Source organism: Antarctobacter heliothermus (assembly GCF_900188425.1).
In the GTDB taxonomy this organism is placed as follows: domain Bacteria; phylum Pseudomonadota; class Alphaproteobacteria; order Rhodobacterales; family Rhodobacteraceae; genus Antarctobacter; species Antarctobacter heliothermus.
Window position 1 is genome coordinate 1 of the sequence record NZ_FZON01000026.1, and the last position, 57184, is coordinate 57184.

Below are 57184 nucleotides of genomic sequence, written 5' to 3' on the forward strand. Positions count from 1 at the left end.
GGGGCGAAGGATACCGGGCGGGCCGCACCAAGCTCACCGTTTCGATACTGCCGACGCCAGATCGTCAACAGCGATCGGCAAATGCCATGCCGCCGCGCCGTGACCGAAACTTGCCGGTGGCCGACAAAACTTTCCTCGACAATCCGGAGCTTGTCCTTATCCGACCATCGCCGACGGCGAACGCCATCGGCCGCGGAGAGAACTTCGATTTGAGGGCGGTAAATGAAATCAGACATAAGGTCGGACTTATCATCGGATCGTAGCCGAAGTCAGACGGCCCCCGCCGGAGCCTCACAATCAAGCAGACCTGATCCCCTGACATGTCAGCCACCTATGAGAACACCCTTCCGCAACTGTCACAGATGTCGCTTTAGATTTCGTAAACCTCTAAATTTGCGTTGAAATTCTGGCGCGTCAGAACAAACAAAAACGGGGCGGCACAAGGCCGCCCCGTTTTCTGGTCTTCCATTCCGGGCGCGAGGTACGCGACACCGGAACAGCGCTGCATATTCCGTTCCGGGAAACCCGGTTATTTGGTCAAAAGCGCGGCTTCGTGCTTTTTCAGCGAGCGACGCGCCGAGGCATAGGCCTTGAGGCCCTCTGCGTGCTCAAGTTCCGGGAAGAGCTCCAGGATCTCCTGGCGTTGCGCGTTGCCGATGCCCTTGAGGCTGTAGTCGCCGGGCTGGAAGCTTTCGGTCCAGGCACCGTTCGACAGGATCACCTCATGGCCTTCGAACATCACATGGATGTAGGCAACGCCATTGGCCTCGACCTCATCAACCCCGTCCAGCCCGGTCAGGTGCTTGGCCGCGACCAGAACCTCACGCTCTTCAAAGTAGAGCGCGGTCTTGTCGTTGGCCACGAGAACCCGGTGGTTGGGCGACACCAGCATGTCATGCTCGGGCAGGTTGTTGCCCAGCGCGCCCTGCTGGATCAGGATCGGCTTGAAGTGCGGCTTGCGTGCCAGATCAAAGCCAGTCAGATCCTTGCGGCCCACCCACTTGATCTCCTGGATGCCATTGTCGCGGGTGATCACCCGGTCGCCAACTTCCAGATCCTCGACCAGACGTTCGCCCTGCGGGGTTGCGATCAGCGTGCCGGGAGTAAAGCAGGGCACGATTTCCTCGATCTCGAAGAAGTCCATGGTGCCGGTGACAGCGCCCGACCCGTCGAGGAACTCGATGGTGCCATCCAGACCGTTGCCGTTGCTGTCGGCCACTTCGTTGACCAGCCGCCAATCGACGTCCTGCGCCCCTACGCCCGACAGATCCAAGATGTCATAGTCCTGGTTGGGCGGATCCTCGGGGTTGGCCTGATCGACAAAACCGCCCGAGCCGCCGTCGACTGTGTCGCCGATACCGTCTGCGGCGCTATCGACGATGATGACATCCCGATCGGACCCGCCGTTGATGGCATCGTCGCCCGACCCGCCGTTCAGCGTATCGTTGCCTTGACCGCCGATCAGCACGTCATCGTCGTTGCCACCCATCAGGATGTCATCGTCGATGCCGCCGTCCAGCGTGTCATTGCCGGAACCGCCTTGCAGCGTGTCATCATCGTCCCCACCGATCAGCGAGTCGTCGCCCAGGAAGCCCTGCAGCAGGTCGCGGTCGTTTTCGGTATTGGGGTCGATGTCGTCGGTCAGTTCCAGAGCGGCAAAGTTGGAGCCGTCCAGCGTATCATTGCCCTGCCCGCCATCCAACGAGTCCGATCCGTGCGAGCCGATCAGCAGGTCGTCGCCCTGACCACCCATGATCGAGTCGTCGTCGATGCCGCCATCCAGCGTGTCGTTGCCGCCGCCGCCGTCGATTGTGTCGGCATCGTCCCCGGTGGCGATGGAATCGTCACCCAGGTTGCCCTCGACATAGTCGCGGCCATCCTCTGTGTTCGGGTCGGCGGTAAAGCCAAGCGCATTCAGCGGTGTGCCGGGGGCAAAGGACGGGTCGTCGCCTTCATAGTCGGAGAAGGTGTCGGTGCCAGCGATGATCGTGTCGTTGCCGCTGCCGCCAAAGATGGTGTCCGCACCCTGCACGTCAAACAGAGAGTCGTCGCCCCCGCCCAGCGTGACATAGTCGTTGTCGATGCCCGGGTTGACGGTGTCATTGCCCCCACCTGCAGCGATTGTGTCAGCGTCGTCGCCGGTCTCGATCAATTCGTCCGAGGCGTCCCCGACAATATTGTCGAGATCGTCCAGCGGATCGGGATCCTGGTCGAGGCCGTTCAGCGGATCAAGCAACTGGTCGCCCGGCGCTACCGGGAAGACATCGGTGTCGATGCGCGGCGCGGCGTCCTCGGAAATGGTGATTGTCACCTCGGCAGTGGCAAAGCCACCGTTGCCGTCCGTCACTGTGTAGCTGAACGTATCGGTCCCGGTGAACCCGGCGTCGGGGGTGTAGGTATAGCTGTCCCCGCCACCACTCAGCGCCACCGTGCCGTTGGTCGGGTCCGTGGCGATGCTGTCAAGGGTCAGCGGATCGCCATCAGGATCGCTGTCGTTGGCCAGCACGTCGATGACCACCGGATCGCCCTCATCGGTCTCAGCCATATCCGCCACGGCCACCGGCGGCGCGTTCGGATCGCCCACGGTGACAGTGATGACGCCAGTGTCGCTGCCGCCATCGGGGTCGGCCAACTGATAGGTAAAGGTGTCGGTGCCGATGAACCCGGCTGCCGGTGTGTAGTCGACAGTGCCATCGCCATTCAGAACGGCGGTGCCATTGGCGGGGGGTGTGATGCTGGACACAGTCAGCAGAGCGTTGTCGCCGTCCGGGTCGTCATCATTGGCCAGCGGCGTGATGGTGACAGTTGTGCCGGAATCAGTCTCTGCCGTGTCGTCAAACGCGGTCGGCGGGATATTCGGGTCAACGTCGTCCGTAACGGTATAGGTGACGGTCGCCGTATCGCTGGTTGTGCCGTCCGTGATCGTATAGGTGATCGTGTCGGTCCCGGTGAAGCCGTCATTCGGCGTATATGTCACCGTACCGTCGCCATTCAGCACCGCGGTGCCGTTGGTAGCAGGGGTGATGCCGGTCACGGTCAGCGGATCGCCGTCCGGGTCCGTGTCGTTGTCACGCGGGTCTATCGTCACAGGCTCACCGATGGTGGTGCTTATCGTGTCGTCGACCGCATCCGGACCACTTCCGTCAACGTCCACTGTCGAAAATTCAATGTCCGAGATGATCACGCCCTGTTGGCTGACCGCGCCGTTGGCATACTCGATCTGAATGCTGGCAACTGGCCCTGCAATCTCGACCAGAACAGAGGTCGTGGCGTCTTCGAACCCGGTTTCGGGTGTGCCTGTCAGGTCCCCACCCGCGTTTGTGACCCCGGATCCCAGCGTCAGTGTGACCGGAACTGGATTGCCATCGGGGTCAAGCGCGGTGACGTTCACAACATCCTGGAAACCGCCGCCCGCTTCGGCAAAATCCCCGCCTGTGCCGGTGTCGATATCATTGATGCGGAACGAAACATTCTGCGCCGCGTCAGTATACAAGGAAGTGTCGGTGGCCCGAAAGTCGAGCACCGTGGTCGATGTATCGCTCGCCGCGCCCGTGCCCTCGCCAAACAGCTTCAGGAAAGACTGGTTCGAAAATGTCTCATCCGGTGCGACGTAGCCGGGAGCATTGAATGTAAAGGCGCTGCTGCCCGCGCTCAATCCGTCATAAGAAATGTCGACGGCAACGCCGCCGGTATCAACGCTGGCAGAAACGCCACCGTCGGCATCAGCCACGTTGGTGCCAAACGGACCCAGTGCACCCCATTCCAAGACCAAATCAGCCATTTTGCGACCCTCTTTCACTCTAAATGGGGGCATGCCCCGTGCGCAGTAGCGCCGACAATGCGCGCAGCACCGCCCAATTCATTTCGTGCTCGCCAAGTTGCATCGGTACGAAGTGATCGCGGTGTTCCCTGTCGCGTCAAAGCGCGAACAAAGATGCCATTTTGGCACGGACGGATTCTCCGTCCTCGCTTCACTTCGCATCTCAAAATGCGAGCGGTTCAGCGGCCGCCCCCGTGGCCTGCAGACTTCACCCCCCAGTTGGGCTTGAAGAAATTATTAAGGCGCGCCCCGCATTCCGAGAAGGAGAAAATTGTAGGAACGGGGGCAATTCCGCCGCGCCCGCGCCAGATTTCAGCGATCCGGCCATGAATTCGCCGCGAATTGTTCGCGCAACTTGTTCCGAAATGGAAACACACATCCACAACATACGGTGTACTTATACAATTTCACCCCGAAATACAGCACAACATGAAATGCTTGGATGCATACTGTTCTGATTTCATGAACAATGATGCGGGCCGCATTTCTGTCTCACGCCTTGCCTTCTTGTCGCCACAATTCCGTCGGCACTGTCCGCGCCTAGGCACCAATCCTGCAACCCTTGCGCGATTGGTCAAAGCGGACACCAGACATGTGACGAGAAATTCGAATCATTCGAAGAAAATGTTGGTTATTGCCGCCCCTTTCCGGTCCGTTCTGGTCTGCCACAGCAATTCTGCGAAAAAGCCTTAGTTGCACACCTTGTCTGACTTACGCTGACGCCATGCCCTATTCCGCCCTTCCGCCCCCCGCCTTCTGGAAGCGATGCCGCGAAAGCGCGGATTTTCGTCTTGATGCGATATATGACCCCAAGGTCACCCTGCGCCCCGGTCTCCGGGTGGCCACGGCAGGCAGTTGTTTTGCCCAGAACATCGCCACCTATGTCCGGGCCTCGTCGCTGTCACTGGTCGAGGCAGAGCCTGCTCCGGCATTGATGCGTGCTGACGTGGCCCGGCGGTACGGCTACGGTCTGTTCTCGGCCCGCTATGGCAATGTCTACACCGCGCGCCAATTGCGCCAATTGCTGGAGGACGCAGAGAACGCAACCCTGCACGACGCGGCCATATGGCGACGCGGGGACGTCTGGATCGACGCATTGCGGCCCAACGTGGAACCGGAGGGCTTCCGGACCGAGGCCGAGCTTTGTGCCTTTCGCCGGGATCATCTGCGCCGGGTGCGGGCAATGTTCGATGAGACGGATGTCTTTGTCTTTACGCTCGGGTTGACCGAATGCTGGGCCGATCGCACCTCCGGTCTGGTCTTTCCGACCGCGCCGGGCGTGCTGGGCGGGCATTTTGACCCCGACCGCCATATCTTCGTTAACCAGGGCTTTGCCGACGTCCACGAGGATCTGACAGAGGCCATCACCCGTATGCGCCGATGGAATCCGGACTTGAAGGTGTTGCTGACCGTCTCGCCCGTGCCTCTGACCGCCACCGCCAGTGGCGCGCACATCCTGTATGCGACCACTTATTCCAAATCCGTGTTGCGGGCTGTGGCCGGAGAGGTCGCCGCGCTGGACCCGGACATCGACTATGTCCCGTCCTATGAGATCATCACCGGACCCCCCTTTGGCGCGCGGTTCTACAACGACAACCTGCGCACCGTCACGGCCGAGGGCGTGGCAACGGTCATGTCGGTCTTCTTTGGCGCGCATCCCGACCTGGGGGGCGTCCCGCGCCCCGACAAAGTGATCCTTGACCCCGAAACAGACCCCGCGCCGCAAGAAGACATCTGCGAAGAGGCTCTTCTGGAAGCGTTCGCCCCGCAGGAGACCACCCGTTGAAACTGTGCCTGATCGGCGACTCGCACGCGGCAATGCTGATCGCCGCGCATCGGCAGAACCCGGCGGACGACGCTCTGACGGTCTTTGCCAAACCCGGACTGGTGGCCGAGGACATCGCGTTGACCGGCCCCCTGCTGCACGCCGTATCTGCGGACATGCACGCAAGGCTGGCCGCGATGGGCACGCCCGACACACTGGACCTTGCCGACTTCGACGCTGTGGTGATTGCCGGGCTTGTACCATCGGCCTTTGCCGCCGTTCGGCTGCAACAGGCGCATAGTGTCTCTGGCTGGCCATCAGGAGAGATTTCCGTGGCCAAGGCGCTGACCGACATGCCCGCGGCCAAGACCCTCCCCCTGATGAGCCGCGCCGCCTATGTCGCCGCACTGACCGCGCTCAGCCAGACATCGCTGGCTGCGCGGATCGCGTCTGCCGCGCCCTGCCCGGTCATTGTAGTCGCACAGCCGTTCCCGTCGGACGCCTTGCTGGACAAGGACGGAACGTATCCCATCATGCGCCGCCTACTGCGCCAAGGCGACGGTACGGCGCTGGCCGCCGATTTGATCACGGCCCATCGCGCGGGGCTTGGCGCCCTTGCCGGCACCACCTATCTGCCGCAACCCGCTGACACCCTGTCCCATGGCTGCCTGACACAGGCTGTTTTCATGCGCGGCGGGCCACGTCTGTCGGATGGCTCCCGGCAGGACAGCGACGACGTGTTGCACGGCAACGCGGCACTGGGTGCGCGCCTGCTGAGCGATCTGCGGACCCGCCTGGCCCGACCCGTGCAAACCACCTCAAATCCTTAATATTCCCGTCAGATCTCCAAAGGCTGCGTTAAGGGCCGCTTGCCAATTTCCCCTTAGTGGGAATTTGGAGAGAAGCTGTGGGAACCGCCATTATCGTGCTGGCCGGGCAGAGCAATGCCGGCCGGATTGCCGGTGAAGTCCAGGATGCACTGGACGCCACCTATGGTGCCGGGAATTACATCTTGGTGCGCGCCTATTCGTCAGGGGCGCCGCTGACCAGCGCGCGCGACGGCAAGACCGACTGGCAAACCCCCGGCGAAATGCGCGCTGTCATCGTCGATGAAACCGTGGCCGCGCTACGCGCGACACCGGACGGCTATGTCGCCGGGGTGATCTGGGTGCAGGGAGAAGGCGACACCGACATGTCCGGCACTCCTGCTGACTACGCACCTGATTTTCATGCCCTGATGGGAGAGTTCCGCGTCGGGGTCGCCATGGCGTTGGGCAACCGTCTCACCGGGGTAGAGGATGCACCTGTCGTGATCTCTGGCCTGTCCGACAACGCACCAGCCGCCCCGGAGCGTCAGTATTGGGATGCCATTCAGGCAGAGTTGATCGACCTTGGCGCGGACAACCCCGGCATCGTCACAGTGCAACCCGACGCCGTCCTGACAGCCGCGCGCATCACACCCGCCCAGATGTTTGCCGACGGGCTACACTATTCCGATGCCGCCAGCGTGGCCTTGGCCGACAGTCTTGTTGCGGCCCTCGTCCAGATGGAAACGCAGGGCGGCGGTGGCGGACATAGTACCCAAGGCACCGCGGGCGCGGACCGGCTTGTGGGCACCAGCGGTGACGACATCTTTACCGTGAACCACAGCGGTGACTCCATCGTGGAGGCGGACAACGCCGGCATCGACCTTGTGCGCGCCTCTGTCTCGTTTGCGCTGCGCGACTACGGCATGTCGTTGGAAAACCTCACCCTGCTGGGCACGGCCGACCTGAGCGGCACAGGCAACGGGGCGAACAACATTCTGACCGGCAACAGCGGCAACAATGCGCTGAACGGCGCCTGGGGCGATGACGTCATCTATGGCATGGCGGGCGACGACACCTTGCAGGATACCAAAGGCACCGACACCCTGATTGGCGGCACTGGGGACGACGTCTATTTCGTCGATGATGCAAACGACGTGGTGATCGAATACAAGGGTCAGGGCCACGACCTGATCAATTCGTTTGTCTCCTACCGTCTCTGGGCCGATGCCCCAGAGGTCGAGGATCTGATCCTGACCGGCAGTGACAATATCGACGGCGCAGGCAATGGCTATGACAACCACATCATCGGCAACGCGGGTGCCAATTTTCTGGACGGCGCGCGCGGGCGCGACCTGCTGGAGGCGGGCGGCGGGGCGGATACGCTGATGGGACAGGCTGGTGCCGATACCCTGCTGGGTCAGGGTGGCGACGACGTGCTGTACGGCGATCATGAAGACGGCGCATCGACCACCTTTGCCGGGCAGGCCTTTCGCCTGTATCAGGCAACCCTTGCGCGGGCACCCGATGCCAATGGCTATGGCTTCTGGACCGAACAACTGGCCGACGGGGCCAATTATTTCAACGTCATCACCGGCTTTGTCCAAAGCCCCGAGTTTCAGGCGACCTACGGGTCGCTGACCGACGATGCCTTTATCGAAATGCTGTACAACAACGTGCTGGACCGCGCCTCTGATCCGAACGGCAAGGCGGTCTGGCAGGCGTATCTGGACGATGGCGCCACGCGGGAATTTGTGGTGTCGCACTTTGCCGAAAGCCCCGAATTCCAGCGCATGATGCAACAGGAACTGGAGGCATGGACCCGCGCGCTTGGTCCCGATGACGTGCTGGACCCGGGTGCCGGGGATTCCACGCTATCAGGCGGGGACCTGTCCGACAGCTTTGTCTTCAGACCGTCGTCGGACGGCACCCACATCATCACCGACTTTGAAGAATGGGACGTTCTGGATCTGGCTGCCTTTGGCTATGCGGACGCCAACGCCGCCCGGTCAGAATTCTACCAACATGGCGACGATCTGATTTTCGACGATGAAGGTGTCACCATTATCCTGCAAGACACCACCATGGATTCGCTCAGCGAACAGGGTCTGATGATCTGATCAGGCTCGGGGTCAGGGCGGTCAGCCGCCCTACCCGTCCAAGCGATCCTTCAGAAACTGGCGAATGTCCAACAGCGATTTTTCATCCATCGAGACATAGACCAGCGCCATGTTCACCCGTTCGCGCACCATTTCGCCCGGAAAAGGCAGATAGCTGAGTTCCCGCGACCCGAAGGACGGTGAGGCGGTGCCCACCTGCCATTCGGTCTTCAACTCCACATCCACCAGTTTCAGTGCCGTATCGCTGCCCGCGCCGGGGCGCTCAAACGGCACCCCCGCCAGCCGCAGATACGACGCCTTGTCGGCGGCCTGCACAAAGCCGTCGATGAACTGCGTGGCCAGCACCTGCAATTCAGCCGCCTGGTCCTCCGGCTTGAGATGGCTGTGCAGATGATCGTGGTCATGTGGGTGGTTGTGATCATGCGGATGGTGATGATGACCGATGTGACCGTTCACGATGTCATGGGGCATTGGCTGCCTCCTCTTGTTCAAAGACCGTCAGCGCGGTGTTCAGCGCATTGATCGCAGCCGGCAGTCCGCCATACAGCGACATCTGCCAGATCGCCTCGGCGATTTCCTCACGGCTCAGCCCCGTCTTGCGTCCGCCCGCGATGTTCACCGCCAATTGCGGCGCGGTCTGGCCGCCAAGGGCGGTCAGCGCGGCGATGGTGGCCAGATAGCGGTCGCGCAGCGGCAGGCCGGGACGCGCGTATTGCTGGCCATAGGCACAATCGACCACGGTTTGCGCCATTCCGGGCAGGAGGTGGCCATAGCGCTGATCCAACACCTGTTCCATGCCGGGGTTCAACTGTTCGGCCAGCTTGCGCCCGATTTCCAACGTCTCTGACACGTCTCTTACCTTTTTGTCCGGCCGTGCCAGCGCTTGCCTTCGAATTCGCCATGCGGAATGGCCACGGGCTTGTCGATATGCCGGGTGTGTTTGCCCATATTGCCGCTGGCCACAAGGCTGCCCAGCACGTCGACAATGACCCGCGTACCCATCAGCGCGGTGATGTCCGACGTGTCATAGGGCGGTGACACCTCGACCAGTTCCATGCCGCAAATCCCCTCTGCCGCGACCTTGGACGCCAGCGCCAAGGCCTCACGCGGGAGGAACCCGCCCGGCTCCGGCCAACCGGTGCCGGGGACAAAACCACAGTCGATGCTGTCGATGTCAAACGACATGTAAACCATGTCGACCCCGTCCCAAGCCATTTCCAGGGCCATCTCGGCGGTCTTGTCGATGCCCATCTTTTCCATGTCGCCCATGGTGATGATGTTTGTCTCGCGATCCCGCGCGACCTTGACCGCCTCACGCGGCACCTGCCATCCGCCGATACCGACCTGCACAAGGTTCTTGGCCGGAACGTTCGGCAGCAGGGTCGAGTGGAACCACGGCGTCGTGTGCATCCGCTCATCCAGATCCTTTTCCTGAATGTCGGCGTGGCGGTCGAAATGGACGATACCTATCTTTTTCGACGTACATTCCGAGATGCCGCGCACACAGGGAAAGCCGATCGAATGGTCGCCGCCGATCATCACCGGCAGAGAACCGGAGCTGAACACATGGCTGACAGCGCGGCTGATCTGATCAAAGGATTTTTCCAGATTGGCGGGAATGGTGAACACATCCCCCGCATCGCACAGTGTCATTTGTTCGCGCAGATCCACGCCCAGTTCATAGTTATACGGCGTATACAGCGCGCTGATCTTGCGCAGCCCCTGCGGGCCAAACCGCGTGCCGGGACGGTAGGTGGTGCCGCCGTCGAAGGGGATGCCAAGGATCGTGGCGTCGTAGTCGCCGACCTCTGTCACGTCCTCGGCATAGGGTGCCTTGAGAAAGGTGTTGATGCCGGCGAAATGCGGCAGTTCGCCCCGCGCGAAGGTGGGGATGGATTTGTCCTCGATGCTGTCGGCCCCGGTCAGACCCATGCGCAGCGCCCAGCGGCGTTCTTCGTCCCAGCGGCCTTCGGGCAGATCCGCCTCGGCCTTCATCGACTTCCAGCCTTGCAGCTTGGTCAGGTCCGGGTGATGGGCGCGGCGATCCGTGCCGATCAGGTCGGCGGGATGGTGGGACCGGCGGCGGTCAGCGGGCGTGCAAAACATGGGTGCGCTCCTTGAGAGTCTGAAAGGGGATGCCATCGTCGCGGGCATCGAAATCATAGGTGATCGTGGCAGCATTCTTTTCCGGGTCGGTCGCGTCCCAGACCGGCTTGTCAAAGGCCCAGACGCGGTCGCCCAGCTTGAACGCCTCGCCAAGATCGTGGGTGATCATGAAGATGGTCATGCCGCTTTGGTCCCGCAGTTCCTGCAGGAAATCATGCATGACAATCTTGGTGCCCGGATCCAGCGCGCCAAAAGGTTCGTCCAGCAGCAGTATCTTTGGCTCACCGGCCAGCGCCTGCGCAATGGCCAGCCGTTGCAGCATCCCGCCCGACAGATCGGCGGGGTATTGATCCGCCACATGCTCCAACCCGATGCGGGCCAGCGTAGCGCGGGCCTTGGCGCGTTCTTCGGCCCGGTCGGCGCGGCTCAGCCGCCCCCAGAACGACGACCGGAACGCGCGCGGCGCAATCAGGTTGTTCAGGACCGTCTGATGCGGCAGCACCGAATAGCGTTGAAAGACAATGCCGTGGTCGCGCCCCGGCTCGCGCGCCATCGGTGCGCCGTCGATGTGGATCTCACCGCGTGTCGGTTGTTCCTGCGCCAGCAGCAGCCGCAAAAAGGTGGTCTTGCCGCAGCCCGAGGCTCCGACGATGGACACGAACTGACCCTTGGGGACGCTGACATCGATATTTTCGATGATGGTGCGTTTTCCATAGGTCTTGGACAGGCCCTTGATGGTGACATAGCTCATAGCGCCTCTCCATCCCAAGGGAAGGCACGTCTGGACAGCAACCGCAGCGCCAGATCCAGCAAGAAGGCCAGCAGTGTGATCCAGACGACGTAGGTCAGGATCACGTCCATCGCCAAATATCGCCGCACCAGAAAGATGCGGTAGCCCAGCCCCTGATCCGAGGCGATGGCCTCCGCAGCAATCAGGAACAACCACGCGGGCCCCAGCGACAGCCGCACCGCCGCAATCAGGCGGGGCAGCACCTGCGGCAGGACCACATGCAGCGCGATGGCAGTGGAACTGGCCCCAAGTGTCTGTGCCTTGACGAATTGTTCGCTGGGCAGGTCAATCACCCGCTGCGACATGTCGCGGATCAGGAAGGGCGTGATGCCAATGACAATCAGCGCCACCTTGGACACCTCACCCAGCCCCAGCAGGATAAACAGGACCGGCAGGATCGCCAACGGTGGCACCATCGAGACCACGGACACAAAGGGCGCAAAGCTCTTGCGCAAGTAGGGCAACATGCCAATGCCGATCCCGGTGATCAATGCCGTGGTTGCGGCGATCAGCACCCCCAGCGCCAGACGGCGCAGGCTGGCGAAGGTGTCGTTCCAGAACAGGATCTCGCCGGAGCGGCGGTCAGGTTCGGTCAGCAACCGTTCGGCGGTGGCAAGGATCGTCGTGGGCGCGGGCAACAGCTTGTCCTGCGGGTTCACCGCCAACCGCATGTCCGATCCGATCATATAGACAAGCAGTACCGCCAGAAAGGGCAGTGTGGCGAGCACCGTCGCCAACAGGGCACCCGGTTTTCGATTGATCCAGCGCATGGCGATCCTCGGCGGGCAGAGGCCCCGGATCAGGTCCGGGACACAAGTCGTCGTGGCAATATGCGGCCCGCCTATGTCAGCGGGCCGCGCGGAGGTTTACAACGCGCCGTCGGCCGCCATCTGCATGTAGGTGGTATCAAAGCGGAACCTGACGTTCGCCGGGTCGCCGGTGGTGGTGCCATCCGGGTAAGAGACTCCGACGAAATCCGCGCTTGGCGCGCCCTCACCCAGAATGCCTTTGTCGAACAGGAATTCGGCCACGTTGACCATGGTCGTGGGCAGCTCGGCCCCCATGGTGAACGTCACCGCGTCAGCCGGATCAAAGAACATCTCTGTCGAGTCCAATTGCGCCTTGTAGCCCGCCAGATCGGTGCCAGAGGCCTCTGCCATGGCGGTCAGGACCGCCTCATCGCCAGCGGCCATCAGGCCCATGACCTCATACCAAGCTCCGGCCATGGCCTTGCCGAAATCGGGATTGGCGGCCAGCGTGTCGGTGTTGACCACCATCAGGTCGATGATCTCGCCGGGGATGTCGGAACTGTCGAACAGTTTCTTGGCGTTGGGCTCTTCGAGGATGGTCGAGACCAGCGGGTTCCATGTCACCACCGCCTCGACATCCGCTGTGGTAAAGGCGGCGATCATGTCCGCGTCCGAGGTGTTCAGCACCCCACCCAGATCGCGTTCCTGCAGGCCGACGCTGTCCAGCGCCCGCGCCAGCAGATAGTGCGAGACCGACAGTTCCACCAGGTTCACCGGCTTGCCCGCCAGATCCGCCAGGTCTCCGTCGCCCTTGACGATCACCGCGTCATTGCCGTTGGAAAAATCGCCGACGATCAGCGCCGTGGTGTCCACGCCGCCGCCCGCCGGGATCGACAGGGTGTCCATGTTGGTGGCCGACACACCGTCAAAGGCCCGGGCCGTGTACTGGTTGATCGACTCGACGTAATCGTTGATCTGCACGATCTCGACGGTGATGCCGTATTTCTCGGCCCACTTGTCCATGATCCCGGACTCGTCCAGATATCCCCAGGGCATCCAGCCCACATAAATCGACCATGCGACCCGAAAGTCGGATTTTTCCTGAGCCGTGGCGGGTGTGGCCGCCGCCAGCGCCAGTGCCGCGCAGGTGGCCACAAAATGGCGTCTTGCAAACATGGGTGTCCCCTCATGCAACGTCCCGCCTTTGATTGCTGATCGAGGCACCGAGGCGGAACTTGAGAGATCGGTGAAACCTCAACGCGCAGTGCTCTCCCGGGATTTTGCCCCGCCGTGTACCGGCAGGGAATTTGCCCCGTCGGTGGCATCTCTTGGACCAGACCCTCTGGGAGGAGAGACGAGGCGGAACCCTAGATACCCTGCTGACCCCAGCATCGGGGGTGGGGCCGAGTTGTCACGCGGGTTGCATCAAACGCAGGCGGCGCAATCCAGTATTGCCCAAATAACAGGCTCAATTTTTGTCCAATGGTGTGAAATGCGGCAGCGGGCATTGCGTACGACCTGCCGCGGGACAAAACTCGCCGCATGACATATCCCATCGCCTCGCCGTGGTACGGCACCCAGCAGATCGACAACCGCATCTGGTGCCTGACGGAACCGCATGTGCATCCGATCTTTTCCGCCAACATCTTTCTTGTGCTCGGATCGGACGCCGACATGGTTGTCGACAGCGGCATGGGCGTGGCCCCCTTGCTGCCCGTGGTGGACTCGCTGCGCCCCGACCCGGACAAGCCGCTGATCCTGTTCACCACCCATTGTCACGTCGACCACATCGGCGCGGCGCATGAGTTCGATACCCGGCTGGTGCATCCGCTGGAGGCAGATGATCTGGCGAGCCCCACGCCCTACAGCCTGAACACCGCCGGCATCTCGGATGCGTTTCGCAAACTGTTTCTGGACGCGGGCTATGCGCCGCTTTGGCCGGACCTGATCGACGCCCTACCCTACGCTGGCTATGACCTCGCCGCCTACACGCTCAAACCCGCCCCCGCGACGCGCATGGTAGAGGAGGGTGCCATAGTGGACCTGGGAGACTGGCAGGCCGAGGTCCTGCATCTGCCGGGCCATTCGCCCGGACAGGTTGGGCTGTGGCATGCAGACAGCGGCACGCTGTTCGGGGCCGATGCCATCTACGACGGGCCGCTGATCTATGACGGGCCGGGCATGGATGTTGCCGCCTATGCCGCTACGCTCCGCCGGATCAAGGCGCTGCCGGTGCAACGTGTGCTGGGCGGGCATGACCCGGTCTTTGGCCGTGCCCGCTGTCATCAGATCGTGGACCATTACCTGGCGCTCTGGCAGGCGTGAAACTGGCGCGGCTCAGGCCGCGTCGATCCGTTCCTGCGCCGGTTGTGTCAATGACACCTCGCGGCATTGGCCCAGAAAATCCACCGCGTGCCAGATCAGCGCGCCATCGCCCGTGCAACTGAGCACCGGCTGTCCTTCGAGCAGCGGGTTGGTGCACAATTCGGCCAGACCGTAGGCGCCGTCCCAGCGCCCGAAGGCAAAGACATGCCGCAATTGTTCCTGCAAGGCCCATGTCCTCTGCCCAGCCTCCAGCGCCGCGATGGTATTGCGCGAGTTCTCTGCATCAGGCTGCCCGACGCCAAACACGAACCGCTGGCCGATGGACACGATGAAGGCATGGGCAGACCCCGCCATCAAGTGCATCGCGCTAGCCGGGTGATCCGCCCGCCGGTTCCACAGTTCGGCATAGTCGCCGTAGACCCCGGTCTCCATCATCTGGTCCGACCCGTTGAGTTCAAGCAGGCCGCTGTCCTCCGCCTCTGGTCGGCCGTGCCAATTGATCTCTCGGTGCCAGGTACAGACGTCGTCGCGCAAGGCCACAACACCGGCAAAGCCCTCGGCCCGCAACAGCGCCATCAGCGCAGCGTCAGGCAGATCCGCCAGAGCAGAGGCCCCGCGCACGTCCGGCCGGTTGGGCGGAATCCGGATATCGGCGTAGAGCGATCCGCATTGCATCCAGTGCACGTTTGTCTCGCAGTCATTGAACGACGGCGATTTGAGCCAGGCGCGATGCCAATGTCCCTGAATATCCCCGGATGTGATCATTCTGCTGCCATTTGGCGATTGCCCATCGCGCCGATGATCTCATCCGCGCTCAGAACCGCCCCTTCCTGAAGGTATTCCATCGCGTTCAACGACGCCTGATGCGCCTGCGGCGAGGTGCCGCCAACGCAATCCGCCACCACGCGACAATAGTAGTCGCTCTGATGCCCGTCGGCGAAACTGTAGTGGACGCAGACATCCGTCATGCCGCCGACAAAGATCAGCGTTTCCGCCTTCAACCCACGCAGGAGGATCTCCATCTCGGTTCCAAAAAAGCACGAGTAGCGCCGCTTGGGCACATGGTAGTCGCCGGGCTTGTACCCCATCTCCTCAAAGGCAACCGGCGTGCCCGGATCACCCTCCATGCAATGGATATCCTCGGAACCATCCAGTTCACGGCCATAGTCGATCCTGTCACGACGGTGGATTTCCTGGACAAACACGACCGGAATGCCATTGGCATGCGCTGCATCCACAACGCCGCGTGCGCGCATCATGTTCTCGGCATAGCCTGGCATGTGCGGGATGCCGCCTTCGGACTTCAAGAAAGCGGATTTCTGGATGTCGATAACCAGAAGAACTGTGTTGCCGACAAGAGTGGGTTGGCGGGCCATGATGCGCCTCCTTCAGCTGTTGGATTGATCCGCGCCCATCAGGCGCGGCAGGTCGCCCCAGCGGGCAACGGCGGAAAAGACAAGCACGGACACGGCGATAAAGGTGATCGCCGCCACCGCCATCGTTGGCGTGTAGCCGTTCCTCAGAGAGTTGAAGATTTGCAGGGTCACGGTCGCGTAGCCGGAGGCCGAGACAAAGAACATCACGATGAATTCGTTGAACGACAGCACCAGCACGAAAAAGAACCCAGAGATCGTGTAGGGGATCGTCTGCGGCAGGATCACGGTGCGGAAGGTGACGGATTCCGTTGCACCCATTGTGGCCGCCGCGTCCAGATGCGCGCGGTCGATGCTTTGCAACCCGATAGAGATCGTCACCATCGGCAGCGCCATCAGCAAGACCGCATGGCTGACCACCCCGGCCCAGAGCGCGCCAAGCCCGCCAAGAAAGCTCCAGAAAAAGCCAAGCCCGACGCCAAAGACAATCGGCGGCACGGCAAAGGGCATCGACCCCAGCGCCGCCAGCGTGCGGGACAGTTTCGATCCCGTCGACCACAGCAGATAGGCCAGCGGCCAGGCCAGCAGAACCGCAAGACTGGCCGCGCCGACAGCGACAATCACCGAATTGCCCAGCGCCTGCGTCCAGACGGGTTCAGAGACAAAGAACTCGCCAAACCGGGCCAGCGTCGGGTCGCGCGGGGGGAAAAACATGCTGCGCCCACCGTTCAGTGCCGCGCCACAGACCACCGCAATGGGCAGCGCCAGCAACAGCGCGCAAAACGCCATGTAAAGAGATCCGACAACCCGCATCAGCGCGCCTCTGCCCATGTGTTGATCCGGTGCCCAAGCGCCAGACAGACCCCGGCGGACATCAGCAGGATCACCGCCTGCGCGGCCCCGAAGGGCGCGTTCAGATTGGCGCCGCGGATGTTGGAATAGATCGCCACGGCAGTCGAATGCTGCGCCGGTGCGGCAAAGACGGTGACGGCAACGTAAGTGCCCAGCAAGAACACGAACAGCAGCAATGTTGTGCCAAACAGCGGCAGGCGGATCGCGGGCAGGATCACGGTGCGGGCCACGCACCACCCCCCTGCCCCCATGGTCCGCGCCGCCTCGGACTGTGAGCGGTCAAGCCGCGACAGCGCCGGATACAGCAAGATCACCGCATAGGGCCAGACGAGGTAGCTCATGGTCAGGATGGTGGCGAATTGCGAGGTCTTGAACTTGACGTTGCGCGGGCTTGCCAGCCCCCAGTCACGCAGCACCTGAAACCAGCCTGTGTCCTTCAGCCATTGGGTCAGGCCGGTGGATTTGAACAGTGCCGGCAGACCGGAGTTGTTGGACAACAAGATGTCCCAACCCATGACGATAAACACCTCTGACAGCGACAGCGACGACAGGATGAACACCAGCCACGCCGCCTGCGCACGGCGCGACAGCCGGGACAGCAGCAACGTGAACGGCAGCGCCGTCAGCACCGCCAACAAGGAGGCGATAACCGCATACCAGAACGAAAAGCCAAGCTGTTGCAGGTAAAGAAAAGTCACATCATCGGGCCAGAGTGCGCCGACGAAGAACCTTTGGTAGTTGGCCAAGGTAAAATCCCAGACCCAGGCGGCCCCTTCGATCTTTCGGCCAAAGCTGATGACGAAGACCAGCAGGAACGGCACGACGCATAGCGTCACGATCACCGCCGTCAGCGCCCAGCTCAGCAGCCGCACGGCCGAGAGCGGTTTGGCTGCGCGCGCCGTTTCAGGCCCCGTTTCGATATGTTCGGCGACCGTCATTCGGCAGCCACAGCCAGGGCTTCGTGCGCCGTGGGAGCGGGGAAGATGTGCAAGGCATCCGGCGGCAGGCGGACCTCTGTGGTATCGCCGACCTGAAAAATCTTGCCGCCCTCGCCCGCCGCGTATTCCACCACCATCCGACCCAGTGCGGACTCAAGGTGGTATTCCCGGATCGGGCCAAGATCGCGTACGAAGGTGATCTTGGCGGGCAGCCGGTTTGCGCCGGGCTCCTCGTCCAGACAGGCGCGCTCTGGCCGGATCGCCACGCGCACCAGCGAGCGACCGATAAAACGCGGCTCAGCCACCAGATGCGTGGCCCCGATGCGGATGCCGCCCGGCACGGTCATCCCGTCAAAGAAGTTCGCCTTGCCGATGAAATCCGCGACAAAGGCGTTTTGCGGCTTGTGATAGATGTCCTGCGGTGACCCGACCTGTTCTACCCGCCCGTTGGACATGACCACGATGCTGTCGGCCATGGTCATGGCCTCGCGCTGATCGTGGGTGACGACGATGGTGGTGATGCCCAACCGTTGTTGCAGCAGCCGCAGTTCCACCTGCATCTCTTCGCGCAACTTGGCGTCCAGCGCCGACATCGGTTCGTCCAGCAAAAAGACCTCTGGTTCCTGCGCCAGCGCGCGGGCTATCGCAACCCGCTGGCGCTGTCCGCCCGACAGTTGCCCGATCCGGCGATCGCCAAAGGCCGACAGTTGCACCAGATCCAACAGTTTGCCTGCCCGGTCCGCCGCCTCTGATCGGGAGACGCCGGAAATGTGCAGCGAATAGGCCACGTTGTCCCGCACCGTCAGATGCGGGAACAGGGCGAAACTCTGGAACACCATGCCGAACTTGCGACGGTGCGCGGGCAGATCGGTGATGTTGCGGTCCCCTAGCAGGATCACCCCGCCAGAGGGCGCCTCCAGCCCCGCCACCATCCGCAACAAGGTTGTCTTGCCACAGCCCGACGGCCCCAACAGCGCCGTCAGTTGCCCTTCGGCAAAGCTCAGGTTCACCAGGTCGACGGCACGGGTGCCGCCGAAGGTTTTTGAGATGCTCTTGAGAACAAGACCGGACATGACGGTTTACGCCCCGGCCAACATCTTGTCCCAGCTTTCCTTGATGAACGTTTCCTTGTCCAGATAGGCCTCATAGGCGGGCTTGATCGAGGGTGTGCCGGACACAAAGGCAAACTCTTCATCCGTCAGATCCGTCTTGGACTGATCGACAAGAGGCGCTGTGCCGATCTTGCGGCTCATGATCGCCTGCGTGGCCGGATCGGACGAGAAGTTGATGAACTCTGCCGCCTCATCCGCCTTGTCCGACAGCGAGGACAGGCACCACGATCCATAATCCTGCGGGTTGCCCTCCTTGGGGAAGATCGGCTTGATCGGAAAGCCGTCCAGCGCCATCAGGTTGGCCACATCGAGGTAGTATTGCCCGCCGATCACGTCGCCGTTTTTCATCGACTGTTCCATCTGGCTTTCAGCCGACCACCAGAGCGCCACATTGGGTTTGATCTCTGCCGCCTTTTCGATGATCGCCAGAATGCCCTCGTCCGTGGCAAAGGTCGCCTCGCCGTCAAAGAAGGTCGCCGCGACAATGTCGAGGAACTGCGAGTTGTAGTTGCGCGACAGGCCCAGAGAGGACTCGTAGATGGTACTGTCCCAGAACTCTGCCCAGCTTGCAGGGGCGTCTACCTCACCCGGATTGATGACCATGGCGGTGAACCACGACATGGCACCAACGCCCAACGGGCCCTCCGGGGCCTCGAACACGAAATAAGGGTCCAGGTTGGAGGCCGCCGGGATCGCCTTGAGGTTCAGCGGTTTGAGCAACCCGCCAATGCGGCTGGCCTTGATCAGCGTGTCACGCGCATACAACGACAGGTCCGCAGGCACGCTGCCCGCCGCCGTCGCCTGCTGCATCGTCACCAGCCAGTCGGTCGAGTTGGGCTGAGTCACCGACTCGACCGTGATGCCTGTCGCCTCGGTGAAGGCGGGATAGACGAATTCCTTGAAGCTGTTTTCAAAGTACCCGCCATAAGAGCCGATCTTCAGGCTGCGGCTTTGCGCGATCAATGGCGTCCCCAGCACGCTGGAGGCCGCAAGGCTGGCCGCGCCTGTCTTGAGCAAGGTCCGTCGGTTCAGTTTGATCATGATGGTCATTCCCCTCGTTCGCAGCCGATCCCGACCCAGCGAGGGATCCGGTGGAGGCTGCCCGTGATGACATCATGAACGCGCCGGTACGCACGAGCGGTCAAAGGAACTGACCGCAAAAGGACCATCCGTCCGTGAAACTGAACCTTTTTTGTGCAAACGCGCAGGACCGATGCGCTTTCTTAATCGCGGCAGATACCGCATCGGCTTTTTCGCGCCAGCCTGCCCCCACACAAACGACTCGGAGAGGTTTCATGGCACGCGCATCAATATCGGACGATCAAAAGGCCCTGACGGTAGAGGACGCCACCCTGCCGGTGGTGGATCTGTCGGGCCTGTTCACCGGGGACGACGGAGACAAGGCGCGCGTCGCCGCAGAACTGGGCGACGCAGCGCGCACCTCGGGTTTCTTCTACATCACCGGGCACGGCATTTCGCAGGATCTCATCGACGCGGTCTTTGCCGCGTCCAAAGCGTTCCATGAGAAGTCCCGCAGCTTCAAGATGAAATACTGGTCGGGGTTTACCACCCATCATCGCGGCTATGTCCCGTTCGAGGAAAACGGAGCGGACTTTCCCAAGTCGATCAATTTCAACGAAGCCTGGGACATGTCCTATGAGGCCCCCGCCGATCACCCCGACTATCTGGCCAGGTGGCGTATGACCGGCCCCAACATCTGGCCCGACATCCCCGGATGGAAAGAGACCGTTGGCGGCTATTACGATCAGGCCTTTGACCTTGGCCTGCGCCTTTTGGATGCACTGGCGCTTGAACTGGGGGTCGACCCCGAAGAGTTGACCCGCCACATCACCTTTCCCACGTCACAGTTGCGCCTGCTGCGCTACATCCCCAACGACATGCCCGCCACCAAGGAATTGGTGGGGATCGCGGCGCATTCGGATTTCGAGTGTTTCACCATCCTGATGACTGGCGCGCCGGGGTTGCAGGTGATGAACGCCGATGACGTCTGGATCGAGGCACCGCCGATCCCCGGCTGTTTCGTGGTCAATATCGGCGACATTTTTGAGACGTGGTCCGGGGGGCAGTTCAAATCGACCCAGCACCGGGTCGTGAACCTGGGGACAGAGCGATATTCCTTCCCGCTCTTCTTTGGTCTGGACTACCATGCGGTGGTGGAACCGCTGGAAAAGTTCCGCACGCCCGAAACGGTTGCGAAATACCCCGCCATGAAGGCCGGGGATCACCTGATGCGCATGTCCGTGGGGGCCTTTCGTTACATGGCCGACGCCCGCGACAAGGGGGAACTGGTGCCAGACTACGACGTGCCAGAGGAAAACCCCTTCAAGCGGGAAGCAAAACAACCCGACCCATAGGCATCGCCCCAAGGTACAGGACCGCGCCAAAGATGAGACTTCGCAGCCATCCCGATTTCGACACGGATCCCCTGCCTCGCAGCGCAACGCTGCGGGGCTTTGCCCTGACACCACTGACGCCTGCCGAGGTTGACGAGGATTTCGCCGCCGTTACCGGCGCGGCCCATGTGTTGAAGAACATGTTCGGCCCATGGCCCGCGGGGCTGACATTGACGGAAAACCTGTATGATCTGGCCTGGCACGACCGTGAGTTCGCGGCGGCCCGTTCCTTTTCATGGATCGTGCGGGACAAGGACGGCGTCTATATCGGCTGCGCCTACCTCTTTCCCGAAATGGGGCGGCGCGGGGCGGCACACGGGTTTATCTGGATCATTGACCTGGCGGATCGCGTGGCGTTGCTGGACCAGTTGCAGGCTGAATTGAGCGACTGGTTTGCCGCGACCTTGCCGCATCCCGTCGCGGTCGCGTGGCATAGGCCCACGGCATGACAGTCTGACAGCCTAGAACCCGGCAGAGATCGCGCAGCGCGCGGGCTCTGTCCGTGCCACGACACGCCCGTTCGAGATCACCGCCAGCCGCGCGGGCCGCAGCCGCAACGCCTCGATCGGATCTGGCGCGTCCAGCACGATCAGGCTGGCGCGCTTGCCCACCTCCAGCCCGAAATCCAGCCCCATGATCTGCGCGGGCGTGTCCGTCACCATCTGATAGGCCGCGCGCATCTGGTCAGGGGCGGTCATCAGCGCCACATGCAGCCCCATATGCGCCACCTCCAGCATGTCGCCCGATCCCAGCGGATACCACGGGTCGCGCACGCAATCCTGACCGAATGCCACCGTGACCCCCGCTGCGCGCAGTTCCGGCACGCGGGTCAACCCGCGTCTTTTGGGATAGCTGTCCATTCGCCCCTGAAGGGTGATGTTGATCAGCGGATTGGGGATCGCCGCCACCTGTGCCTCGGCGATCAGCGGCAACAGCTTGGCCACATAGTAATTGTCCATCGAGTGCATCGAGGTCAGATGCGACCCCGCCACCCGCCCTTGCAGGCCAAGGCGGATTGTCTCGGCGGCCAGCGTCTCGATATGGCGGCTGTGGGGATCATCGCTTTCGTCGCAATGCAGGTCGACGCGCAGGCCGCGCGCGGCGGCCAGCTCACAGGCCGCCCGGACCGAGGTCGCGCCCGCCGCCATCGTGCGTTCGAAATGCGGGATGCCGCCGACCACGTCAACGCCCGCATCCAGCGCGCGGATCACCTGCGCCTCTGCCCCCGGCGCGCGGTACCAACCGTCCTGCGGAAAGGCGACCAGTTGCAGATCCAGAACGTCACGCACGCGCTGTCGCACCTCCAGCAGCGCCTCGACGGTGCGGAAATTCGGATCGGTCACATCCACATGGCTGCGGATCGCCAGCACGCCCTGCCCCACCGCCTGCCGACAATAGTCCAAAGCGCGGGCCACAATATCTTCGCGCGTCTGCTGCTGTTTCAGCTCGCCCCACAGCGCGATCCCCTCCAGCAGCGTGCCAGAGGCATTCACCCGGGGCCGCCCATAGCTGAGCGTCGCGTCCATGTGAAAATGCGCATCGACAAAGGGCGCGCTGATCAGTTTGCCCGTGGCGTCGATGACCTCCCCCGCCTGTGCCGTGATCCTCGGCTCTACGGCGGTGATGATCCCGCCCGCAATGGCAACATCCGCGCGGCTGCCATCCGCCAGCACGCCGCCCTTGACCAGAATGTCCATGCCCTGCGCCTCCATCATCTGCCCTGTCGGTTGAAACCCTAGCAGAGGCCGCGTTGTGCCTCGACCGGGAAACGTATCCTACGGTGTCTCGAACACAGCCAGCATGGCCGAACGGAGCCGGTCAAGATCCTCATCCACGCTCACGGTCGGATCGCAGATGAAAGGCGGCAAGACATCCACACGAACTGTACCGCTGCGCGGGATGAACGTGCCCCGTGGCAACAACAAGTCAGAGTCGCGAATGACAATTGGGCGGATGGTGCGGCCGGTTTCCCTGGCCACCAGAACCGCCCCCGCCTTGAACGTGCCCAGCGTGTCGGATCGCGCGCGTGTGCCTTCGGGAAACAGCACCACGGACCGCCGCGCGGGCATGGTCCGCACCGCCGCGCTGAGGGTCTCCAACGCAAGCTTGCCGCTCTTTCGGTCAATCTCGACCAGCCCGGCGCCGGTGAACCCGGTGCGCAGCAAGGGGGTCTCAAACAGCTCTTTCTTGGCGGCAAAGGTGAACCATTTTTTGTCCGGCACCACGTCCATCAGCACGAAGCCGTCCAGATGGCTGCGGTGGTTGATCACGATGAGGCTGTCGGTGTCGTCGCCCAGCGCCTGTCTGTCTGCCTTCGACATATCCGCCCGGATGCTGAGCAACCGCAAGAGCCGCGAACAGGCCCGTTTGACCAACCGCCAATACCACCCGGAAAAGCCCTTTCGCCGGGCGCACAGCAGCGGCACAAAACCGATGAACCCGAAATAAAACGGCCCTAGCACGATCAGTGTCGTGCGCTTGAGGGCCCGAACGGGCAGCGGATCAATGGCCACCGTCGCAGCCTCGCGTGATGCGGAACGTCGTGTCATGGGCCCCAGTCTCATGTTGCAGCCAAATCGGGCCTTTGGTCCATGACAACGATGGCGCCTGACTGGCAGCCGGAGATCATGACAAGTGTCGGGCATGTCCGCTGTGACCAGCGTCAATGAGTCTGTGTGGGGCATCCGTCTTCACAAATCAATGGAAACCACCAGACCGTAGACCCGGGTCAGGTGAACTTGCGAAACAGCTTGGTCTGGTCAAAGATATCTTCCAATTCCTGCATCCGCCCCTTGGTGTCGTCCCAATTGAGCGTCTGAACTGCCGAGATCATGGTTTCGACCAACAACATCGGCGTGGCCAGCGAATCCCATGCCGATGGCACGATGATCCGGCTGGTCAGGCTGATGTCCGCCAGCCGATGCACGGGAGAGCGCCACTGATCGGTGAACAGCACGATCTTTGCCCCCCGTGCGCGGGCCATTTCCGCCAGCTTCAGGGTGTTGTTCTCATACCGTCTGACGTCGAAAATGATGAACACATCCCCCTCTGCAGCATTCAGCAGGTAGTGCGGCCATGTATTCGAGGTGGATTGTACATGCGTCAGATTGGGACGGATGACCTGCATATGCAGGAACATGTATTCGGCCAGCGTATGGGTGATCCGGCCGCCCACGATGTACAGATGCCGGTCCCGGTCTGCGGCCAGCGCGCAGGCCCGATCAAAGGCGGCGGGGTCGATATGGGCCAGAGTGTTGCGGATGTTGTCGATCACCGCGTCGGTAAAGCGGTTCAGGATATGTTCCGACGGGGCCGCCCCGGCCCATGTTTCGTGTTTGGCAATCGGTCCCTTGGCAATGGCGCCCAGCTCATCCCGCAGGTCGGTCTGAAAATCGGGATAGCCCTTGTAGCCCAGCTTTTGCACCATGCGCGCCACGGTGGGCACAGAGACATTGGCCCCCTTGGCCAGCGCCGCCAGGGGGCCCAGCCCGGAGGCGGGGTAGTTTTCCAGAATCGACAGCGCCAACTGCCGCTCCGCCCGGGTCATGTCATCCAGCTGCTTCTGGATGCGATCCGAAATGGTGCGGTCTTTATCCGTCATCGGCGGCACCTCATTTTGACCACAAATATACCAGAGCACACGGGCCTGTGATAAATTTTTCACAATTCTGTTGACAGACGGACGGCTTGGCAAGAGTTTTTCTCAGGTAGGGGGCGCGATGAATCACCGTGACGATGCCTTGATGAACGATATGGTCGATGTGCGAAACGCGCAGGCGGCGTCGCCGGTCGTTATCGTCTGCGAACATGCCAGTGCGCATATTCCGCAGGCGTTTGGCGATCTGGGCCTAGCTGCCGACGCGCTGCACAGCCATGTGGTCTGGGATCCCGGTGCAATGGCTGTGGCGACAGAGATGGCGGCCCTGCTGGACGCTGCGCTGGTTGCCTCGAAAACCTCGCGGCTTGTCTATGATTGCAACCGTCCCCCCGAAGCGCCCGACGCGATGCCCGCGCGCAGCGAAATCGTCGATGTGCCGGGGAATCAAGGCCTGAGCGCGGCGCAACGGTCTGACCGTGTCGCCACCTACTATACCCCATTCCGGGAGGCGCTGGCGGCTGTGATTGCAGCGCGGACAGCGCCCATTCTGGTGACGATTCACAGCTTTACACCCGTGTACCACGGCAAGACCCGCGACGTGGAAATTGGTATCCTGCATGACAGCGATGCCCGCCTTGCAGATGCGATGCTTGGGCTTGCGGCCCACCACACCTCCCGCGCCGTGCGGCGGAATGAACCCTATGGCCCTGGCGATGGCGTCACCCACACTCTCAAGGAACACGCCCTGCCCCATGGATATCTCAACGTGATGCTGGAGATCCGCAACGACCTGATCGCCGATGAGGCTGCACAGACCGACATGGCTGCGACCCTTGCCGAATGGGTATCGCAGGCCCTCAAACAGGTTGAGGCCAAGGCATGACCAGCCTGATGCGCGGCTTTGTCCGGGTCGTGGACAGCATGAACCGCCGCATCGGGCGGGTCATGATGTACGGCATCTTTGTGATGATGGGGATCCTGCTGTGGTCCTCGATCTCCAAGACGTTTTTTCTGCCCTCGCTCTGGACGCTGGAAATGGCCCAGTTCGCCATGGTGGCCTATTACATGCTGGGCGGTCCCTATTCGATCCAGATGGGATCAAACGTGCGGATGGATCTGATGTATGGCGAATGGTCCGACCGCCGAAAGGCGCAGATCGACGCGATGACGGTGCTGTTCCTGATCGTCTACCTAGTCTTTCTGCTCTGGGGTGGCTGGGAAAGCCTGATGTATTCGCTGAAATACGGCGGTGAGCGCAGCTCTTCGGTCTGGCGGCCCTACATGTGGCCGATCAAATCCATCATGGTTCTGGCCATCTTTCTAATGCTGTTGCAGGCGATCTCTGAGTTCTTCAAGGACATCCTGCGCATTCAGGGACACGACATGGGAGACAAGCTCTGATGTCTTATGAACTGATCGCCGCGCTGATGTTTTCCTCGATGATGCTGATGCTGCTGACCGGCCAGCGCGTGTTTGGCGCTATCGGGTTTGTCGCCGTGATTGCCGCCTTTTTCCTCTGGGGAGATCGGGGCGGGTTTGACCTTGGCTTTGCCGCCGCGATCAAGCTGATGAAATGGTATCCGCTGCTGACGCTGCCAATGTTCATCTTCATGGGCTACATCCTGAGTGAATCGCGGATTGCCGACGACTTGTACAAGATGTTCCATGTCTGGATGGGCGGGTTGTCCGGCGGTCTAGCGGTGGGCACCATCGGGTTGATGGTGCTGATATCCGCCATGAACGGCCTCTCCGTGGCGGGCATGGCCATCGGGGCCACCATCGCCCTGCCCGAACTGCTCAAACGCGGATACGACAAACGCATGGTGACGGGGGTCATTCAGGCCGGGTCATCGCTGGGAATCCTTGTGCCACCCTCTGTTGTGCTGGTGCTCTACGCGATGATCGCGCGGCAACCTGTGGGGCAGTTGTGGCTGGCCGGTGTGGTGCCGGGGCTGATGATGGCAGCAATGTTCGTGATTTACATCGTGATCCGCTGCCGCCTGAACCCCGCGCTTGGCCCCATCCTGCCGCCCGAGGAACGCGCCATGCCGATGGGCGAAAAGATTCGGCTGCTGGGGGCCGGTCTGCTGCCGCTGTTCATTTTCTTCACCATGATGGTGCCATTCGTGAACGGCTGGACATCGCTGGTCGAAAGCTCTGCCATCGGGGCGATTGCCGCCTTTCTGGCCGCCGTGCTCAAGGGACGCATGACGCGCGAGGTGTTTGAGACAAGCGTGCGCAAGACGCTGGGCATCTCCTGCATGTTCATGTGGATCATCCTTGCCGCGCTGGCCTTTGGGGCGGTGTTCGACGGGCTGGGCGCGGTCAAGGCGATTGAGTCGCTGTTCACCGAAAAACTGGGCCTCAGCCCGTGGATGATCCTGATCCTGATGCAGCTCAGCTTTATCCTGATGGGCACCTTTCTGGACGACACCGCCATGCTGGTGATTGTCGCCCCGCTGTATGTGCCGCTGGTGGGTGAACTGGGCTTTGATCTGATCTGGTATGGCGTGCTTTATACGATCACCACGCAGATTGCCTACATGACGCCGCCGTTTGGCTATAACCTGTTCCTGATGCGCGCGATGGCCCCGCCGGAAATCACGCTGCGCGACATCTACGGGTCTATCCTGCCGTTTGTTCTGGTGATGATTGTCGCACTGGCCACCATCATGGCCTTCCCGGAACTGGCCCTTTGGCTGCCGGGATACGTCTACGGAAATTAACAACCCAAGAGATCCCGGCCAAGGGACGCAATTTGAGAAGAGCTTCAACAGAGAGGACACGACCATGACCACAAGACGCAAGTTCCTGACCACCGCCGGGATCGGCGGCGCAGCCGCCCTGGCCAGCCCCACCGTCGTCAAGGCGCAATCGGCCATCAAATGGCGCTTTCAGACCTATGCAGGCGGCGCATTGGGTGAACATGTGACCAAGCCGGTCATCGACTACATCAACGCCAATTCCAACGGCGAGCTTGAGGTCGAATTGTTCTACGCCGACCAGATCGTCCCCACCGGAGAGCTGTTTCAGGCGCTGCAACGCGGCACCATCGACGGCGTGCATTCCGACGACGATTCCATGGCCTCGCCCACGCCGCTGCGCCAGTTCGGCGGCTATTTCCCCTTTGCGACCAAACACATCCTCGACGTGCCCGTGCTGTTCAACCAGTACGGCCTGAAAGAGATCTGGGAAGAGGAATACGCCAAGGTCGGCGTCAAATGGCTGTCGGCTGCGGGTCAAGACCCCTGCAACTTCAACACCAAAAAGGAAATCACCAGCGTCGCCGATCTCGACGGGCTAAAGCTGTATACCTTCCCCACGGCGGGCCGTTTCCTGTCGAAATTTGGCGTGGTGCCGGTGAACATTCCCTACGAGGACGCCGAAGTGGCGGTCCAGACCGGTGAGTTGGACGGCATGGCGTGGTCCGGCATCACCGAGGATTACACCGTCGGCTGGGCGGATGTGACCGACTACTTCCTGACCAACAACATCTCCGGCGCATGGATCGGGTCGTGGTTCGTCAATGAGGAACGCTGGGCCGAACTGCCGGACCACCTCAAATCCGTGGTGATGGCCGCGACAGAGGCCGGTCACACCTACCGCAACCAGTGGTACTGGGGCGGCGAAGCAGCCCTGCGCGCCAATGGCGACAAGCTGGCGCTGCGGTCGGTACCCGCCGCTGAGTGGGCAGAGGTCGAGGCCGCCGCCAAGGAGTTCTGGGAAGAAGTGGCCGAAGAAGGCGAAGTCCACCAGAAGATCGTCAACATCTTCAAGGAATACAACTCCGTCATCAACCAGGCGGGCGCACCGTACAACTTCGAATAAGCGCTCCTACAACACGACCATATGCACCCTCGCCTTGCGGGGGTGCTTCACCATGAAGAGGGCATGACCACATGGCTGGAAATCTGACGTTCGACGGTCTGAAAGAGGCCGTGGCAAGCGGTACAATCGACACCGTTCTGGCCTGTTTCCCCGATATGCAGGGTCGGCTGATGGGAAAACGGTTCCATGCGGTGAACTTTGTCGAGACCAGTTTCAAGGAAACGCATTGCTGCAACTACCTGCTGGCCACGGATCTGGAAATGGCCACGCCTGAGGGCTATGCCGCCTCCAGCTGGGAAAAGGGCTATGGCGATTACATCATGGCGCCGGACCTGTCGACCATCCGCCTGCTACCGTGGCTGGAAGGCACCGCCATGGTGCTGTGCGACGTACTTGACCACCAAACCCACGCGCCTGTGCCTCATTCGCCGCGCCAGATGCTAAAGACCCAGATCGCCCGGCTGAAAACCCTGGGCTATGACGCCATGATGGCGACCGAGTTGGAGTTCTTCCTGTTCGAACAGTCCTTTGACGACATCCGCAAAGGCGGGTTCCGCGATCTGACCCCGATCAGCGGTTACAACGAAGATTACGCCATCCTGCAGACCACCAAGGAAGAAGGCGTGATGCGCCCGATCCGCAACCATCTGTTCGCCGCTGGCCTGCCGATTGAAAATTCCAAGGGTGAGGCTGAGACGGGTCAAGAAGAGCTGAACATCCGCTACGCCGAGGCGCTCGACTGTGCCGACCACCACACCATCGCCAAAAACGCCGTCAAGGAGATCGCATGGCAACACGGGCGCGCGGCCAGCTTTTTGCCGAAGTGGCACCATGACAAGGTCGGCTCGTCCAGCCATGTTCACCAGTCGCTGTGGCAGGACGGCGCGCCGATGTTTTTCGACAAGGACGCCGATCTGGGCATGTCGCAGTTGATGAAACACTACATGGCGGGCGTGATCGCCTATGCGCCGGATTACACCTTTTTCCTGGCCCCCTACATCAACAGCTACAAACGCTTTGCAAAAGGCACCTTTGCGCCCACAAAAACCGTCTGGTCGGTGGACAATCGCACCGCCGGGTTCCGACTGTGTGGCGAAGGGTCCAAGGGTGTGCGCGTCGAATGCCGCATCGGTGGCTCTGACCTAAACCCCTATCTGGCGCAGGCCGCCATGCTGGCCGCCGGGATCAAGGGGATCGAGGACAAGATGGACCTGTCCCCGCCCACACGGGGCGACATCTATGAAGACGCCAAGGCGCAGGACATCCCGCAAACCCTGCGCGCCGCCACCGAAACTCTGCGCGGATCGGCCTTTCTGCGTGAGGCGTTCGGCGACGCGGTGATCGATCACTACACCCGTTGCGCCGAATGGGAGCAGGAAGAGTTTGACCGCGTCGTCACCGACTGGGAAATCGCGCGCGGCTTTGAACGGGCATGAAGGCCCTGCGCGCCACACCCTGCTTGCCGGTGGCGGACAGCGATGCCGCGCGGGCGTTTCTGCGCGATTGTCTGGGGTTTGACGTCGCGCACCGGGACGACCGCAGCGCCTATTGCCACCTCGACACCGCGACGTTGCGCCTGATCAACGCCCCTCCAGATGCCGATATGGATGATCCGGCCCGTCAATTGGTCTTGTACATCGATGTCGATAACGTAGAGGCGTTCCACACGGCGCATCAGACCGCGCTGGAGGCCCTGCCACATGATCATTTTCGCGCCCCGTTTGACCAACCCTACGGACAGCGCGAAATGCATGTCATCCATGGCCCGTTTCTGTTCATTCTGGGCCAACCCGTCCACAAGGAAGCTATATGATCCGCTGTATCTCTCCCATTGATGGCTCGGTCTATGCCGAGCGTGACACACTCACCTTTGACACCGCCCGCGACGCGGTGAACCGTGCCAAGGAAGCGCAGACCACATGGGCCGCCAGACCGCTGGCAGAGCGCATTGCGCTGGTTCAGGCCGGCGTCGCAAAAATCGGCGAGATGAACGATGAGATCGTGCCAGAGCTGGCCCACCAGATGGGCCGCCCCGTCCGCTACGGCGGCGAATTTGGCGGTTTCAACGAACGCGCGACCTATATGGCCGACATCGCCCAAGAGGCGCTGGCCGATATCGAGATCGAAAACAGCGATGCCTTTCGCCGCGTGATCAAACGTGTGCCACATGGCGTTGTTCTGGTCGTGGCGCCGTGGAACTACCCCTACATGACCGCCATCAACACGGTCGCGCCTGCGCTGATCGCGGGCAACGCGGTGATGCTGAAACATGCCAGCCAGACCTTGCTGGTGGGCGAACGTCTGGCGGCAGCATTTCACGCAGCGGGCATTCCTCAGGATGTGTTTCAGAACGTGTTTCTGGACCACCAGACCACCACTGACCTGATCGCCGCGAAATCCTTTGGCTTTGTGAACTTCACCGGCTCTGTCGGCGGCGGCAAGGCGATGGAGCGCGCCGCTGCCGGGACGTTCACCGGCATCGGGCTGGAACTGGGCGGCAAAGACCCCGGTTATGTCTGCGACGACGCCGATCTGGACGCTGCCGTCGACACGCTGATCGACGGCGCGATGTTCAACTCCGGCCAATGCTGCTGCGGCATCGAACGGATTTACGTCGCCGAACAACACTTTGACGCCTTTTTGGCAAAGGCCGTTGCCATCGTGCGCGGCTATAAGCTGGGCAATCCGCTGGACGCCGAGACGACAATCGGTCCGATGGCGCACAAACGCTTTGCCGATGAGGTCCGCGCCCAGACGGCAGAGGCGATCGCCGCCGGAGCCACCGCCCATATCGACACCTTTTCCGAGGATGATGGCGGCGCCTACTTGACGCCGCAGATCTTGACCAATGTCACCCACGACATGCGCGTGATGCGCGAAGAAAGCTTTGGCCCCGTGGTTGGCATCATGCCGGTCAAGGACGACGCCGAGGCGATCCGTCTGATGAACGACAGCGACTTTGGCCTGACGGCTGCTGTCTGGACCCGCGATGCCGCGCGGGCCGAAGTGATTGCCGACCAAATCGAAACCGGAACGGTATTCATGAACCGCGCCGACTACCTTGATCCCGGTCTGTGCTGGACCGGGTGCAAGGACACGGGCCGCGGTGGTGGCCTGTCGATCATCGGCTATCACAACCTGACCCGCCCAAAATCCTACCATCTGAAGAAGGCCTGAGCCTATGTCTCTTACCGCAAACTGGTCTTACCCCACCGCCATCCGTTTCGGTGCGGGCCGTATCTCTGAAATCGCCGTGGCCTGCACCGCCGCCGGGATCACCAAACCCCTGCTGGTGACGGACCGTGGCCTGAAGGACATGGCGATCACCACCAAGACGCTGGACCTGCTGGAGGCCGCCGGTCTGGGCCGCGCGATCTTTGCCGACGTTGACCCCAACCCCAATGAAAAGAACGCCGAAGCCGGTGTGCGCGCCTTCAAGGAAGGCGGGCATGATGGTGTGGTCGCCTTTGGCGGCGGCTCTGGCCTCGATCTGGGCAAACTGGTGGCCTTTCTGGCGGGTCAGACCCGTCCCCTGTGGGATTTCGAGGACATCGGCGACTGGTGGACCCGCGCCGACGCCGACGCCATTGCGCCCATCGTGGCCGTGCCGACCACGGCAGGCACCGGGTCAGAAGTGGGCCGCGCGTCGGTCATCACCAATTCGGAAACCGAGCAGAAGAAGATCATCTTTCACCCCAAGTTCCTGCCCTCGGTGGTGATCTGCGACCCGGAACTGACCGTGGGGATGCCGAAATTCATCACCGCAGGCACCGGGCTGGATGCCTTTGCCCACTGTGTCGAGGCGTTCTGTTCACCGCACTACCACCCGATGTCACAGGGCATCGCGCTGGAAGGCATGCGGCTGGTCAAGGACTACCTGCCCCGCGCCTACGCGGATGGCACGGACCTTGAGGCACGCGCACAGATGATGTCGGCCGCCGCCATGGGGGCCACCGCCTTTCAAAAAGGTCTTGGCGCGATCCATGCCTTGTCGCACCCCATCGGCGCGATCTATCACACCCACCACGGCACCACGAACGCGGTCTGCATGCCTGCGGTCTTGCAGTTCAACAAACCGGCGATCACGGATGTTTTGGTACAGGCGGCCAACTACTTGGGCATCGACGGTGGATTTGACGGGTTCTGCGGGTTTGTCGACGATCTGAACGACAGCATGGGTATTCCCAAGTCGCTGGCCGGATTGGGGATCGAAAACCCCGATATCGACCGCATTGTTGCCGGGGCGCTGTCGGACCCCAGCACCGGCGGCAACCCAGTCGAAATGACCGCCGCAAACACGCGCGATCTGCTGCTGCGGATCGTCTGATACGGGACGGCCCCCGCGCCGTTTGACAGACCTCTGTCCCCCCGGCGCGGGGGGACAGCCTGCTCTGGCAGGGCCAAGTGATGCGGTAGGGACACGCGGTGCCGTATCGGCCGGCCCCCCGTATTGCGCAGGTGCAGCATTCTCCGTAGATCCGTTAGCGCTAACTAAAGTACCGCAATCGGAGCACCCCATGAGCACCCCGCAACTCGACAACGCCCAGATCGCCCAGGCCGCCTTTTTCCTCTGGCTGGAAGAAGGCCGCCCCGAAGGTCAGGACCGCGACCATTGGTTTCGCGCGACCGAGGCGCTGACCGCCTCGGCCACGGTCGCCGCCAAACCTGCGCGCAAGCCGCGCGCCAAGGCCGCCGCCAAACCCACCCGCGCCGCGACCGCGGCAAAACCCAAGGCAGCCACCAAGACAATGGCGGCCGCGAAACCCGCAGCCGCCCGCAAACCTCGTAAAAAAGCCGAAGTTTGATCCGTCACAGAATCCAACTAAGGCTGGTGGGCGGCGCCATAGTCATCGGCCCGCCCGCCATTCCAATCAGGACGCGACCGGCATGCGCCGCTCGACAATCTCTGCCCACCAGGAACAGCCCGCCGGAATCGCCTCGTCGTTGAAATTGTACTCGGGGTGATGCACCATGGCAGTGTCGCCATTGCCGACCAGGATATAAGCCCCCGGCCGCTCTTCGAGCATAAAGGCGAAGTCTTCACCGCCCATGACCAGCGGGGCCTCATCGACATCGCCCGACACCGCGCGCGCCACGTCACGGGCAAACTCTGTCTGCTCGGGATGGTTGACCATGACCGGATACCCTCGGTGATAGGTGACATCCGCAGTGCCGCCAAAGGTCGTCGCCACACCAGCCGACATCTCCTTGATCCGCTTTTCCGCAAGATCGCGCATTTCGGTCGACTGGGTGCGCACGGTGCCCTTTAGATGCACCCGTTGCGGGATCACGTTGAACGCCTTGGACGAGGTTTCAAAGCTGGTGACAGAGACCACCACCTGATCCACAGGGTCCGCATTGCGCGAGGCGATGGTTTGCAGCGCCAATACCAGAGTGGAGGCCATGACAGTGGTATCCACAGTCTCATGTGGCTTGGCCGCATGGCCGCCCAACCCCTCGAGGGCGATCTCGAACTGGTCAGTTGCGGCAAAGAACGCGCCTTCGCGGATGGCAAAGCTGCCCACCGGCTTGCCCGGCCAGTTGTGCATTCCGTACACTTCCTGAATGGCCCAACGATCCATCATGCCGTCGTCGCACATTTCCTTGCCGCCACCGCCGCCTTCTTCGGCGGGCTGAAAGATCACCACGACGGTGCCGTCGAAATTCCGCGTCTCAGACAGATATTTGGTCGCGCCCAACAACATGGCCGTATGGCCGTCATGGCCGCAGGCGTGCATCGCCCCATCGGTCTTGGAGGCATAGTCCAGCCCGGTCTGCTCATGGATCGGCAGCGCGTCCATGTCAGCGCGCAGGCCGATCACCCGGCCAGATCCGTTCTGTCGCCCCTTGATCACACCCACGACGCCGGTTCGGCCAATGCCGGTCACGACCTCGTCACATCCAAAATCCTTGAGTTTTTCCGCCACCAACGCAGAGGTGCGATGCGTCTCAAACAGGATTTCCGGGTTCTCGTGCAGGTCGCGCCGCCAAGCGGTGATTTCATCCTGCAATTCGGCAAAGCGGTTCTTGACGGGCATGGAGTTTCCTTTCCGGTTTCAGGTCTGGGCCGTGTCCCGCGCCCCCGGTTCGGTTGGCGCGTCACATGCAGACCGTGTCAGTCAATCAGGTGCAACGCGGCAAAAGCCGCCCCAAAGGTAAGTTGCCTTTTATCAGAGAATACGCGTCGCATCGGCGGGTTCAAGACGACCGAGGCGGATTTCACAGGTTCGGTCCCGGGCGCAAAGGACTGCCATCAAAAAAGCGACCGATGCGAAAACGGCTGAGATCATGACCCGGGTCACCGCCCGTAGCCAGATCCAGCGCCACCCGGCCAAATCCCGGCCCCGCGCCAAAACCATGCCCGCACATGCCGGTGCAAACCGTCAACCCGGGCAGCGCCGCCACGCGGTCCACCACCGGCACGATGTCCGGCAAGACATCTATCATGCCACCCCACCCCGCCTGCATGTCGATGCGGTCGAGGTCGGGAAAATGCGCGCCGAACCGCTGCGTGACCTCGGCCAGTTTCGCCACGTTCGGTCCGGGGTCCAGAATGCGCAACCGCTCAAACGGGCTTTGCTCTGCCCCGCTCCAGTGACGCGGGGTCGAAAAGGCATCCGGCCAATTAGCAGGCTGCGGGCGCCGCAGACGCACGTCGAATTCCCCCGACAACGCCAAGGGCAGGTAATGCCGCAAATGGCGCAAGGCGTCAGGGCCAAGGGACAGTTCCGCAAAGGCCGACGGCGCCAAGGTATAGCCGCCGTCGGCGCGCGGGCGGAAGGCAAGTCGATCATCGACCGCCGCGACATCGACCACCCGGTGCACCGGGTGCGTCGCCATTGCCGTGGAGCGCACAGAAAGTTGGGGGATATCCACGCCATGCCGGCGCAGGAACAGAGACGACCACGCGCCGCCCGCCAGCACCACCGCGCTTGTCCTGATCCGTCCGGCCTCGGTGGCCACTCCGGCGATCCTCCCCGCCTGCCGGTCCAACCCGCGCGCGGCACAGCGTTCAATGAGTGTGGCCCCCTCGGCGCGGGCCAACCGGGCAAGCTCGGGAACCGCCGCCCAAGGTTCTGCCACCATGTCGGTCGGGGTGTGCAACGCGCCCATCCACGCGGCGCGCGGATAGCCCAGATGCCGCAACATGGCCGTGCGCCCCAACATCTCGCTGGACACGCCCAGACCGCGCGCCTCTGCCAGCCAGGCCTCAAAGGCCCCAAGCTCACTTGCCGTGCGCGCAAGATAGGTGACCCCGGTGGTCCGCGTCCCCAGCCGCCCATGGCTGGCCACATCCAGTTCGCGCCACAGATCTTGCGCCTCCAGCGCGATGGGGATCTCGGCCAGATCCCTGCCCTGTACGCGGATCCAGCCCCAGTTGCGCGAGCTTTGCTCCGCCGCGATCCGCCCCTTTTCCAGCAGGACAACGGATAGCCCGCGCCGCGCCGCAAACAGCGCTGTACTGACCCCGATCACCCCGCCACCGATGACGACAAGATCCGCCGCCTCGGGCAGTTGTGCGGAAAACTCGACAGGGCCGTCGTCGCGGAATGGAAATGACATGCCAACTCCTTGTTTGCGCATTGCGCAGACTTACAGCTTCTTCTTGGTCAAAATACCTCCGGGGGTGAGGCCGCAGGCCGAGGGGGCAGCGCCCCCTGCGCCCGCCTCAGGCCAGACGCTCCAACAGGTGCTCCATGAACCTTTGCCCGTCCTGAAACTGGGCGAGGGTGATATACTCATCCGGCTGATGCGCCACGTTGATGCTGCCGGGGCCGCAGACCACCGTCTTGTAGCCCGCCTGCTGAAAGTGGCTGGCCTCGGTGCCGTAGCTGACAAAGTTCTCCGAATTGTCGCCCGTGATCGCGCGCACCAGCGCCTCGGCGGTGTTGTCGTCTTCCGGGGCAAAAGGCGGCAGTTCGAACTTTTCGATCAGCTCAAAACCGGTTTCGGGGCGGATTGCCTGCATCTCGGCATTCAACTCGGCCATCTTGTCCGTCGTCAGACGGCGCCATTGATCCAGCGTCTCACCCGGCACGACCCGGTAGCCAAGACCGAACTCACAGTCCTTGGCGCTGATATTATGCGCGGTTCCGCCATGGATCATGCCGACGTGGACATTTGTATAAGGCGGATCGAACAAACCCGCCATGCCCACAGGGTCGGCCGCCTGAAGATCGGCGTTCATCTGGTTCGCCCAGTCGATCATCTTGGCCGCCCACATGATCGCGCTGACACCGGTGTGCAGCAGAGAACTGTGCACCTCAAAGCCATGAACATGGACCCAGAAATTCACCCCGCCCTTGTGGCCGGTGACGGCCTTCATCATCGTCGGCTCCCCCACGATCACGTCCGAGGCGCGCGGCAGAACCTGCATCGCCTCGATCAAGGGCGGCGCGCCGGTACAGCCGATTTCCTCATCGTAGGACAGGGCCAGTTGCAATGGCCGCGAGACGCCGCGTCTGTGTGCCTCGACCAGCGCCCAGATCGCCAGCGCGTCAAACCCCTTCATGTCGGTGGTGCCGCGTCCGAACAATTTGCCGTCCTTTTCGGTCACGGCAAACGCGTCGAAATGCCAGTCCTGACCATCCACGGGCACCACGTCCGTATGGCCTGACAGGATCACGCCCCCCGTCTCTTGCGGCCCGACATGGGCAAAGATCGCCGCCTTTTGCGGGTCGTCGGGTTTGACGTGCCGATGCGCGTCAATGCCATGGCTGGCAAGATAGTCCTGCACCCAGTCGATCAATGGCAGATTGGTATCGCGGCTGACGGTGGGAAAGCTCACCAGTTTTTCCAGCAGCGCACGGGGGGACAGCACCTCGGGCAAGAGCAACCTCATTGTTTTGCGGGCGGATGCACCATGCCTGTCATGGAAGCGTCAAGTCCGCAACCACCGGGTAATGATCAGAGGGCCAGTCGCCCACCCGCCTGCCGCGAACCGCCCAAGGACCGGCCGAAACGGTCAAATCCGGGGTACTCGCTATGCGGTCAATCGGGCCGAACAGGTGCAGGCCCCGGTTGAAGTGAAAGCTGGCAGAGCGTGGCTCGACCGCAGAAAACCCGCCGCCGCGCAGGATATCCACCGTCCGCCAACCGGACAGAGCATTCATGTCTCCCATCACCAACACGGGCACGCCCCGTGACAACACAGGAGCCATATGCGCCAGAACCGTCCGGGCCGCATGTCGCCGCCTGGCTGGTCTGTGGAAATGGAAATGGACGTTGTAGACGCGCAGACGTTGCCCGCGCCGATCCTCAAAATCCGCCCAGGACGAATAATATAGCCAAAAACCGCGCATCCTGCGCTCTTTCGCGATCACGTCGGGCGGTTCATGCAGGAACCATCCCTGGTCGATCACCCGCAGCCTGTCCGTCCGGTAGAAGATTGGCTGTCGTGTCGGAAAGCGTCGCCAGTCACCGCTGGCCGCCACGGCGTAGTCGGGGTTGCGCGCCAGAAGCCAGTCGCGCGCAAGATTGGTGCTGCGGTCGGCGTCCGGGCCGATGCTCACCATCTCCTGAAAGGCCATCAGGTCGGCGTCTGCCTCCTTGAACACCGCGTCCAGCGCATGTTTGCGGACCTCCCAGTCCGCCACGGACCACGGTCCGTGTTCACGGGCCAGGTGGATAAAATGCACATTGTGGGTCGCGACCCGCAGGTGGTCCGGGGATCGTTGCGGAACAAGTTGCGGCACGGCCGGCGGCGATCCGCATCCGATCACCAGACCCATCACAAGGACAAGCAAAGCGCGCATGCATCACACCTTTGGCGCGGGCGTGTCGCGCAGCCATTTGCCATCGAACCAGGACGTGTACCAATCCGGGCGCTCTGCCTCGATCAAACGCAGCAGGGCGGCGGCGGTGCTGTAGTCGTCCAGCCCGAGGCTGATGAACCCACTATCGCCTGAGGGCATCACAACCTGCATCTGAAACTTGCCGCGACGGGCAAATCCGGTGCCCCGCGCGTTCCAGCGGATATCCGGCACATGGCGGTCAAAGACCGCGCGGATCTCATCCGTCGGCCCGAATGGCAGGCTTGGGTTTTCGGGCACCAGTCCTGTCAGGTACGGGCCATCGTCAAGGCAGGGATCGTCAGGAGTTACCGGCGGCGGGCCGTCAAACCTGTAGATTCGGACCCCGCCCGCCATGCCCTGTCCCCCTCGCGGTCAGTACCCGCTGTCGGTGGTCAGTACCATGTGGCCGGGGCTGACCTCTTCATAGACCGACGGCTCTGGCTCATAGTCGACCGAATGGATCGGCGACGGGATCGGTTTGAAGTTCAGATCCTTTTCCGATTTGCGGCGGCGGGGGTCGGCGATTGGCACCGCCTTCATCAGGGCCTGGGTGTAGGGATGGCGCGGGTCTTCGAACACGGCGCGGCGCGGCCCCAGTTCGACGATCCGGCCCAGGTACATCACGCCGACGTTGTGGCTGACCCGTTCGACCACCGCCATGTCGTGGCTGATAAAGAGATAGCCCAGCCCCATGTCCACTTGCAGTTCCATCATCAGGTTGATCACCTGGGCCTGAACCGACACATCCAGCGCGCTGACGGCCTCATCCGCGACGATCAACCGGGGGCGCAGCGCAAGCGCGCGGGCAATGGCGATCCGCTGGCGCTGACCGCCTGACAGTTCGTGCGGGTAGCGGCGCATGAAACTGCGCGGCAGTTCGACCCTGTCAAACAGGCCTGCAACGTGATCCATCACGGCGCTGCCGGTTTCCAGGCCGTAATTGTGGATCGGCTCTGCCACCTGATCGGCCAACTGGATCTGCGGGTTCAACGAGGCGAACGGGTCCTGAAAGATCATCTGCATGTCGCGCCGCGCCTCGCGCAGGGCGCCCTGCGACAGACCCATGATGTCCGTGCCATCTAGATCGACCTTGCCCTTGAGCGGTTCGACCAGCCGCAGGATCGACCGACCGGCGGTGGATTTTCCGCAACCGGACTCGCCCACCAAACTCAGTGTCTGTCCCTTGTTCACGGTAAAGGACAGATCCTCGACCGCGTGAACATTGGCGACCGTGCGGCGAAAGAAGCCGCCCTTGACCGGAAAGCGCGTCGTCAACCCCTCGACCGTCAGCAGTCGCTCATTTGTGCCGGGGATCGGCTTGATTTGCTGGTTGTCATGGCCGACCAGTTTCATCGGTTCGGGCAGGTCGGTGCCGGTCATCTCTCCCAGTTTGGGGACCGCCGCCAGCAACGCCTTGGTATAGGGATGTTGCGGGGCCTCAAAGATCTCTTCGACAGTGCCTTCTTCAACCTTGTTGCCGCGAAACATGACGACTACCCGGTCCGCCATCTGGGCGACCACGGCCATGTCATGGGTGATGAACATGACCGCCGTGCCGGTTTCCCGTTTCAGACGGTCCATCAGGGCGAGGATTTCTGCCTGGATGGTCACGTCCAGCGCGGTAGTCGGCTCATCCGCGATCAGCAGGCGCGGCTTGCATGCCATGGCCATTGCAATCACCACCCGCTGGCGCATTCCGCCCGACAATTCGTGCGGGTACTGCGTCAGGCGGCGTTCGGGTTCCGGGATGCGCACCTCGCGCAACAACTCGATGGCGCGCGCATCGGCCTGCTTGCGCGACATGCCACGATGGACACGCAACCCCTCTGTCAGTTGCTTGCCCACGGTGAAGACCGGGTTCAGCGCGGTCATCGGCTCTTGGAAGATCATGCCGATCTCATTGCCGCGAATGTCGCGCATGTGGCGCTGGTCCATGGTACGCAGATCGACAGATCCGCCTTCCTTGCGGTCAAACAGCAACTTGCCCCCGGCAATGTCGCCGCCGCCGTATTCCACCAGCCGCATCAGTGCCAGCGAGGACACCGATTTGCCCGACCCGGACTCACCGACGACACAAACTGTCTCACCCGGCCCGATGTCGAAACTGACATCCTCGACCCCCACCACAGGGCCGTCCTTGGTCTGGAACTCGACCCGCAGCTTTTCGATCCGGGCGATTGGTCCCTTGGTGGCTGTGTCAGGTGCCGTATCCAGCATGTTGCGCGCTCCCCAGCTTCTGGAAACCAGAGGCTATGGGCTGAGCGCGCGCGCTGTAAAGACCCACTGTGCTTTTACGTCAGGCAAAGCTTGCATTTTGTGCATCTTCTGCTTTCGATGGGGACGGAGTGGGGTCTCCGGCGTATCGTTGTCAGATCAGCGGTTGCATTGGTCGCGAGAGCGTGCCGATTATCCCACCATAAACAAAGGGACTGGAGGAGACAGCCGGTCCCGCCCAACATGGAGTGACACAATGAAACTCAAGTCTCTATTGCTTGGGGCCGCTGCTGTAATGGCGCTGGCCCCCGCCGCTTTTGCCGAGCGCGCCTCGGACGGCGAGGTCAAGATCCTGTATTGGCAGGCTCCGTCGATTCTGAACCCATTCCTGTCGGGCGGTACAAAAGACACCGAAGCCGCATCGTTGATTGTCGAGCCGCTGGCCCGCTACAACGAAACCGGCACGCTGGTTCCCTGGCTGGTTGACGAGGTTCCCACCGTCGCAAATGGCGGCGTGAGCGAGGATCTGACCCAGATCACATGGAAGCTCACACCCGGGCTGCTGTGGTCCGACGGCTCTGCCGTGACCTCGGCAGATGTGAAATTCACCTACGAGTACTGCACCCACCCCGAAGGCGGCTGCGCGCAGCTGACCAAATTCGAAGGCGTGACATCAGTCGAGACCCCGGATGACCAGACCATCGTGGTCACATTCGATTCCCCGACCCCGAATCCCTATGGTCCCTTTGTCGGCAACGAGAGCCCGATCCTGCAAATGGCCCAGTTCGAGAACTGTACCGGCGCGGCGGCCTCGACCTGCACCGAACAGAACTTCAACCCCATTGGCACCGGCCCGTTTGTCGTCACCGAGTTCAAGACGAACGACGTGATCACCATGGTCGCCAACACCAATTACCGCGATCCGGCAAAGCCCGCCTTTGCCAACCTGACCCTCAAGGGTGGCGGCTCTGCTGCGGCGGCGGGTACGGCCGTGATGGAAACCGGCGAATTCGACTACGCCTGGAACCTGCAACTGGCCCCCGACGTCATCGCCAAGATGGAAGAAGGCGGCAAGGGTGTGCCAATTGCCGGGTTTGGCCCGCTGCTGGAACGCATCATGCTGAACAACACCAACCCCGATCCGGCGCTTGGTCCGGATGAGCGGTCGGTGATCCGTCCGCACCCATTCCTGTCCGACCCCGCCGTCTACAAGGCGATGTCGATGGCCATCGACCGGCCGCTGCTGGTTGAGGTCGGCTATGGTCAGGCCGGTCGCGTGTCGTGTTCCTGGGTGCCCGCGCCTGCGGCCTTTGCCGTGGAGATCGAAGGCTGCGACGTGCAGGATCTCGATGGTGCCAACAAGATGCTGGATGACGCCGGTATCGTCGACACAGACGGCGACGGCATCCGTGAAAAGGACGGCGTGCCGCTGTCGATCGTTTACCAGACCTCTGTCAACGCCGTCCGTCAGGACTTTCAGGCGCTGATCAAGGATTGGTGGGAGCAGATCGGCATGGAAGTCGAACTGCGTTCGGTCGACTCTTCGGTCTTCTTTGGTGGTGACGCGGGTTCGCCCGACACCTTCCAGAAGTTCTATGCCGACGTGGAAATGTACGCCAACACCTTCAACGGCACCGACCCGCAGGCCTACCTCGGAAACGGACTTTGCGACAAGGCACCGCGTCCCGCAACCCAGTGGCAGGGTGAGAACATCAGCCGCTTCTGCGACGAGGAATTCGATGCCCTGCACAAGCAGTTGAGCGAGACCGCTGACATGGCAGAGCGTTCGCGCATCGGCAAGGAATTGTCGCGCATGGCGTTCGAGCGTGGGTCGATGATCCCGCTGGTCCACCGTGGCCGTCTTTCGGCGCATTCCAACAGCCTCGGCGGCGTCAAGCTGAACGTCTGGGACTCTGAGCTGTGGAACGTCGCCGACTGGTATCGGATGGACTGATCCTGTGAACCGGGGCGCACTCTGCGCCCCACCCGCAGGCCGGGTATGATCCCGGCCTGCCCCCTCGGCCCTGTGCCGCAATAAATTGGGGCGCCGATGCTCTCATTCGCGATGCGACGTCTGGTCCTGACGATCCCGACGCTTCTCTTCATCAGCTTTGTCATCTTCATGCTGCTGCAACTCGCCCCCGGCGATCCGATGGCCAACGTGCCGTTGACCGTCCCCGACGAGGTCAAGCAAAAGATGCGCGAGGCACTTGGCCTTGGCGAACCGCCTCTGGTGCAATACTGGAAATGGCTGGTTCAGATGTTCTGGGTCGAACCACAGGTCTTTATCGACTGGCTGTTTGGCACCAACATGACCGAAGGCGTCCAGCGCGTCATTTCCTGGCAGTCGCGGTCGCCGGTGATGGACATCATCATCCAGCGTATTCCGCAGACGCTGTGGGTTGTGGGCACCGCCTATGTCGTTGCCATCCTGATCGCCCTGCCCGTCGGCATCTATTCCGCTTACCGGCAATATTCGGTGTTTGATCAGGCCGGCACCTTTGTCACCATGATCGGCTTTTCGATCCCGCCCTTCTTTACCGGGCCCCTGCTGATCGTGATCTTCTCTGTCCAGCTAGGCTGGTTCCCGTCGATCTACGATACCACACTTCGGGTCACCGACTGGGCCAGCTTCAAGGTACAGCTGGGACAGATGATCATGCCGGTGCTTGTGCTGGCGTTGCAGATCACCGCCCAGCTGTCGCGGTACATGCGGGCCTCGACGCTGGACAACCTCAATCAGGACTATGTCCGCACCGCCCGCGCCAAGGGCCTGTCAGAGGCGATCGTTGTCAATGTACACGTTGTCCGCAACTCCATGATCCCGGTCGTCACCGTGATCGCGTTGGGGATTCCTGCAATTTTCGGCGGCGCCATTATCACCGAGAACGTGTTCAAGGTGAACGGTATCGGCCAGCTCCTGATCACCGCACTCAGCGCCAATGACCTGCCAATGGTCATGACACTGACCTTCATCTTTGCCGTGCTGATCGTTCTCTTCAACCTGATCGCTGACGTCCTCTACGGCCTGCTCGACCCGAGGATCCGCTATGACTGACAGCCCGCAAAACGATGTGATCGTCACCAAGGACGTGCCCTTGCAGGCCATCGAGGCGCTGCAGGACAAGGAACCGTCCAAGCCACCGCGATCGCGTGGCAAGGACGTCTGGGACCAGTTCAGGAAGCACAAGGGCGCGATGTTCGGCCTTGGCTTTCTGACCTTCATCACGCTGGCCGTGCTGATCGGTCCGTGGATCTATCAAGTCGATCCGCAAAAGATCGACATCCGCAACAAGGACTTTCGCCCGATCTATGTCGCGCTTTGGGATTCCGGGGCCAAGACCGGCTGGTTGAAGCCCTTTGGCTCGGACCAATTGGGGCGTGACCAACTGGCGCAGATGATCGCGGGCGGGCGCGCGTCGATGGCGGTCGGCTGGGCGGCGATGATCCTCAGCCTTGTGATCGGCACGGCCGTGGGCGTGGCCGCTGGCTTTTTCAAGCGGCTGGATGGGTTCCTGATGCGGACAACCGACCTGTTCCTGTCGCTGCCGATCCTTCCTCTAGTCCTGTTGGCGGTGACCCTGTTCCGACAACCGTTGCGAGCCAACTTTGGACCCGAGGGCGGCATGTTCATCCTGATCGTGACGATGATCGCCATCACCTCGTGGATGCCGACGGCGCGGATCGTGCGCGGCGATATCCTGGCCATCAAGGAGCGCGAATTCATTCTGGCGGCCCGGTCCATCGGCACCACTCCGCTCAAGATCATTCGCCGCCACCTGCTGCCCAACGTCCTGTCCCCGATCATGGTGTCGGCGGCGCTGGGTCTGGCAACGGCGATCATCACGGAATCGGCGCTGTCGTTCCTTGGCGTAGGTTTCCCGTCTGACTTTCCCACATGGGGCAAGATGCTGGCCGACGCCGTGGTCCGGATGGAGGAATTCCCCGAACGCGTCCTGCTGCCCGGCATCGCCATCTCGGTAACGGTTCTGTCGGTGAACTATGTTGGCGACGGGTTGCGCGATGCGCTGGACCCTCGAATCCGGGGCCGCTGATCAGCGACTCTCTTGCGAAACAGGACAAGGGCGGCCATCTATGGCCGCCCTTTTTCGTGTCTGAGGCGGCTGGAATAGCCAGATCCCCAAAAAAGGATAAGCCGGTGCCTGCCCTAGAGGTGCGCCGAACACGGCCTGTCGACGGGCGGCCTATGCGGTCAATCCATTCCGCCCCAGCCAGTCCTTTCAGGAAATCGTTCCATGGAGCATTCCGCGCCATAAGGGTCATGTGCTTGCCAAGCGCCCGACGCCGCCTCATTTGGAACAAAATTCCTGTTTCCGGAGGCTGACATGTTTGAATCGCTGGGTTTCGAAGACCTGACCGCACCGCAAGTGGTGGTCTGGTTCGCGCTCATTCTTGGGGTCGGCTTTGGCCTGCTGGCCGAACGTACCCGCTTTTGCCTGCGTCGCGGTCTTGTCGGTGAGGATCGCCGGGCCGCGTTGGGTGTCTGGCTGACCGCTCTTGCCTTTGCCCTGCTGGGCACGCAGGCCGCCGTGGCCATGGACTGGATCAGCTTTGGCGATCACCGCTTTCTGACATCTGACCTGCCGGTTGCCGCGATCCTGATCGGTGGCGTCCTGTTCGGCGCAGGCATGGTGCTGACCCGTGGCTGTGTTTCGCGGCTGACGGTCCTGACCGGGTCCGGCAACTTGCGGGCGCTGACCGTTCTGGCCGTCTTTGCCGTGGTCGCGCATGCAACGCTCAAGGGCGTGCTTGCGCCGATCCGCACCACGCTCGCCGAGGTGACGCTGCCGCTGGGTGAAACCACCAGCCTTGCCGCCCTGCCGGGCGGTGCCGCAGTCTGGACCGCGCTTCTGGCCGCAGCCGCCCTGGTCTATGCCGCGCGGTCGGGCAACCGCTGGCAGGCGCTGACCGGGGCCGTGCTGATCGGCCTGCTCGTCCCGCTTGGCTGGGTTGGCACCGGGTTCATCCTGTATGACGACTTTGACCCGATCGCGATGGAAAGCCTCGCCTTTACCTCGACTTGGTCGGACACGCTGTTCTGGACCGTTGCCTCGACCTCGATCCCCGCGGGCTTTGGCGTGGGACTTGTCGGTGGCGTCTTGCTGGGTGCGTTTGCCTCATCACTGGCCGCAGGCCGGTTCCAGTGGCAGAGCTTTTCCTCTCCGTCCGAGACTGGCCGATACCTTGCAGGCGCATCGCTGATGGGTGTCGGTGGCGTGCTGGCGGGCGGCTGCACGGTGGGCGCGGGCCTGTCCGGTGTGCCGACCCTCTCCATCGCCGCGCTGCTGGCGCTGGCGGCCATCGTCGCGGGCGCACTGCTGACCAACATGGTGCTGGCGGGTGCCCCGCGCGCCGCCTTGCACCCGGCAGAGTAGCCCCAGACTTCGCCCCCCCTTCGGGCAGGAGGGGAAAGAGGGCATTGCCCGCGCCACCACTCCCGGCGCAGGCGATGCCCTCTTTTTATTGTGTCGGACGCGTTGTCAGAGGCGCGCCGTCACAGGTCGGGTCCGCCACCCTCACCCTCGGCGTGATGACGGATGCGCCGGATCATCAAAAAGACCACCGCCACCACTGGCAGGGTCACAAGGGCGGTCAGCATCCCCTTGCTGATCCCCAATATTTCCCCGACCGGGTACAGGAGATACCCCGCCAGCGAAACAGCGTAGTAGCTGATCGCCACAACGGACAATCCTTCGACTGTCTTTTGCAGTTGCAGCTGCAATTCGGCGCGTTTGTTCATGCTTTCCAGCAACTGCTGGTTCTGCGCCGAACGTCCCACCTCGACCCGCGTGCGCAGAAGGTCGGCGGCGCGAGTCGCCCGGTGGGTCATGCTTTCCAGCCGCCTCTCGGCGCTTTTGACCGTGCGCATGGCCGGATCGTAACGGCGCATCATGAATTCGGAAAAGGTCTGCCGCCCCTGAAACCGTTCCTCGCGCAGCACCTCGATCCGCTGGCCTACAATGGCCTCATAGGCTCCCGTTGCCCCTAGCCGAAACGAGGTTCGCGCAGACAGGCTTTCCAGTTCCGCCGACACGTTGAGCAGGGATTTCAGGGTGTCTTCTTCCTGCCCGCCGTCTTCGGTCATGATCTGCATCAGGCGGGTCAATTCGGCGTCGATCTCGCCCAGCCGGGGTGAAATTTCGCGCACACGGGTAAACCCCAGCATCGACATCGCCTTGTAGGTCTCGATCTCGCACAACCGCTGCACGATGCGGCCAACGCGGCGCCGTCCGATCCCCTGCCGTACAAAGGCGGCAAAGCGCTGATGCCCGGCCGGATCAATGCGGAAATCCCCGGCGATCACCGCATCGCGGTCGATCACTTCGCTGACGGCAATGCTTTCCGGAACCATCCAGTCATTCAGGTTGCTGCTGATGTCCAGATTGGCAGTTGGCCGTTCCTCGATCCGGATCATGGCAGAGGTCACGCGCACCCCCGGTGCATTGTTGAGCCAGTCCGTTGGAAACACGTCGAAATCTGCGGGATCATAGGGCCGCTCACCCAGTCCCGACATAAAGACTGTGTAGGTCACAAATTCAGTGTGCTGTTCCCACTTGAGCATGTGCTGCCCGATCCGCCCCTGATAATGGGTCGCGCCGGGTTGGGGATGGGCCGTGCCGTGACGGTCCAGCAGATCAATCAGATGGATCAGATCCCGGCTGCGATCCCGCGAGGCCGCATCCCGGGGCTGCTTGATCGCAAGATAAATCGCCCGGCACGGCGCTGTCAGCGACGGAAAGGGACGCGCGTGCAGCTCATTGGCCAACTTGTAGCGCAGCGGGTGGTCCTGGATGGGTGGCATTGGACGGCTCCGGTCAGATGGCGCTATATGGAATGCTGCGCGTGCAAAGTAAAGACAAAAAGACACATGGTTTCAACACCTTATGTGGATACCACCGTATACCGTTCCGGCAAGGTGCCGTTACGGAAGGAAATTGAGGCGATCACGTCCCGGACCGAATATATCGGGTGGAACTGACATAGGCCTTGCGCGGACCATCGACCCGCCATTTCACCCGCCAGACCGGCCATCCTGCAAAGTCATACTCACCGTCATACTGATCGGGTGGACACCAATGGGCAACCGCGCCGCCCTGCGGCGGGATCTGGTGGAAAAAGCGCCCGTCCTCAAAGGACACGCTCAGATCTGCAGCCCAGCGATACCGGCGCTCTGCCAGAAACGGCCCCTGCCCCCCCAGCCAGACCTGTCCGGTTTCAGTATACAGCGCGCCGGTGCCCTCTGGCTGCCACTCTGCCGTGCCCTCAAACTGGCCCTCACTGCCGTCGTCCTGTCGGATGGACCGCGAAACATCCCACCTTCCAAGGAAATCTGCCAACGTTCGAAAGGTCACAGGCCCCTGCTGCCGTTCGGCATCGCACTGGCAAAGCTCCAAACTGTCGGGATCAGGGCAATCCGTCTCATCGCGTGCTCCTTGCAGGACATGTACAGCCATCGTAAAGGCAGCGCTTTGCCAGAGACAATGCACGAAAGGGTTTGCGCCATGATCCCCCGTTACTCCCGCCCCGAAATGGTGGCCATCTGGAGCCCAGAAACCAAGTTCCGCATCTGGTATGAGATCGAGGCCCACGCCTGCGATGCCCAGGCCGATCTGGGTGTGATCCCCAAGGCCAACGCCGAAGCGGTCTGGAAGGCCAAGGATGTCGAATTCGACGTCGCCCGCATCGATGAAATCGAGGCCGTGACCAAACACGACGTCATCGCCTTCCTGACCCATCTGGCAGAGATCATCGGAAACGATGAGGCGCGGTTTGTCCATCAGGGCATGACGTCTTCGGATGTGCTGGACACCTGTTTCAACGTGCAACTGGTGCGCGCGGCAGATATCCTGATCGCCGATTTACAGGGCTTGCTGGCCGCTCTGAAACGGCGCGCGCTGGAACACAAGGACACGATCCGCATTGGCCGGTCGCACGGCATCCACGCCGAACCCACTACCATGGGCCTGACCTTTGCCCGTTTCTACGCCGAGATGGACCGCAACCTGAGCCGGATGCGCGATGCGCGCTCCGAGATTGCCACCGGCGCGATTTCCGGGGCCGTCGGCACCTTTGCCAACATCGATCCCGCAGTCGAGGAACATGTCTGCGACAAGCTGGGTCTGGTGCCTGAACCGATCAGCACGCAGGTCATCCCGCGCGACCGCCATGCCGCGTTCTTTGCCACGCTGGGTGTGATCGCCTCTTCGGTTGAGAACATCGCCACAGAGATCCGCCACATGCAGCGCACCGAAGTGCTGGAGGCCGCAGAGTTCTTTTCGATGGGGCAAAAGGGATCATCCGCGATGCCGCACAAAAAGAACCCGGTGCTGACCGAAAACCTGACCGGCCTCGCGCGTCTGGTGCGCATGGCGGTTGTGCCGGCGATGGAGAACGTGACGCTCTGGCATGAGCGTGATATTTCGCACTCATCGGTGGAACGCAACATCGGCCCCGATACCACCATCACACTGGACTTTGCCCTGTCGCGCCTGACCAGCGTCATCGACAAGCTGTTGGTGTATCCGCAGAACATGCTGGACAACATGAACAAGTTTCCGGGTCTGGTGATGTCGCAGCGGGTGCTGTTAGCGCTGACGCAGGCTGGTGTCAGCCGCGAAGATGCCTACCGGCTGGTACAGCGCAACGCGATGAAGGTCTGGGATCACCGCACCGATTTCCGCGAAGAACTGCTGGCAGACGCAGAGGTACGCGCCGCCTTGTCCGAGAAAGAGATCAACGAGAAATTTGACCTTGGCTATCACACCAAACATGTCGATACGATCTTTGCCCGCGTCTTTGGCGACTAACTGACAAGGCCCGTCAAACAGGCGGGCCGAACACTTCCTTTCATCTGCGGTTCATCTTTCGCAACTTTGTTTTGGTCGGTTTCTGGTGGCGTGCTATCTTTTGGAATATTCGCAACAGGAGGACCTTGAAGATGACGCTGAAGACCCTTTTTGCGGCGGCCGCATTTGCCCTGTTCCCGGCGCTGGCGATTGCAGCCTGCTCTGACCACAGCGAACAGGCCATGACCTGCGCCGACGGCACCACCTACGATGCCACCAGCAAAACCTGCGTGGTGATGTCCGGCTGAACTGGCAAGCATCGCGCCTGTATCAACTCACGAAACCGGGCGGCTTAGCGGCGGCCCGATTTCATTTGCCGGACCCTACTGAGACGCGTCCGGTGCCAATCGGCCCCCCCGGCCCGCAGACGACCTCTGACATGGCCAAAAGCATTTCCTCTAGCTTGTCGAGTTCGTCGATGGCCTTTTGCGGGTCCCGCCGGGCCACACGCGCGCGCGACATGCGCAAGGTACGCAGCATCCGCGCCATGCCCGGTGCCAGATTTTCGCCCAGTTGATCGCCGAAGTCCGCCACCAATTGTGCCTTTTCGGTCGACCGCAGGATGTCGCGCTCTGCCAGAAAAGCACTGACCATATCCCATATGCTGCGCGTTGACAGTCGGTCCTTGGACAGCGCGGCGATGTCGGTGTCGAGGTTGCGCAGATCGTCCCCCGTCACGACGCAGATCACCGTGTCGGCCAATCGGCTGTAGGTCCGCAATTCCCTTGCGAATTCCGCACCAAGGCCGTCAGGCATGCGATTGTCGATCAGGATCAAGTCGGCGCTGCCCTGTTCAAGAAAGCTGCGCGCCTCGGTCAACGTGGAGCATTCGTACAGCCGCAGGTCAGGACGCTCGCGTCCGACGCATCGTTTGATCATGTGGCGATCAAACGTATCGTCATCAATCACGAGGCAGCTCGATACCGCATGCTCCGGAATGTCGCGCTGAACCGTCTGTTGCATCTTGATACCTCACCATTCGCACCAGCGGCCAACCTGCGCGACCGACCCTAACGGAGGATTAACTCCAGGTCGAAATTTATGAGCAATTGCAATCGTTTCTCCAGACCTTTTGCTGTGACGGGCTTAACGTGTCGGAAACCTTGTCTCGTTACCCCTGTCCTTCGTAGCGAACAATTTGGTCGAGAATTCCCGGATGTCAGCCCTTGCCGCCCTGCCCGCCCCAGCCGTCGTCCGCCCCGGCAAACAGCCTCTCAGCCGCAAGGCCAAGGCGGCCATCATCGTGCAGTTCTTGCTGAACGAAGGGGCTGATGTGCCGCTGTCTGCCCTGCCAGACGAATATCAGGCCGAACTGACGATGTTGCTGGGCAACATGCGGTATGTCGACCGAGAAACGCTGAATGCCGTGGTCGAAGAGTTCTCGAACGAACTCGAATCGGTTGGTCTTGCCTTTCCCGGCGACATGGCCGGCGCGTTGAATGCGCTGGATGGCAAGATCAACGCGCATACTGCCCATCGCCTGCGCAAGGAGGCGGGAGTGCGTCAGACCGGCGACCCGTGGCAGCGGATCAATGCTCTGGATGTGGACCGGCTTCGCGCACTAGTGACATCCGAAAGCACGGAAATCGCCGCCGTCATGATGTCCAAGATCGACGTCGGCAAGGCCGCGCAGGTGCTTGCCAAACTGCCAGGGGACAAGGCGCGGCGGATTTCCTACGCGGTCTCGATGACAACCGGCGTGACCCCTGACGCGGTTGATCGGATCGGGATCAGCCTTGCTGCCCAGATCGACGCTGAACCGCTCAAGGCCTTCAAGGCGCGCCCGGACGAACGGCTGGGTGCCATCCTGAACTATTCCAACACTGCCGTGCGTGAGGAATTGCTACAGAACCTTGAACAGGAAGATGCCGATTTCGCCGAAGCCGTGCGCAAGGCCATCTTTACCTTCGCCAATATTCCGGAGCGGCTGAACGCCATCGACGTGCCAAAGATCACCCGCGACGTGCCGCCCGACGCGCTTGCCACTGCCATGGCGGCGGCCTCGGCCGGATCGGATGAAGAACGGAAGGCGGTCGAATTCCTCTATGCCAACATGTCCAAACGCCTGGGCGAAAACATCCGCGAAGAGGCCGCCAATCTTGGTGAGGTCAAGGCCAGGATCGGTGAGGCCGCCATGTCCGCGGTCGTCAGCGCGATCCGCGATCTTGTCGCCGCCGGCGAGATCGAACTGGTCAGCCCAGAGGACGAGTGACATGGCCCTGTCCGGTCCCCCACAGGACCGGGACGGCACCACCCTCTTGCCGCCCGCAGCCATGCCGCTTAGGTACGGCGCACGCAGGTTTCGGGACGGAAAATGGGCAAGAGCAGCAAAAAGAAGGACGCGCCGGTGCACGGCGGATGGCGGGATCGCCTGTCCGACATGGCGCTGCGCGGCTTTATCGGAGCGGTCAACCTGCTGCCAGTGCGCCGCCGCCTTGCGTTTGTCGGCTGGGCCGTCCGGCGTGTCATTGCACGGCCTCTGGGCTGGTACGCGCGGGTCGAGGCCAATCTTGACCACGTCTGGCCCGACACTCCGCGCGATCGGAAGCGCGCCATCGCAGAGGCGGCGATCGACAATCTGGGCCGCGCATTGATCGAGAATTATGACCCGCAGGAAATGCTGCGCCGGGGAGCGGCCTATCCGGTGACAGGCCCCGGCCTGCCCGCGCTGGAGGCCGCCCGCAAGGACGGCCTTCCGGTGCTGCTGCTGTCCGGTCACTACGGTAATCCCGTCTGCGCGCGCTGCGCGCTGGTGGCACGAGGCATTCCGGTGGGCGGATTTCTACGCCCTTTGTCGAACCCCTATTCGAACGCCCGCTACATCCAGAATTACCGCGACGTGGCCGACCCTGTCTTTGTGCAAGGACGGCGCGGGCTGATGGATCTTCTCAAACACGTCCGCGACGGGGGCATTGCCGCCATGGCCTTTGATGTCTTCGAAAGCTCAGGCCCCGCCATCGACTTTCTGGGTCAGCCCGCGCCAACCACCCTGTCCCCCGCCGAGATCGCGCTGAAGACAAACGCCTTGCTGATCCCCTATTTCGGCATCCGACGCGCCGATGGCTATGGCTTTGATGCCGTCGTCGAAGAGCCGATACCGCACGGCGACGCGCTGGAGATGATGCGTGAGGCGACCCGCCGGCTGGAAGCACGGATCGAGGCCGATCCCGGACAATGGATGTGGACGCACAGGCGTTGGAAACCCAAGCGTCAGAAAAAGCGTCAGCGCAAGCGGGCTGCCGCCACGATGTGACCGTCGGCCGGGTCCTGAACCAACACAACCACCGGCGCGTCCGCGTCTATCATGACCGTGCCCTCATAGACGCCGCGCCCGTCCCAGCGCGCCACCACATCCCAACTATGCGCAATGTTGGTATAGGTCAGCGTGCGGCCCGCGTTTTCGCCCCGTGCAATCATCACCTGCTCTTGTGGCAGGTAGCGCACCACATGGATATCGCAGGGGCGCAGACCGCCCTGCGCCTCGGCACGGATGATGATGCTGTCGCCGTCTCGACTGACGTCCAGGTCCACATGGGACGGCATGGCTGCGTGTTTGCGGATCAGTTTGGTCAGTTTCATCGGACGCGAGCCGACCACATCATCAACGCCGTTGACCACCATCTGCGGCGTATAGATCATTTTCCAGCCGCCGGTGCGGGCATAGGCCTTTTGCCGCCCGGTAAAGGCATGTTGGGCAAATTCGTCTTTCCAGCCGATGTAGTCCCAGTAATCGACATGCAGGGCCAGCGGGATGACGTCGTCCCGCTCGCTCAACTCGGCGAGGATTTCGTCGGCGGGCGGGCAGGATGAACACCCCTGCGAGGTAAACAACTCGACCACGACAGGAGAGTCCTGAGCGGCAACCGCCCCGGCCAGCGTGATCCAACCCGCCGCCATGTATCCCGCAACTCTGTGCATGAAATCCAGCCTTTGTCCGTTATCCCCACTTCGGTCTATCCAAGCGCGTTCCCGAACACCAATCAAGGTTTTGGGATAAAGCGTGACAGAATGCGTCCCCGGCGACATGCAAGCCGGATAACACGGCCCAAAAGCCGATTGGCTGGGCATTGCCCGTCAAATTGTGTGCGATGGTATACAAAAACGACGCACCCCCCTTGATAGACTCACCGGGTTTCGGCATGAGAGGCGCAAGCAACCCCTTTTCGTCACCCCATCGGAGGCATTTCCCATGACCATCACCGTAGGCCATGACAGCGCAAAGACGCGCAAGACACTAAAGGTCGGCGGCCAGACCGTCGCCTATTACTCGATTCCCGCCGCAGAGGCTGCGGGCCTTGGCGACTTCTCCAAACTGCCTGCCGCGCTCAAGGTGGTGCTGGAGAACATGCTGCGTTTCGAGGACGGCAAGACCGTCACCGTCGACGACATCAAGGCGTTTTCCGACTGGGCCAAGAACGGCGGCAAGGGCGACCGTGAACTGGCGTACCGCCCGGCCCGCGTTTTGATGCAGGATTTCACCGGCGTTCCCGCCGTGGTTGACCTCGCCGCAATGCGCGACGGCATCAAGGCGCTGGGCGGCGACGCGCAAAAGATCAACCCGCTAAACCCGGTTGATCTGGTCATCGACCACTCTGTCATGATCGACGAGTTCGGCAACCCGCGCGCCTTTCAGATGAACGTCGACCGCGAATATGAGCGCAACATGGAGCGCTATACCTTTCTCAAATGGGGTCAGAACGCGTTCAACAACTTCCGCGTTGTGCCCCCGGGCACCGGCATCTGCCACCAGGTAAACCTGGAATACCTGTCGCAGACCGTCTGGACCGATACCGATCAGAACGGTGACATGGTCGCCTACCCTGACACGCTTGTCGGCACCGACAGCCACACCACCATGGTCAACGGTGCTGCCGTTCTGGGCTGGGGCGTCGGCGGCATCGAGGCCGAGGCCGCGATGCTGGGTCAGCCGATCTCGATGCTGATCCCCGAGGTTGTCGGCTTCAAGCTGACGGGCGCCATGATGGAAGGCACCACAGGCACCGACCTGGTGCTGAAAGTCGTGGAAATGCTGCGCGCCAAGGGCGTTGTCGGCAAGTTCGTGGAATTCTACGGCGAAGGACTGGACAAGCTGCCGCTGGCGGACCGCGCCACCATCGCCAACATGGCCCCGGAATACGGCGCCACCTGCGGTTTCTTCCCGATCGACGACGAAACCCTGCGCTACCTGACCAACACCGGCCGCGACAAGGATCGTATCGCGCTGGTCGAGGCATACGCCAAGGAAAACGGTTTCTGGCGCGGCGCGGACTATGCCCCGGTCTACACTGACACGCTTGAGCTGGACATGGGCACCATCGTTCCCGCCATCTCCGGCCCCAAGCGTCCGCAGGACTACGTCGCCCTGACCGCTGCGGCCTCGGCCTTTGAAAAGGTTGTCGCTGACTTCCGTGGCATCGACATTTCCGCCGACGCCAAGGACATGGCCGCCGAAGGACCCATCGCCACCAAGCAAGTCAACATCCACAAAAGCGCCTCGGTTGACGGCGAGGACTATGACCTGCGCGACGGGTCGGTTGTGATCGCCTCGATCACCTCGTGCACCAACACGTCGAACCCCTACGTCATGATCGGCGCGGGCCTTGTGGCCCGCAAGGCCGCCGCCCTTGGCCTGACGCGCAAGCCCTGGGTCAAGACCTCGCTGGCGCCCGGTTCGCAGGTTGTGTCCGCCTATCTGGAGGCCGCTGGCCTGCAAGAGGATCTGGACAAGATCGGCTTTAACCTTGTCGGCTACGGTTGCACCACCTGCATCGGCAACTCTGGTCCGCTGCAGCCCGAGATCTCGAAGGCGATCAACGACAACGACCTGATCGGCGTGTCGGTCCTGTCAGGCAACCGCAACTTCGAAGGTCGGATTTCACCCGATGTGCGCGCCAACTACCTTGCCTCGCCGCCGCTGGTTGTGGCCTATGCGCTGGCCGGTGACATGAACATCGACATTACCACCGAACCTCTGGCCCAGACGCCGGACGGCAAGGACGTCTACCTCAAGGACATCTGGCCGACCACGCAGGAAGTGGCCGACCTGGTGCAGGAAACCGTCACCCGTGAGGCGTTCCAGTCCAAATATGCCGACGTCTTCAAGGGCGACGAAAAATGGCAGGGCGTCGAGGTTCCTCAGGCCGAAACCTATGACTGGCCCGCGACCTCGACCTACATCCAGAACCCGCCGTATTTCCAAGGCATGGCCAAGGAAAAGGGGGAGATCACCAATATCGAAGGCGCGCGTGTTCTGGCCCTGCTGGGCGATATGATCACCACCGACCACATCTCTCCGGCCGGGTCTTTCAAGGACACCACCCCCGCCGGTCAGTATCTGGTCGAACGCCAGGTGCCCCAGCGCGAGTTCAACTCATACGGATCGCGTCGCGGCAACCATGAGGTCATGATGCGCGGCACCTTCGCCAACATCCGCATCAAGAACGAGATGCTGGACGGCGTCGAGGGCGGCTATTCCAAGGGCCCCGATGGCGCGCAGACCTCGATCTATGACGCGGCCATGGCCTACAAGGACGCCGGCACCCCGCTGGTGATCTTTGGCGGCGAACAGTACGGTGCGGGGTCCTCGCGCGACTGGGCGGCCAAGGGCACGGCCCTGCTGGGCGTCAAGGCGGTGATCGCGGAATCGTTTGAGCGTATCCACCGCTCCAACCTGGTCGGCATGGGCGTCATCCCGTTCGAGTTCACCGGCGGCGACACCCGCAAATCGCTGGGCCTGACCGGCGACGAGAGCGTCTCGATCTCGGGTCTGGACACGATCCAGCCGCTGCAAGAGGTGCCCTGCACCATCACCATGGCAGACGGCACAGTCAAAGAGATCACGCTGAAGTGCCGGATCGATACCGCCATCGAGGTGGAATACATCGAACACGGCGGCGTGCTGCACTACGTCCTGCGCAACCTGGCGCAAGAGTCGATCGCGGCCGAGTGAGCCGTTTGAATTGAGTGGGGAAAGGGCGCTTCGGCGCCCTTTTTCTATGCCCGGCCACATACGGCGCTGAGGTGCTTTTGCGCACCGCGCTTGACTTGGCGTTAACCATTGTCAAAGTCGTTGCCCAGACATTCAGTCTTGGGGGACAAGCCATCATGCCTACATCATTCAATTTTGAATCGCAGGTCGGCATAGGCCCCAAGAACACCCCGGCTGTCGCCGATCCCACCAACATCGATGTCGAAATAACCGCCGTGGTGGACGACGGTTCGATCCTGCCCGGCGATGACATCACCCTGACGCAACTTGACTTCTTCCCTCCGCCCGAGTGGATCGCTGCGGGCCTGACCCCGGTAAACCAGGGGCCCGATCCCATGGGGTCCGGCTTGGACGTCTACACCGCCAATGCCTATTATTATGGAACGCGGGATTTCTTTTCGTCCACCGGCAACCAGACAGGGTTCATTTTCGGGGCGGATCCGTTTTTTTTCAACGAGTTCGAATTCCTGATTCTTTTCGACAACAACTTTGACTTTTCCGGCGCGGATTCCGTTCTGGTGAACGAGATTGAAAGCTGGAACCAGTTCTCAACCAACTTGGCTCTGGTCTCTCAACCTGCCTGCTTTCTTGCCGGAACAGCCATCGCAACACCTGAGGGCACATGCGCCGTCGAAGACCTGCAGATCGGCCAGATCATCCTGACCGCAGATGGCACTGCGGTGCCCGTTAGATGGATCGGCAGACAGATCGTGGACAGCCGGTTC

Annotated in this window: 52 protein-coding genes and 1 riboswitch (1 of these 53 cut by a window edge); of the genes, 25 read left to right on the top strand and 27 right to left on the bottom strand. The window is 62.0% G+C overall.

Translation table 11 applies throughout. The features are described from left to right. Both CHB90_RS13845 and CHB90_RS13850 read right to left on the bottom strand, forming a co-directional pair. The coding region (locus CHB90_RS13845; protein WP_141135884.1) for a transposase at positions 1–236 on the bottom strand (236 nt) is incomplete at its 3' end. Positions 237–529: 293 nt separating this feature from the next. Next, a complete protein-coding gene (locus CHB90_RS13850; protein ID WP_170941066.1) occupies positions 530–3781 on the bottom strand; it encodes an Ig-like domain-containing protein in 3252 nt (1083 codons plus the stop codon). Between the two features lie 763 nt (positions 3782–4544). On the opposite strand from CHB90_RS13850, the gene CHB90_RS13855 reads away from it, so the two are divergent. The 3 genes from CHB90_RS13855 (at position 4545) to CHB90_RS13865 (ending at position 8511) form a co-directional block, all read left to right on the top strand. Further along, positions 4545–5606, top strand: a complete 1062-nt coding sequence (locus tag CHB90_RS13855) for a GSCFA domain-containing protein (RefSeq protein ID WP_089278467.1) — start codon at positions 4545–4547, stop codon at positions 5604–5606. Further along, the gene (locus CHB90_RS13860; protein WP_089278468.1) at positions 5603–6415 is read left to right on the top strand and encodes a hypothetical protein; all 813 of its coding nucleotides are present in this window, start codon (positions 5603–5605) and stop codon (positions 6413–6415) included. Before CHB90_RS13855 ends, CHB90_RS13860 begins: the two co-directional genes overlap by 4 nt. A gap of 77 nt (positions 6416–6492) precedes the next feature. Continuing rightward, positions 6493–8511: a DUF4214 domain-containing protein gene (locus CHB90_RS13865; RefSeq protein WP_089278469.1), complete on the top strand. Its 2019-nt coding sequence runs from the start codon at positions 6493–6495 to the stop codon at positions 8509–8511. 30 nt (positions 8512–8541) lie between these two features. Here the strand turns inward: CHB90_RS13865 and CHB90_RS13870 are convergent, their stop codons facing one another. The 6 genes from CHB90_RS13870 to CHB90_RS13895 form a co-directional block, all read right to left on the bottom strand. After that, entirely contained in the window at positions 8542–8982 is a 441-nt protein-coding gene (locus CHB90_RS13870; protein ID WP_089278470.1) for a hypothetical protein, read from the bottom strand. After that, complete coding sequence (locus CHB90_RS13875; protein WP_089278471.1) at positions 8972–9361, bottom strand: carboxymuconolactone decarboxylase family protein; 390 nt, start codon at positions 9359–9361, stop codon at positions 8972–8974. The genes CHB90_RS13870 and CHB90_RS13875 overlap by 11 nt, the downstream gene beginning before the upstream one ends. A 5-nt stretch (positions 9362–9366) precedes the next feature. Then, positions 9367–10617: an agmatinase family protein gene (locus tag CHB90_RS13880; RefSeq protein ID WP_089278472.1), complete on the bottom strand. Its 1251-nt coding sequence runs from the start codon at positions 10615–10617 to the stop codon at positions 9367–9369. Beyond that, on the bottom strand, positions 10598–11368 hold the full coding sequence (locus tag CHB90_RS13885; RefSeq protein WP_089278473.1) for an ATP-binding cassette domain-containing protein: 771 nt from the start codon (positions 11366–11368) through the stop codon (positions 10598–10600). The genes CHB90_RS13880 and CHB90_RS13885 overlap by 20 nt, the downstream gene beginning before the upstream one ends. Then, positions 11365–12177: an ABC transporter permease gene (locus CHB90_RS13890; protein WP_089278474.1), complete on the bottom strand. Its 813-nt coding sequence runs from the start codon at positions 12175–12177 to the stop codon at positions 11365–11367. The genes CHB90_RS13885 and CHB90_RS13890 overlap by 4 nt, the downstream gene beginning before the upstream one ends. Before the next feature lie 96 nt (positions 12178–12273). After that, a complete protein-coding gene (locus tag CHB90_RS13895) occupies positions 12274–13332 on the bottom strand; it encodes a putative urea ABC transporter substrate-binding protein (RefSeq protein ID WP_089278475.1) in 1059 nt (352 codons plus the stop codon). Positions 13333–13423: 91 nt separating this feature from the next. After that, a riboswitch (guanidine-I (ykkC/yxkD leader) is annotated at positions 13424–13538 on the bottom strand. A gap of 160 nt (positions 13539–13698) precedes the next feature. Between CHB90_RS13895 and CHB90_RS13900 the strand changes: the two genes are divergently transcribed. Then, positions 13699–14481, top strand: a complete 783-nt coding sequence (locus CHB90_RS13900; RefSeq protein ID WP_089278476.1) for an MBL fold metallo-hydrolase — start codon at positions 13699–13701, stop codon at positions 14479–14481. A gap of 12 nt (positions 14482–14493) precedes the next feature. Here CHB90_RS13900 and CHB90_RS13905 read toward each other — a convergent pair whose 3' ends face one another. The 6 genes from CHB90_RS13905 to CHB90_RS13930 are packed head-to-tail and all read right to left on the bottom strand — an operon-like array spanning position 14494 to position 19797. Further along, positions 14494–15246, bottom strand: a complete 753-nt coding sequence (locus tag CHB90_RS13905; protein WP_089278477.1) for a hypothetical protein — start codon at positions 15244–15246, stop codon at positions 14494–14496. After that, positions 15243–15857, bottom strand: a complete 615-nt coding sequence (locus tag CHB90_RS13910; RefSeq protein ID WP_089278478.1) for a cysteine hydrolase family protein — start codon at positions 15855–15857, stop codon at positions 15243–15245. Before CHB90_RS13910 ends, CHB90_RS13905 begins: the two co-directional genes overlap by 4 nt. A 12-nt stretch (positions 15858–15869) precedes the next feature. Next, entirely contained in the window at positions 15870–16685 is an 816-nt protein-coding gene (locus CHB90_RS13915; protein WP_089278479.1) for an ABC transporter permease, read from the bottom strand. Then, the gene (locus tag CHB90_RS13920; RefSeq protein WP_089278480.1) at positions 16667–17644 is read right to left on the bottom strand and encodes an ABC transporter permease; all 978 of its coding nucleotides are present in this window, start codon (positions 17642–17644) and stop codon (positions 16667–16669) included. Before CHB90_RS13920 ends, CHB90_RS13915 begins: the two co-directional genes overlap by 19 nt. After that, on the bottom strand, positions 17641–18717 hold the full coding sequence (locus CHB90_RS13925; RefSeq protein ID WP_089278481.1) for an ABC transporter ATP-binding protein: 1077 nt from the start codon (positions 18715–18717) through the stop codon (positions 17641–17643). Before CHB90_RS13925 ends, CHB90_RS13920 begins: the two co-directional genes overlap by 4 nt. 6 nt (positions 18718–18723) lie before the next feature. Beyond that, positions 18724–19797 (bottom strand): ABC transporter substrate-binding protein, encoded by a 1074-nt coding sequence (locus tag CHB90_RS13930; protein ID WP_170941067.1) that lies wholly within the window; start codon positions 19795–19797, stop codon positions 18724–18726. A 254-nt stretch (positions 19798–20051) separates the two neighbouring features. On the opposite strand from CHB90_RS13930, the gene CHB90_RS13935 reads away from it, so the two are divergent. Together CHB90_RS13935 and CHB90_RS13940 are read left to right on the top strand one after the other, a co-directional pair. Beyond that, positions 20052–21131, top strand: coding sequence for an isopenicillin N synthase family dioxygenase (locus CHB90_RS13935; protein WP_089278483.1), 1080 nt, complete (start codon positions 20052–20054; stop codon positions 21129–21131). Positions 21132–21163: 32 nt separating this feature from the next. Further along, on the top strand, positions 21164–21619 hold the full coding sequence (locus tag CHB90_RS13940; protein WP_089278484.1) for a hypothetical protein: 456 nt from the start codon (positions 21164–21166) through the stop codon (positions 21617–21619). 12 nt (positions 21620–21631) lie between these two features. Here the strand turns inward: CHB90_RS13940 and CHB90_RS13945 are convergent, their stop codons facing one another. The 3 genes from CHB90_RS13945 to CHB90_RS13955 form a co-directional block, all read right to left on the bottom strand. Next, entirely contained in the window at positions 21632–22867 is a 1236-nt protein-coding gene (locus CHB90_RS13945; RefSeq protein ID WP_089278515.1) for a cytosine deaminase, read from the bottom strand. Positions 22868–22945: 78 nt separating this feature from the next. Then, complete coding sequence (locus CHB90_RS13950; protein ID WP_170941068.1) at positions 22946–23719, bottom strand: lysophospholipid acyltransferase family protein; 774 nt, start codon at positions 23717–23719, stop codon at positions 22946–22948. Between the two features lie 179 nt (positions 23720–23898). Beyond that, complete coding sequence (locus tag CHB90_RS13955; protein WP_089278486.1) at positions 23899–24771, bottom strand: MurR/RpiR family transcriptional regulator; 873 nt, start codon at positions 24769–24771, stop codon at positions 23899–23901. Positions 24772–24889: 118 nt separating this feature from the next. On the opposite strand from CHB90_RS13955, the gene CHB90_RS13960 reads away from it, so the two are divergent. From CHB90_RS13960 to CHB90_RS14000, 9 genes are all read left to right on the top strand, one after another. Continuing rightward, on the top strand, positions 24890–25651 hold the full coding sequence (locus CHB90_RS13960) for an N-formylglutamate amidohydrolase (protein WP_245823248.1): 762 nt from the start codon (positions 24890–24892) through the stop codon (positions 25649–25651). After that, on the top strand, positions 25648–26169 hold the full coding sequence (locus CHB90_RS13965; protein ID WP_089278487.1) for a TRAP transporter small permease subunit: 522 nt from the start codon (positions 25648–25650) through the stop codon (positions 26167–26169). The genes CHB90_RS13960 and CHB90_RS13965 overlap by 4 nt, the downstream gene beginning before the upstream one ends. After that, positions 26169–27494, top strand: coding sequence for a TRAP transporter large permease (locus tag CHB90_RS13970; protein WP_089278488.1), 1326 nt, complete (start codon positions 26169–26171; stop codon positions 27492–27494). Before CHB90_RS13965 ends, CHB90_RS13970 begins: the two co-directional genes overlap by 1 nt. Before the next feature lie 64 nt (positions 27495–27558). Further along, positions 27559–28596 (top strand): TRAP transporter substrate-binding protein, encoded by a 1038-nt coding sequence (locus CHB90_RS13975; protein WP_089278489.1) that lies wholly within the window; start codon positions 27559–27561, stop codon positions 28594–28596. A gap of 71 nt (positions 28597–28667) precedes the next feature. Then, positions 28668–30032, top strand: a complete 1365-nt coding sequence (locus tag CHB90_RS13980) for a glutamine synthetase family protein (protein ID WP_089278490.1) — start codon at positions 28668–28670, stop codon at positions 30030–30032. Then, the gene (locus tag CHB90_RS13985; RefSeq protein WP_089278491.1) at positions 30029–30409 is read left to right on the top strand and encodes a VOC family protein; all 381 of its coding nucleotides are present in this window, start codon (positions 30029–30031) and stop codon (positions 30407–30409) included. The genes CHB90_RS13980 and CHB90_RS13985 overlap by 4 nt, the downstream gene beginning before the upstream one ends. After that, on the top strand, positions 30406–31773 hold the full coding sequence (locus CHB90_RS13990) for an aldehyde dehydrogenase family protein (protein WP_089278492.1): 1368 nt from the start codon (positions 30406–30408) through the stop codon (positions 31771–31773). The genes CHB90_RS13985 and CHB90_RS13990 overlap by 4 nt, the downstream gene beginning before the upstream one ends. A 4-nt stretch (positions 31774–31777) precedes the next feature. Then, positions 31778–32923: an iron-containing alcohol dehydrogenase gene (locus tag CHB90_RS13995; protein WP_089278493.1), complete on the top strand. Its 1146-nt coding sequence runs from the start codon at positions 31778–31780 to the stop codon at positions 32921–32923. Positions 32924–33113: 190 nt separating this feature from the next. Then, complete coding sequence (locus CHB90_RS14000; protein ID WP_089278494.1) at positions 33114–33401, top strand: DUF2934 domain-containing protein; 288 nt, start codon at positions 33114–33116, stop codon at positions 33399–33401. Positions 33402–33467: 66 nt separating this feature from the next. Here the strand turns inward: CHB90_RS14000 and CHB90_RS14005 are convergent, their stop codons facing one another. The 6 genes from CHB90_RS14005 to CHB90_RS14030 all read right to left on the bottom strand — a co-directional run bounded on the left by CHB90_RS14005 (position 33468) and on the right by CHB90_RS14030 (position 40607). Next, positions 33468–34634 carry a M20 aminoacylase family protein gene (locus CHB90_RS14005; protein ID WP_089278495.1) on the bottom strand — a complete coding sequence of 389 codons (1167 nt, stop codon included), beginning with the start codon at positions 34632–34634 and terminating at the stop codon, positions 33468–33470. A 181-nt stretch (positions 34635–34815) separates the two neighbouring features. Next, positions 34816–36159 carry an NAD(P)/FAD-dependent oxidoreductase gene (locus tag CHB90_RS14010; RefSeq protein ID WP_089278496.1) on the bottom strand — a complete coding sequence of 448 codons (1344 nt, stop codon included), beginning with the start codon at positions 36157–36159 and terminating at the stop codon, positions 34816–34818. 106 nt (positions 36160–36265) lie between these two features. Next, the gene (argE, locus tag CHB90_RS14015; RefSeq protein ID WP_089278497.1) at positions 36266–37426 is read right to left on the bottom strand and encodes an acetylornithine deacetylase; all 1161 of its coding nucleotides are present in this window, start codon (positions 37424–37426) and stop codon (positions 36266–36268) included. Between the two features lie 40 nt (positions 37427–37466). After that, positions 37467–38351, bottom strand: coding sequence for an endonuclease/exonuclease/phosphatase family protein (locus CHB90_RS14020; protein WP_089278498.1), 885 nt, complete (start codon positions 38349–38351; stop codon positions 37467–37469). Between the two features lie 3 nt (positions 38352–38354). Beyond that, on the bottom strand, positions 38355–38744 hold the full coding sequence (locus CHB90_RS14025; RefSeq protein ID WP_089278499.1) for a hypothetical protein: 390 nt from the start codon (positions 38742–38744) through the stop codon (positions 38355–38357). Positions 38745–38762: 18 nt separating this feature from the next. After that, positions 38763–40607, bottom strand: coding sequence for an ABC transporter ATP-binding protein (locus tag CHB90_RS14030; RefSeq protein WP_089278500.1), 1845 nt, complete (start codon positions 40605–40607; stop codon positions 38763–38765). Between the two features lie 253 nt (positions 40608–40860). On the opposite strand from CHB90_RS14030, the gene CHB90_RS14035 reads away from it, so the two are divergent. The 4 genes from CHB90_RS14035 (at position 40861) to CHB90_RS14050 (ending at position 46000) form a co-directional block, all read left to right on the top strand. Next, positions 40861–42558, top strand: coding sequence for a peptide ABC transporter substrate-binding protein (locus CHB90_RS14035; RefSeq protein WP_089278501.1), 1698 nt, complete (start codon positions 40861–40863; stop codon positions 42556–42558). A gap of 96 nt (positions 42559–42654) precedes the next feature. Then, positions 42655–43662, top strand: coding sequence for an ABC transporter permease (locus tag CHB90_RS14040; protein WP_089278502.1), 1008 nt, complete (start codon positions 42655–42657; stop codon positions 43660–43662). Continuing rightward, positions 43655–44659, top strand: coding sequence for an ABC transporter permease (locus CHB90_RS14045; RefSeq protein ID WP_089278503.1), 1005 nt, complete (start codon positions 43655–43657; stop codon positions 44657–44659). Before CHB90_RS14040 ends, CHB90_RS14045 begins: the two co-directional genes overlap by 8 nt. Positions 44660–44950: 291 nt before the next feature. Further along, a complete protein-coding gene (locus CHB90_RS14050; RefSeq protein ID WP_089278504.1) occupies positions 44951–46000 on the top strand; it encodes a YeeE/YedE family protein in 1050 nt (349 codons plus the stop codon). 119 nt (positions 46001–46119) lie between these two features. Here CHB90_RS14050 and CHB90_RS14055 read toward each other — a convergent pair whose 3' ends face one another. Next, the gene (locus CHB90_RS14055) at positions 46120–47427 is read right to left on the bottom strand and encodes a DUF3422 family protein (protein ID WP_089278505.1); all 1308 of its coding nucleotides are present in this window, start codon (positions 47425–47427) and stop codon (positions 46120–46122) included. A gap of 142 nt (positions 47428–47569) precedes the next feature. After that, complete coding sequence (locus tag CHB90_RS14060) at positions 47570–48079, bottom strand: DUF6314 family protein (protein WP_342744959.1); 510 nt, start codon at positions 48077–48079, stop codon at positions 47570–47572. 48 nt (positions 48080–48127) lie between these two features. Here CHB90_RS14060 and purB point away from each other — a divergent pair, with 48 nt between their 5' ends. Further along, positions 48128–49432: an adenylosuccinate lyase gene (gene purB / locus CHB90_RS14065; protein WP_089278506.1), complete on the top strand. Its 1305-nt coding sequence runs from the start codon at positions 48128–48130 to the stop codon at positions 49430–49432. Positions 49433–49563: 131 nt separating this feature from the next. After that, a complete protein-coding gene (locus CHB90_RS14070; protein ID WP_089278507.1) occupies positions 49564–49719 on the top strand; it encodes a chitin-binding domain-containing protein in 156 nt (51 codons plus the stop codon). A gap of 61 nt (positions 49720–49780) precedes the next feature. Here the strand turns inward: CHB90_RS14070 and CHB90_RS14075 are convergent, their stop codons facing one another. Beyond that, positions 49781–50434, bottom strand: a complete 654-nt coding sequence (locus CHB90_RS14075; RefSeq protein ID WP_089278508.1) for a response regulator — start codon at positions 50432–50434, stop codon at positions 49781–49783. Positions 50435–50627: 193 nt separating this feature from the next. Between CHB90_RS14075 and CHB90_RS14080 the strand changes: the two genes are divergently transcribed. Together CHB90_RS14080 and CHB90_RS14085 are read left to right on the top strand one after the other, a co-directional pair. Continuing rightward, entirely contained in the window at positions 50628–51683 is a 1056-nt protein-coding gene (locus tag CHB90_RS14080) for a flagellar motor switch protein FliG (RefSeq protein WP_089278509.1), read from the top strand. Positions 51684–51785: 102 nt separating this feature from the next. Continuing rightward, positions 51786–52724 carry a lysophospholipid acyltransferase family protein gene (locus tag CHB90_RS14085; protein WP_089278510.1) on the top strand — a complete coding sequence of 313 codons (939 nt, stop codon included), beginning with the start codon at positions 51786–51788 and terminating at the stop codon, positions 52722–52724. Here the strand turns inward: CHB90_RS14085 and CHB90_RS14090 are convergent. After that, positions 52694–53389, bottom strand: coding sequence for a DUF1223 domain-containing protein (locus tag CHB90_RS14090; protein WP_089278511.1), 696 nt, complete (start codon positions 53387–53389; stop codon positions 52694–52696). The two genes, CHB90_RS14085 and CHB90_RS14090, sit on opposite strands and share 31 nt — an antisense overlap. A gap of 271 nt (positions 53390–53660) precedes the next feature. On the opposite strand from CHB90_RS14090, the gene acnA reads away from it, so the two are divergent. Both acnA and CHB90_RS14100 read left to right on the top strand, forming a co-directional pair. Further along, positions 53661–56420 carry an aconitate hydratase AcnA gene (gene acnA, locus CHB90_RS14095; protein ID WP_089278512.1) on the top strand — a complete coding sequence of 920 codons (2760 nt, stop codon included), beginning with the start codon at positions 53661–53663 and terminating at the stop codon, positions 56418–56420. A 155-nt stretch (positions 56421–56575) separates the two neighbouring features. Further along, positions 56576–57184, top strand: partial view of a Hint domain-containing protein gene (locus CHB90_RS14100; RefSeq protein ID WP_245823249.1) — the 5' portion only. 438 nt of this gene lie beyond the right edge of the window; the window shows 609 of its 1047 coding nt (coding positions 1–609); it begins with the start codon at positions 56576–56578; its stop codon lies off the right edge, out of view.

What these genes read in the sequence shown, in the direction of transcription:
- CHB90_RS14035 (WP_089278501.1), top strand. Translation starts at nt 40,861, where the DNA reads ATGAAACTCAAGTCTCTATTGCTTGGGGCCGCTGCTGTAATGGCGCTG.
- CHB90_RS14060 (WP_342744959.1), bottom strand. Translation starts at nt 48,079, where the DNA reads ATGGCTGTACATGTCCTGCAAGGAGCACGCGATGAGACGGATTGCCCT.
- CHB90_RS13960 (WP_245823248.1), top strand. Translation starts at nt 24,890, where the DNA reads ATGAATCACCGTGACGATGCCTTGATGAACGATATGGTCGATGTGCGA.
- CHB90_RS14045 (WP_089278503.1), top strand. Translation starts at nt 43,655, where the DNA reads ATGACTGACAGCCCGCAAAACGATGTGATCGTCACCAAGGACGTGCCC.
- CHB90_RS13915 (WP_089278479.1), bottom strand. Translation starts at nt 16,685, where the DNA reads ATGGGCAGAGGCGCGCTGATGCGGGTTGTCGGATCTCTTTACATGGCG.
- CHB90_RS13940 (WP_089278484.1), top strand. Translation starts at nt 21,164, where the DNA reads ATGAGACTTCGCAGCCATCCCGATTTCGACACGGATCCCCTGCCTCGC.
- CHB90_RS14040 (WP_089278502.1), top strand. Translation starts at nt 42,655, where the DNA reads ATGCTCTCATTCGCGATGCGACGTCTGGTCCTGACGATCCCGACGCTT.
- CHB90_RS13910 (WP_089278478.1), bottom strand. Translation starts at nt 15,857, where the DNA reads ATGGCCCGCCAACCCACTCTTGTCGGCAACACAGTTCTTCTGGTTATC.
- CHB90_RS13985 (WP_089278491.1), top strand. Translation starts at nt 30,029, where the DNA reads ATGAAGGCCCTGCGCGCCACACCCTGCTTGCCGGTGGCGGACAGCGAT.
- CHB90_RS14070 (WP_089278507.1), top strand. Translation starts at nt 49,564, where the DNA reads ATGACGCTGAAGACCCTTTTTGCGGCGGCCGCATTTGCCCTGTTCCCG.
- CHB90_RS13925 (WP_089278481.1), bottom strand. Translation starts at nt 18,717, where the DNA reads ATGTCCGGTCTTGTTCTCAAGAGCATCTCAAAAACCTTCGGCGGCACC.
- CHB90_RS13850 (WP_170941066.1), bottom strand. Translation starts at nt 3,781, where the DNA reads ATGGCTGATTTGGTCTTGGAATGGGGTGCACTGGGTCCGTTTGGCACC.
- CHB90_RS14055 (WP_089278505.1), bottom strand. Translation starts at nt 47,427, where the DNA reads ATGCCACCCATCCAGGACCACCCGCTGCGCTACAAGTTGGCCAATGAG.
- CHB90_RS13930 (WP_170941067.1), bottom strand. Translation starts at nt 19,797, where the DNA reads ATGATCAAACTGAACCGACGGACCTTGCTCAAGACAGGCGCGGCCAGC.
- CHB90_RS13855 (WP_089278467.1), top strand. Translation starts at nt 4,545, where the DNA reads ATGCCCTATTCCGCCCTTCCGCCCCCCGCCTTCTGGAAGCGATGCCGC.
- CHB90_RS13990 (WP_089278492.1), top strand. Translation starts at nt 30,406, where the DNA reads ATGATCCGCTGTATCTCTCCCATTGATGGCTCGGTCTATGCCGAGCGT.
- CHB90_RS13935 (WP_089278483.1), top strand. Translation starts at nt 20,052, where the DNA reads ATGGCACGCGCATCAATATCGGACGATCAAAAGGCCCTGACGGTAGAG.
- acnA (WP_089278512.1), top strand. Translation starts at nt 53,661, where the DNA reads ATGACCATCACCGTAGGCCATGACAGCGCAAAGACGCGCAAGACACTA.
- CHB90_RS14010 (WP_089278496.1), bottom strand. Translation starts at nt 36,159, where the DNA reads ATGTCATTTCCATTCCGCGACGACGGCCCTGTCGAGTTTTCCGCACAA.
- CHB90_RS13945 (WP_089278515.1), bottom strand. Translation starts at nt 22,867, where the DNA reads ATGGACATTCTGGTCAAGGGCGGCGTGCTGGCGGATGGCAGCCGCGCG.
- CHB90_RS13975 (WP_089278489.1), top strand. Translation starts at nt 27,559, where the DNA reads ATGACCACAAGACGCAAGTTCCTGACCACCGCCGGGATCGGCGGCGCA.
- CHB90_RS14005 (WP_089278495.1), bottom strand. Translation starts at nt 34,634, where the DNA reads ATGCCCGTCAAGAACCGCTTTGCCGAATTGCAGGATGAAATCACCGCT.
- CHB90_RS13870 (WP_089278470.1), bottom strand. Translation starts at nt 8,982, where the DNA reads ATGCCCCATGACATCGTGAACGGTCACATCGGTCATCATCACCATCCG.
- CHB90_RS13920 (WP_089278480.1), bottom strand. Translation starts at nt 17,644, where the DNA reads ATGACGGTCGCCGAACATATCGAAACGGGGCCTGAAACGGCGCGCGCA.
- CHB90_RS14000 (WP_089278494.1), top strand. Translation starts at nt 33,114, where the DNA reads ATGAGCACCCCGCAACTCGACAACGCCCAGATCGCCCAGGCCGCCTTT.
- CHB90_RS13900 (WP_089278476.1), top strand. Translation starts at nt 13,699, where the DNA reads ATGACATATCCCATCGCCTCGCCGTGGTACGGCACCCAGCAGATCGAC.
- CHB90_RS14050 (WP_089278504.1), top strand. Translation starts at nt 44,951, where the DNA reads ATGTTTGAATCGCTGGGTTTCGAAGACCTGACCGCACCGCAAGTGGTG.
- CHB90_RS13980 (WP_089278490.1), top strand. Translation starts at nt 28,668, where the DNA reads ATGGCTGGAAATCTGACGTTCGACGGTCTGAAAGAGGCCGTGGCAAGC.
- CHB90_RS13995 (WP_089278493.1), top strand. Translation starts at nt 31,778, where the DNA reads ATGTCTCTTACCGCAAACTGGTCTTACCCCACCGCCATCCGTTTCGGT.
- CHB90_RS13905 (WP_089278477.1), bottom strand. Translation starts at nt 15,246, where the DNA reads ATGATCACATCCGGGGATATTCAGGGACATTGGCATCGCGCCTGGCTC.
- CHB90_RS14075 (WP_089278508.1), bottom strand. Translation starts at nt 50,434, where the DNA reads ATGCAACAGACGGTTCAGCGCGACATTCCGGAGCATGCGGTATCGAGC.
- CHB90_RS13880 (WP_089278472.1), bottom strand. Translation starts at nt 10,617, where the DNA reads ATGTTTTGCACGCCCGCTGACCGCCGCCGGTCCCACCATCCCGCCGAC.
- CHB90_RS14080 (WP_089278509.1), top strand. Translation starts at nt 50,628, where the DNA reads ATGTCAGCCCTTGCCGCCCTGCCCGCCCCAGCCGTCGTCCGCCCCGGC.
- CHB90_RS13890 (WP_089278474.1), bottom strand. Translation starts at nt 12,177, where the DNA reads ATGCGCTGGATCAATCGAAAACCGGGTGCCCTGTTGGCGACGGTGCTC.
- CHB90_RS13885 (WP_089278473.1), bottom strand. Translation starts at nt 11,368, where the DNA reads ATGAGCTATGTCACCATCAAGGGCCTGTCCAAGACCTATGGAAAACGC.
- CHB90_RS14020 (WP_089278498.1), bottom strand. Translation starts at nt 38,351, where the DNA reads ATGCGCGCTTTGCTTGTCCTTGTGATGGGTCTGGTGATCGGATGCGGA.
- CHB90_RS13955 (WP_089278486.1), bottom strand. Translation starts at nt 24,771, where the DNA reads ATGACGGATAAAGACCGCACCATTTCGGATCGCATCCAGAAGCAGCTG.
- CHB90_RS13970 (WP_089278488.1), top strand. Translation starts at nt 26,169, where the DNA reads ATGTCTTATGAACTGATCGCCGCGCTGATGTTTTCCTCGATGATGCTG.
- CHB90_RS13950 (WP_170941068.1), bottom strand. Translation starts at nt 23,719, where the DNA reads ATGACACGACGTTCCGCATCACGCGAGGCTGCGACGGTGGCCATTGAT.
- CHB90_RS14030 (WP_089278500.1), bottom strand. Translation starts at nt 40,607, where the DNA reads ATGCTGGATACGGCACCTGACACAGCCACCAAGGGACCAATCGCCCGG.
- CHB90_RS13895 (WP_089278475.1), bottom strand. Translation starts at nt 13,332, where the DNA reads ATGTTTGCAAGACGCCATTTTGTGGCCACCTGCGCGGCACTGGCGCTG.
- CHB90_RS13965 (WP_089278487.1), top strand. Translation starts at nt 25,648, where the DNA reads ATGACCAGCCTGATGCGCGGCTTTGTCCGGGTCGTGGACAGCATGAAC.
- CHB90_RS14025 (WP_089278499.1), bottom strand. Translation starts at nt 38,744, where the DNA reads ATGGCGGGCGGGGTCCGAATCTACAGGTTTGACGGCCCGCCGCCGGTA.
- purB (WP_089278506.1), top strand. Translation starts at nt 48,128, where the DNA reads ATGATCCCCCGTTACTCCCGCCCCGAAATGGTGGCCATCTGGAGCCCA.
- CHB90_RS14085 (WP_089278510.1), top strand. Translation starts at nt 51,786, where the DNA reads ATGGGCAAGAGCAGCAAAAAGAAGGACGCGCCGGTGCACGGCGGATGG.
- CHB90_RS14090 (WP_089278511.1), bottom strand. Translation starts at nt 53,389, where the DNA reads ATGCACAGAGTTGCGGGATACATGGCGGCGGGTTGGATCACGCTGGCC.